A 57,671-nucleotide genomic window follows, 5' to 3' on the forward strand; every position below is an offset into this window, starting at 1 on the left:
CCAGCCCCCCCGGGTAGCCTCACGCCAGCTTCATTCAACCACGTGCAACAGTGAATTGCTCACCTTGTGCTCGATCCTCCATGCCTCCACGGCCAGGGGCAGCTGCAAGACAAATGATCCCGAACAAACGAATCGCGAAGGCGGCGCATGCCGTGATCATCCCTTCCTCCCCTCCATGCGAGAGCCGAGTTTTCGACGGGTGTTTGGTGTCGATGGGGCGGTTTCACGGCCGCCCTGGAATTTTCTCCACCAAACGGGTCAGCACCTTGCCGGGGCCGACTTCGATGAACTCAACGCCGGTTCTGGCTTTCAGGCGGGCAATTGCGGGCGCGAACAGCACTCGGGAGGCGAGTTGGCGCACAAGAAGCGAGCGAATTTCCTGGTCCGGTTCTTTCGGATAGGGAAGCGCGGTCACATTTGATATCACCTCAACGCGCAGGGCGCGAAAGGGAATGTCACGCAGAAACTGCGCTAAAGCGTCAGTGGCCGGTTCCATGAAGCGGGAGTGGAAAGCAGCTCCCACAGCCAACGGGATACAGGCCATGGCCCCAGCTTCGATCAATCCCTCCGATGCTTCCTCAAGCGCTGCAACCGCACCTGAGATGACGATCTGATCCGGCGCGTTCACATTGGCGATCTCAGCGTCAGGGAACGCCTCGAGGTGCCGGCTCACCGCTTTCTCATCAAGCCCGATGACAGCCATCATCCCGCCTTCCCGCTGCTCCGCCATCAATTGTCCGCGCCGGGTCACGATGCGCAAGCCGGTGAGCAGGTCGAAGGCCCCGGCGGCCTGAAGAGCGTTGTATTCGCCAAGGCTGTGACCAATAAAGCAGTCCGGGCGTCGCCCCGCCGCCAGTGTTTGTTCAAGGGTGAGGGCGTTCACGACATAGAGGCAGGGCTGTGTGATCTCGGTGCGCTGGAGCGTGCTCTCATCTGCATTCAGACAGGTATCGCGAACGGGAAAGCCGGCGATCTGGTCTATTCGGCTTTCAAGCGCGCCGAAGATCCGGCTCGCGTCGAACAGTTCCTTGCCCATTCCGGGGAATTGTGATCCTTGTCCTGGGAACATGAATACGAGCATGTGCGAGTTCTCTTGTGTCAGAGGGGAGAGATTTGGGGGATGACGCACGGTTTCCAGCGCAAGCGGAGCGTCACGAGCGGAAAGCAGAAGGTGCCTTGAACCCTGCATCGAATGTTGTTGATGTCTGGTGGGCGCCTCTCGAGGGTTTTGACCTGCCATCCCAGGGGACTGCGCTTGCACTTCTCGATGAATCCGAGATGTCGCGCTACCACGCTTTCAGGGCTCATGGCGCCCGTATACAGTTCCTCGCGGGTCGCGCTCTCGTGCGGCAGTGTCTGTCCCGTTACCGCGCTCTCCAGCCCACGGACTGGCGTTTTTGCGAGAATGCGTATGGCCGCCCCTATATCGCTGATGCTTGCGGGGTGGATGGCTTGTTCTTCAACCTCTCCCATACGGATGGGCTTGTGGCCTTCGCCATTGGATCGTTTCGCGAAATTGGCGTGGATGTGGAACGGCGCGACCGGCAGACCGGTATCGAGGAGCTGTCGGAAACGGTCCTGGCTTCTTCGGAGAAAACGCAATTGGCGGGGCTTGCTGGCGCTGCGTACCGCGAGGCTTTTCTTAAGTACTGGATGCTCAAGGAATCCTATCTCAAGGCGCGGGGCGTGGGTCTCTCGTTGCCGATGAGCAGTGTTCGTTTTGACCTTGCTGGATCGCCACCTGCGGCCCTGTTCGACCCCGAAATTGGGGATTGCGCCGACCATTGGAGCTTTCGCCTGCTGACGCTCACAGGCGAGCATATTGCTGCTGTGGCAGCATCCGCCCCTGGCGGATCGCTTACAGTGCGTCCAATTGAGACTTCGCTTGTCCAAGCCTGATGCGCAAGAGCGCAGGGTCCGCTGATCGGACGGCGGAAGCAAGGTGCTGCGAGGGTCCTGCCGGTTCATTACCGGCTTCCGACTGTTATGCCTGAAGCTCTTCCGTCCTTAGGCCGAGGCTTTGGGGCCTTCATTTCGCCCGGAGGCCTCTTGCTGCAGTCGATCCGCGCCATGTCGTTACACAGTTGCAGCCCTATGGTTTCGCTACTGGGCGGCTGCATGATCGAATAGTGATCAGCGTCCAGCTCAATAATCTTGATTTCAGGCGCCAGTGCGCGCCATTCCTGTTTGACGCGCTCAAGGTCTGGTCGCCGGGCGGCAGCAAAAAGCAGGAGCCGCGACGCCATCGTAGATGGGACGTGGTCTTCGAGAGCCGTGCTCCCAGCGTCGAAAACGCGGTAAATATCGTCAAGACCGGATGCCTCGATCGGCACCCCTGCCGTTTCCAGCCGCGCCGCAAGAAGTTTCATCCTTTCGTTCAAAGGAAGGGAAATTTGTTCTTCGCTCCAGTCATTGGGGCCGACGCCGGCAATTGCCTCGATGTCTCTTGCGAAATGGAGAAAGCGCCTTTGATCGCCTGGACCGCTGGGCTTTGCGCGTGGAACAGCGCTGTCAATCATCGCCACCGTCCCCAAGGTCGCGCCCTGACTGTGAAGGACGCGCGCCATCTCCTGCGCCACAAGTCCGCCAAGCGACCAGCCGGCAAGGTGATAAGGACCGTGCGGCTGAATTTTTCTGATTTCTGCCAGATAGTGGTCAGCCATCTTCGGGATCGAGCAAAGCGGCGTCTCAGAGCGCGAGGAAAGCCCCGGCGCGCGCAGGCCGTAGATCGGCCGTTCATCCGGCATGGAGCGTGCAAGCGCGAGATAGCACATAACGTTCCCGCCGATCGGATGGATGCAGAACAGCGGTGTCTCGTCCGGGTCCCCTTTTCTGATCGTCACCAGCAGCGCTTCGGTCTGGCCTCGGTCGTCTGCGCTTATCGCTTGCGAGAGCCCAGCTATGGTGGGGTGACTTGCAAGCATCGCGAAGGATACCGGTTTTCCAAACCGCTTCTCCATACGCGCCATAAGGCGCATTCCGGCAAAGGAGGAGCCACCGAGTGTGAAGAAGTTGTCATCTCGGCCGATCGGGCCGGTATTGTCGAGCACGTCGCGCCACATCGCCGCTATCTCAGCCTCCGCTCCCTCGCGTGGTGGGTCATACGCGCGGGTCTCTTGCATCGATGCGCCGAAATCGGGTGCTGGAAGGGCAGAGCGAACGACCTTGCCATTGTCGCTCAACGGCAGTTTTTCCAGAATTTTGAAATAGGTGGGCACCATATAGGCAGGCAGAATTGCACGCAGCCGATTGCTCAGGGAGGGAATGTCAGGCTCAGATCTGCCGTCCGTCGGCACAATGTATGCCACCAGGTGACGGGTTCCTCGACTGTCGCTCGCTGCGGAAACGATCGCGCGGTTTATTTCCGGGTCCGAGAGCAATGCAGCCTCCACCTCCGCGCATTCCACACGGTAGCCCTGGATCTTCACCTGAAAATCCGCGCGTCCCAGAAACTCGATTTCGCCGTCGGAAAGGTAGCGGCCAAGGTCGCCGGTTCTGTAAAGACGCTCGCCGGTTCTCGGATGGCGGATGAAGCTGGCCTCGGTCTTGGTTCTGTCATTCAGATAGCCTAACGCCACGCCGATGCCGCCAATGTAAAGCTCTCCTGGTACCCAGGGAGGACATAGCTGCAGATTTTCATCCAGAACGTGGATCGACTGGTTTTTCATGGCGTGGCCATAAGGGATGGAACGCCATTCAGGTTCGATGCGGTCGATCGGATAGAGCACAGACCAGATCGACGCTTCCGTTGCCCCGCCGAGGCTGTGGATTTGCGAGCAAGGTGCAGCGATCCGAACCTGGTCTGGGAGCGTGAGCGGAATCCAATCCCCGCTGAGCATGACGAGGCGGAGCGGTTCCAGAACAGGCCCGGTGGTGCCTTCAACGGCCAGCTGCATCAGGGCGGGAACAGAGTTCCAGACCGACACCTGATGGGCGCACACAAGTGCGCGCCAGTGCGCAGGGTCGCGCATGGAATCCGGGGCCGGCATGACAATGGTGGCCCCGGCGGCGAGAGTGCCGAAGATATCATATACGGAAAGATCAAAGCTGAGCGACGAGAGGGCGAGAACTTTGTCTCGTGGCGTGAGAGCGAAGCGTTGGTTGAGATCGGCGATCGTGTTCCAAGCTCCTCGGTGATCGATCATCACGCCTTTCGGTGTGCCGGTCGAACCCGAGGTAAAGATCACATAGGCCAAATCCGTTGCTTTGCCGGAAGGCTGCCGCACGTTTTTCTGATGCACGGGCAGGCGGTCAATCCTGATGGGTTCGACAGTCTCCGGCCAATCGAGTTCGGTATAGAGTGCCTCACTGGTTACGGCATGGCGCGCACCGCTGCTTTTCAGAAGAAGGGCGCGCCTCTCATCCGGTAGATCCGGATCCACCGGCACATAGGCGGAACCTGCGTACAGGATGCCGAGTACTGCGGCTACCTGTTCCCAACCCTTGCGAAGCGTTACGGCCACCAGCATGCCGGGCGCGACCCCGCGGTGGACGAGCTCGGCGGAAAGGGCCAGTGCCTTCTCGCGAAGCTTTGCATAGGTGATGCTGCCTGCGGGTGAAATGATTGCTGTCCGGTCGGGCGCTGCTATCGCCTGCCGGTCGAACATTGCTTCCAGACGTTGAGGCGCCTCGGGAGATATGGAGGTGGCAGGGTCCGGGTCACGAGATGTGCCGGCGGTTGGATCGGGAAGGTCCCAGCATGCCTCATCGCCGGCAAGAGCGCTGATCAGCTCAAAATGGGCCTCACTGACGGTTTCGATAAAACCTGCCGGAAACATTTCAACGACGTAGTCCCAGTTGAACACTGCCGTTCCATCTGGTTCGAAGTGCAATTGATGATCCAGGTGAACCTGAGGCACTTCGAGGCGCGCGGTTTCATGGTGGACCTTTGCGGGGTGCGCGCCGGTGAGAGTGTCCGCAGGTGCATTCACCGCGGTGAATGTGACAGGGATGCCGATGCTCGCACCGCTTCCGGAGCGCTGTTGCAAAGCACGCGTCACGTCGATGCCGCTTACCTCAATGTGCTCGCTGTCGTGCCAAAACTGCATCTGGAGAGCGCGGGCCCGTTCCATGAAGGACTTGTCGGCCGCTGCATCGACTTCGAGCAGTATGGTTGTGCCGAAATTGCCGAACACGCGATCGGCCTGCGGAAGGTGCTGGAAACGGCCGGAATAAAGCAAGGTGACCGCGAAATGACGGCTTCCGGAAAACCGTGAAAGCACTTCGGTATAGGCGGCGCAGGCCAGTAGGCTCGGCGTGATGCGCCGCGAGGTCGCGATGCGTGCGATCCTGTCCCAAAGATGGGGAGGGAGTTTGTGGACAAGATGACGAAAGCTCGGACGCTGACCTTGTTCGAGCCGGGGGCTGAGGGGGAGGGAGGGCGGTCCTGGAAAAGTGTCAAGACGCGCTCGCCAGTAGGACCATGCCTCCTGTCGTCTTGAGACGGCCTCCTCTCCGTGCCGGTCCTTGAGATAGTCCGGGAACCGCATTTCCAAAGGCGGCAAAGAGGCAGACGGATCAGCGGTAAGCGCGGCAAGCTCCTGGATCAGGATGTGAAAGCTCCATCCGTCCATCAGCCACAATGCGATGGAAAGGTGCAGGCGCAGGCCGTTCTCTTGCTTGGTGGCGCGAATATCAAACTGTGGCCAGCTGTCTGATGCCAGTTCCTGCATCTTCATGGTCTCACGAAGCTTACGGAGGCGGGTTTCCGTTTCCGTAGGGCCGCAGTTTTCGAGATTTGTGCAATCCAGACGATAGGTCGGAACGTCCTGAAGAATATGCTGTTCGCCGTTCTCGGAGATGATTGCGCGGAGCATTTCGTGACGCTCGATCAGCGCATTCAACGCTCGCTCAACAGCGTGGTGGTCATGGCAGGCAAGATCAACCTCGACATAGTAGCGTGCCGGAATGCCGAGCTCGAGCGCGCCGGATTGGCCAACCCAGTAGGCCTGCTGAATTCCTTCCAGAAGGAAGCTTTCCTGCGCCTCTTCCGCCGTGTTTTCTGTCTCCTTCGCCATGCACCGCTCCTCCCCTGTTTCCTCCATGGTCCACCCGGCTACTGCGTTGCAGCTTCGGTGGATGAGGCTTGCTATGTACTAATATATTAGTGTAACTATAGCCGCAAGCTTATGGACAGCCAGACGACATCGCGATTGGGAGGAGCGACGGGTGCCAGAGGGAGTAGATGACCGTACCGCGCAAACTTTGATGGCTCCCTCTGCGAGTGGAGCTGCCGCTCATGACGAAGTGGCAGCTCAGGCTATTGCGCTGCGGGGCGGGTTCCCCGAAAATTGGGTTCCTGTACACAAGGGTACGGACCACGATGTCGTGATCGTGGGGGGCGGACAGTCCGGGGTCGCGATTGCTTTTGCACTCAGGAGAGCGGGTATCGCGCGGGTCAGTGTGATCGATGCAGCCCAGCGCGGGTCAGAGGGTATCTGGCGCACCACCGCCCGCATGAAGACGCTGCGTTCACCCAAACAGCTTCCCGGCCCCGAACTGGATATACCCGAGTTGAGCTTCCGCGCCTGGTACTCCGCCCGCTTCGGAGACGTGGCCTACGAAAACCTTCAAGCAATCCCCCGTCTCGACTGGGCCGATTATCTGGACTGGTTTCGGGATGTCACGGGCGTAGAGGTTCGTTATGAACACCGGCTTCAGAGAATTGAGCCCGTGCCGGAAGGATTGCGACTTTGTTTGGAGGCCGCTGGAACGCAGCGGGTCGAGACTTGTCGCAAATTGGTGCTCGCCACCGGTTTTCCCGGAAGCGGCGGCGTGAAGATGCCGGCATTTGTAAAAGATGCGTTGCCTCAAGATTTCTACGCCCACTCTGATGCAGCTATCGACTTTTCGGCTTTAAGGGGCCGGCGCGTAGCGGTTTTCGGCGCTGCCTCGTCGGCCTTCGATGCAGCTGCTTCCGCACTGGAGGAAGGGGCAGATTCAGTACACCTGTTCTGCCGTCACGAAGATCTGGAGCGGTTCTCGCGTATGCGGGTTCTTTATTATCCTGGCTCGGTCGAACATTTCCGGCTGCTTCCGGATGACAAGAAATGGCATATAATGAACAGGTTCTGCCGCAGGGCGCAGGGGCCGGTTCCCGATACCGTTCGCCGTGCCACCCGATTCAAGAATTTTCATCTCCACCTGGGCGCGCGCGATCCTGTGCTTTGTTTCGACGGTGGGTCGGTGGCCGTGAGCGTAAACGGTCGTTCTACTGGTCTCTCCTTTGACTTCGTTATTGCCGGTACAGGCTACCGGGTCGACCTCGCCCAACGCCCGGAACTCGCAAACATTGCTGGGAGGATCGCACTGTGGAGCGATCGCTACCGCGCTCCGGAGCATGAGCGTAATGAGGAACTTGCGCGCTATCCTTATCTGACACCTGGCTTCGCTTTCACCGCAAAGAGGGAGGGCGAAGACAGTTTTGTCAAAGACATTCACCTCTTCACTGCCGGCGCGATGCTGAGCAACGGCCGCAACCCTGCCGAGGTCAGCGGATTTGGCCATGGTATTCCGCAGCTCGTGTCAGCCATCGGCGGTGATCTTTTCACTGCTGATGCCGAGTTGCATGTTGATCGGGTTATGGCGCCGGTCAAACCCATACTGAGTAGTGCTGAATTCAGGCACAGCGTTCGGATGATGGACGAAGAAGAACATGAGCGGGAAAGGGTAGATGCGGGTGCGTGAGCGACCGAGGCGCTGCATAGACTTGAAGTGCGAGCTGCGCTTCGAAAACCCGGTTTAAGCATTTGTGCAGATGCGCGCTCGACCTTGTCAGCCTGCGGCAGGGGTGAGCCAACAAGGGAGAAGACCATGACCGGAGCCACCGCCATAGATGAGGCCGAAGCGCTGCGCCGGATACTCGACATCGCGGCTGCGCTGCTTAGGGCGGAAGACGTTGGCCCGGAAGATCATTTTCTTGCGTTGGGTGGTGATTCCCTGCTTGCACCAATGCTCGCTCGCAAGATCGAGGGGGTCACGGGAACAAGGCCTGCACTGGCCGACATTTTCAGCTCTTCTTTCAAGGATTTGGCAAAGATCGTAGCCTCTCGCACCCCGATCGGGTGATGGCACGCAAAAAGGGCCGCTTATGGCGGCCCTTGGTGGTCTTGGCTTCGATTACCCTTCGGAGCGCACATCCTGGCGCTGCTCACCAAGACCTTCAATGCCGAGTTCCACCACATCTCCGGCCTTCAGGTAGCGAGGTGGTTTCATGCCCTGGCCTACCCCCGGCGGCGTACCGGTCGAGATGATGTCGCCCGGATGAAGTGTCATGAAGTCCGACAGATAGCTCACCACATGAGCGACGCCATAGACCATGGTGGCGGATGATCCGTTCTGCATCGTCTCACCATTCACCTTGAGCCACATTTTGAGGTTTTGTGGATCGGAGATGTCGTCACGCGTCACGAGCCATGGCCCGACCGGGCCGAACGTGTCGCAGGATTTTCCTTTGGTCCACTGGCCTGAACGCTTTGTCTGAAAGTCGCGCTCGGAAACGTCGTTGATCACGCAATAGCCGGCGACATGGTCGAGCGCCTCCTTCTGGGAGACATGCTTGGCGGGCTTGCCGATCACGATCCCGAGTTCGACTTCCCAATCGGTGGCGGTCGAGCCGCGGGGAATGACGACGTCATCATTGGGGCCAATGATCGCTGATGTCGCCTTCATGAAAATTACTGGCTCGGGCGGGACCTCCATGCCGGACTCGGCTGCGTGGTCGGCAAAGTTCAACCCGATGCAAATGAATTTTCCCGTGCCTGCAACACAGGGGCCGAGGCGCGGTGTGCCTTCCACTAGGGGGAGGGTAGAGGGATCGAGGCTTTCGGTCCAGGAAAGGTCCGCCAGCCACTTGCCCTCCAAATCATCAACGATGCCGGAGAGATCGCGGATCTTGCCTTCACTGTCGAGAATGCCCGGGCGCTCCTGCCCCACAGGTCCGTAACGCAGTAGTTTCAATGTTGCTCTCCAAAATCAGTAGGTGGTTCGTCCGCCAGAAAGGTCAAAGGTTGCGGCGGTGGTGAAGCTGTTCTCGCGGGAAACGAGCCACGCGACCATCGCCGCTGCCTCGTCCACCTCGAGCAGGCGGCCGCGTGGAATGCGTGAACGCATGTATTCGATATGCTCGGCTGTCAGCTGTTCCAGAATCCGTGTCTGGGCGGTGGCCGGCGTGATGCAGTTCACCGCTATGTTGTACTCGGCGAGCTCCTTGCCGAGCGATTTTGTCAGGCCCATCACCGCAGCCTTGGATGCCGAGTAGGCGGCCGCGTTGGGGTTGCCCTCCTTGCCGGCCACCGAGGCAATGTTGACGATCCTGCCATAGTTGCGCGCCTTCATGCCCGGTATCACGGCGCGGTTCACATGAAATGTGCCGTTCACATTGATGTCGATCACCTTCTTCCAGGCATCGATATCGTAAGTGTCGAGCGGAGCAGCAGGACCTGCAATGCCTGCAGAATTGACAAGAATAGAGATCTTGCCGCTTTCCTTTTCGGTGGCCGCGCATGCTGCCTTTACGGACGTCCAGTCGGCCACATCGGCTGCCTGTACCGTCGCTGCATCACCGAGTTCCTCACGTGCCGTTTGAAGCAGTGTCTCATCGATATCCCACAGCGTGACCGTGGCACCGGACGCTACGAAGCGGCGGGCCATGGCGAAGCCCAGACCCTGAGCCCCGCCGGTAACGACGGCATGCTCGCCGTTTAGATCAATCTTGTTCATTCACTGGTTTCCTCCGATGCATTGGTCGAGGGGCGGCAGGACTGCGCCGTCCGGGCGCATGTGAAAATATGCCCCTTGAACGCATTCATTATATTAGTGTAACAGATGGAGCAAGGCTTGGTTCTTGCCGGCCGGCGTTCAGGGATGGAGGACTTTGTGAAAGCAACTGAAAGACGGAAGGTGGGGCAAACCGGCCTTGAAGTGACCAGACTGGGCATGGGGTGTGCGTCGTTGGGTGGCCTCTATGCGCCGGTGGACGCGTCGACATGCCTTGCCACCCTTCAGGCGGCCTGGGATCTGGGGCTTCGCTATTTTGATGTTGCGCCGATGTATGGACGCGGACGCTCCGAGCATATGCTTGGACATTTCCTGCGCGAGCAAGCGGCTTCCGATGACGTCGCGATCAGCACCAAGGTGGGGCGTCTTATGGTGCAGCAACGTCCGGGCCGTGAATTGCCGCCTGTTCGGGAGAAGAACCGCCTGGATTCGGGTTGGCGCAATGGGCTGCCCTTCACTGAGGTTTTCGACTACTCATATGACGCGATCATGCGGAGTTTCGATGATAGTCTTCAGCGGCTCGGCCGTGGCGGAGTGGATATCCTGTTTGTCCACGATATTGGAAAAGTCACCCATGGTGAGGTCGCTGAGGCCCACTGGACTGACCTGACCGACGGAGGTGGTTTCCGTGCTTTGTCCGAGCTGCGCGATGCCGGAATCATCAAAGGCTTTGGGCTCGGTGTCAACGAAGCGGAGATCGTGCTGGAGGCTATGGATGAAGTCCAGCTCGATTGCACGCTGCTTGCTGGCCGCCACACTCTGCTCGAGCAAAATGCGAACGCGCTGATGCAGCGGGCGGTCAGTGACGGAATGAGTATCATGATTGGCGGGGTGTTCAATTCGGGGATTCTCGCCGCTCGGCATGGGGGGCGGAGCAAGTTTGACTATCAGGATGCGCCCGAATCCGTCATCCGCAAGGTCGAAGAACTGGAAAAGGTTTGTCTTTCCTTCGATGTACCGCTTGCCGCAGCAGCGATTCAGTTTCCTTGCCGACACGAGGCCGTGACCTCGGTGTTGATCGGGGCCAAGCACCCCGACCGGGTCCGTCAGAACGTCGGCTGGTTTGAGCAGCCGATCCCCGATGAACTCTGGCAGGCGCTCGCTGAAAAGGAGCTGGTATAGGGCCGTGCAGCCCTCATGGGCCCTGTCAACGTCCCTCGCATCATTCTCTCACGTGCCGGTTACAAGCCGGCACGTGGGATCGAGCCGTTGGCCGGTCGAGATCGGCACTGTCCAATCTTTCCCGGTGGCATTTGTCACCGTGATCAAACCGCCGGCGGTTCTGAGAGGTCTTGCCGCAGACCGGCACAATACCTGACTACATCGTGGCTCCGAGGCTCCATGGCACAAATTCATTGTCGCCATAGCCAAGTTCTTCCGATTTCGTCCTGCCACCGGAAGCAACGCGGAGGATTTCGTTGAAGATTTCCTGACCTTTCTCGGCCAGTGACACACCTTCAAGAACGTCCCCGCAATTGATGTCCATGTCGTCGTTCATCTGCTCGAAGATGAAGGAGTTGGAGGCGAGTTTGATCGAAGGGGTCGGTTTGCAGCCGAACGCCGAGCCGCGCCCGGTCGTGAAGCACAGGACATTTGCCCCTCCCGCAACCTGCCCCGTGGCCGAAACGGGATCATAGCCGGGAGTGTCCATGAAAATCAGGCCATGTTCGCGTACCGGTTCGGCATATTCGAGCACCGCTCTGAGATTGGTGCTGCCCCCTTTGGCAGCCGCGCCAAGCGATTTCTCAAGGATCGTTGTCAGTCCCCCAAGCTTGTTGCCCGGAGAGGGGTTGTTGTTCATTTCCATTTCGTGCCGGGCGGTATACTCCTCCCACCAGCGGATTCGCTCAATGAGCTTCTCTCCCACTTCTCGCGTTTCAGCACGGAGTGTCAGAAGGTGCTCTGCACCATAGATCTCCGGGGTCTCCGACAGAATTGCCGTGCCGCCCTGGGCTACGAGCAGATCCACCGCAGCCCCCAGGGCCGGGTTGGCGCTGATGCCGGAATATCCGTCAGAGCCGCCGCATTGGAGCGCGAGGATGAGTTCGGAGGCCGGCTGAGGCGTGCGTTCGGCAGCGTTGACTGTAGGCAGCATGTCGAGAATCGCCTGAACGCCCGCCTCGACGGTTTTCTTCGTGCCGCCAGTCTCCTGGATTGTCATGGTGCGGAAGGTGCCGCTTTCCTGGATGTCGTAGGATTTCATCCAGCGCGGAATCTGGAAGGCTTCACAGCCCAGGCCCACCATCAGAACCCCGCCCACATTCGGGTTGGTGGCAAACCCCCATTGGGTTCGTTTCAGCACATCATAGGCCGGGCCCTTCACATCGATTCCGCAGCCGGTTCCGTGAACCAGTGAAATGACGCCATCAACATTGGGATAATCGTTGAGGACACCCGACCGGTTGATCTCTTCAGCGATGAACCGAGCGACGCTCGCCGAACAGTTCACTGAGGTGAGCGTGGCAATATAGTTGCGAGTGCCTACCTTGCCGTTGGCCCTTTTGTAGCCCTGGAAGACCGCGCGCTGATCCTCGGCGATAAACTCCGTCGGGTGAACGCTCGTTCCAAAAGCATAGTCGCGTTCAAATGCGCGGACATAGACATTGTGTTCATGGACCCAGTCACCGGCTGCAATGTCTTCGCGCGCGAAGCCGATCGTTTGACCATACTTCACAATCGGATCATCCTTGCGGATTTTCCGAACCGCCATCTTGTGTCCGCGAGGGACCCTGGCCATGGCTTCGACCCCCACAAGGGTTTCTCCGGGCTTTAGCGGTTCCAGCGCCAGAACAATGTTGTCGGCATCGGATAGCTTTATGAAACGTTTCATTATCCAACTCTGCGTGAGGGGCCGGATGGAACATCCAGGATATGAAGAGATGAGTATACTAATATAATAATACAAGAGCGCGCAAGACCTGACGCGATTTCTTGGGATAAGGATATCAACCGGGACATATTAAGGGTGGTGAAACACCTCTTCCATGCGGGCCCACCACTCGTGGGTCGCCCGGCTTGCGAGCGGTTCCTGCATTGGGTCACACAATTCCCACCACTTCTGCATGGCCGGGGCCGCGGCCATTCGTGCTGCGTCCGCGGCGAAATCGGTGCCGTGGTATTCCCAATAGGCAAACAGCAGGTTTTCAGGTTCGCGCAGGAAAATCGAGTAATTGCGGATGTTGGCCTGGCTGATCAACTCGAGCACTTCCGGCCAGACCTCTGAATGAACGCGCTTGTAAATCTCGATCGCATCCGGCTTCAGGCCGATGCAATGGGCCATTCTCTGCATGCCGATATCCTCGTTCGGCTGGAAATTCAGTCGGTGAGATCGATCGCGACTTCGAGCGTGTTTTGCAGCGAGGTGTTCAGGTGGCTTTCCATCGCCTTGGCCGCGCCTTCGGCATCGTGTTTTTTGAGAGCCTCCAGAATAGCCTCGTGCTGCTCGATCGTCTGAGTGCCGTAGCCAGGCTTGGGAATGGCGATATAGCGACCGCGGTCCATCTGGGCTTTCGAAATATCAACGGCACGCCAGATTGAAGGATAGCCGCTGATCTCTGCAATGGTGCGGTGGAAAACATCATCCAGCTGGATGGCGGTCGCGTATTTGCCGCGCGCAATGGCGCGGCGGTGCGCGGCGATGTTGTCCTCAAGGGCTTCGGCCGCTGAAGCCGTAAAGTTCGCGGAGGCATGGCGGGCGCTTTCCATTTCAAGCGCACGCCGTATTACATAGGCTTCTTCCAGATCCTTGCGGCTGATCGGCGCAACATATGTGCCGGTCTGAGCGAGGATTTTGACCATCCCTTCGTCACTGATGCGCTTGACCGCTTCCCGCACCGGTGTTCGTGAAACACCGAGCGCCTCAGCGATGGCGATTTCGTTGATCGGTTCGCCAGGTTTCAGCTTTCCGCCCACAATCATGGTACGGATCATCTGATAAATCTGATCCCTGAGCGGCAGGGCGCGGTTCAGGGTGGAGGGATCGAAATCCATAGGTTCGTTCCAGTCTAGGCTCGCCTACGGCCATTATTATATTAGCGTGTCAAACACCTTATAGTATGTCAAACACATTGTTCCAGTTTGCAATGGTCGGGGACCAAAGCGCTGCGCTGCTTAAATGCGCTGTCAAATTCCACTTGTCAACGCTATTATATTAGTGCAATAGAGGCCGCGAGAGGCTGGTGGCATCTCCATTCCAAATGGGCGACGAGGGTGGTTTGGGCCACAATTGAATCTTGGACGTTGGCAAACGCGCTTGAGTTAACTGTTATACTAACATAACATGCGCGGGTCAGAGTGTTGTGGAGGCGACGCTCTGGCTTTCAAAGGGAGGGGACCAAACCGGTCATGACGGAAGCTCACTGTGCATTGGATATGCGAGGCATTACCAAGACGTTTCCGGGCGTCAAGGCGCTCTCCAATGTCAACTTCAAGGTCAAGTTTGGCACTGTCCATGCTGTGGTGGGAGAGAATGGTGCTGGCAAATCGACCCTTATGAAGGTGTTGAACGGGACCTATGCTCCGACCAGCGGCACCATCCACATCGCCGACAAGGAAGTGCGTATGAGACGACCGGCGGATGCCCAGGCTCTCGGCATCCGAATGGTGCATCAGGAGATCAACCTGGTGCCCGATCTCAGCGTCGCGGAGAATGTCTTTCTCGGGCGCATGCCGGGGCGGATGGGATATCTGCACCGCAGTGAAATGATCGCGAGAACGACCGCCATACTTGAAGAGCTTGGTGCTGTTGTGAAGCCCCGCGAGCGGCTGGGCGATCTTTCAATCAGCCAGCAGCAGCTTGTCGAGATTGCAAAGGCCTACGCAGCCAATCCACGCATCATCGTTTTGGATGAGCCGACCTCCAGTCTGAGTGACCATGAGACGGCGGCACTGTTCCGCATCCTCCGCAAGATGCGGGATGACGGGATTGCGATCATCTATATCAGCCATCGTGTCAAAGAGGTCTTGCAGATCGCCGACGAAGTGACCGTTCTGCGCGACGGCGCAATGATCGAGACACGCCCCATTTCCGGCATCACATCGGCTGAAATGATACGGCTGATGGTTGGACGTGACGTCAGCAATGTCTTTCCCAAGACGCCAGCCACCGTTGGAGAGCCGGTCCTCAAGGTCGAGAATATCAGCGACGGTGTACATTTCCGTGACGTCAGTTTTGAGGTTCGCGCAGGCGAAATTCTGGGGCTCACCGGCCTTGTCGGTGCCGGACGAACTGAGGTGGCGCAGACGATCTTCGGCCTCTCGAAGCTTGTCGAAGGGAAGGTCTCCCTGAATGGGCGGACATTATCGATAGCAACACCTGCAGATGCGGTCCGGGCGGGCATCGCCTACGTTCCTGAGGATCGCAAGGGTGACGGTATCATTCCGGAAATGACGATCCGCGAGAACATAAGCCTGCCGATCCTGCGCAAGCTGAGCCGGATTGGACGCATTAGCGGAAGCGCTGATCGCGCCCTCGCCGGCAAATATGTGAAGCAGTTCGCAATCTCTCCACCTGACGGGGAACGGCGGATCAATCTCCTTTCAGGCGGCAACCAGCAGAAAGCGGTGATCGCGAAATGGTTGGCGGCAAAGCCAAGCGTACTGATTCTGGACGAACCGACGCGCGGCGTTGACGTGGGCGCCAAGGCGGAAATCCACAACATCATCGGACGACTCGTCGGCGAAGGCATGGCGGTGCTGATGATTTCCTCGGAATTGCCGGAGGTGATGGGCGTCTGCGATCGCGTCGTGGTCATGCGGGACGGGCGTGCTTCCGCGCCGCTGTCGCGCGAAGAATTGAGCGAGGAAAAGATCATGACCCTGGCGACGGACGAGGAGGCGGCATGAGCGATCTTGTTGCCGCTGCTGAAAGCATGAAGAAGACTGAACGTTTTACCCGCGCAAACTGGGTGGCGGAACTGGCATCGCGCGCAGGTCTTCTGATCGCGATCCTTGCCGTGATCGCCTATGGTTCGATTGCCAATCCCGCCTTTTTCTCGACCGGTAATTTCGTGAATGTGCTGACCTCGATGTCCATCGTCGGCATCGTGGTGGTGGGGATGACCTTTGTCCTGGTTGTCGGCGGCCTCGCGGATCTTTCCGTGCCCGCCACCATAGCCTGTGGTGCAATCCTGTCGCTCGGCCTGCAGCCGATGATCGGGCCTGTCCCGGCATTTGTGGTCGCGATCGCGCTCGCCGGCGTCATCGGCATGTTGAATGGTGCGTTGGTTGGATATGCGGGCGTCAATCCGATCATTGCGACGCTTGGCGTCGGCACGGTCGGTCTGGGCATTGTTCAGGCGGCTGTCGGCGGCGTCATCGTCTATGGAACCAATCCTGCCTCAGCCGAACTGGTGAAAGGGCGTATCCTGGGAATTCCGACGGTGGTCATCATCTTTGCCGTGATCGCTCTGATAGGGCATTTCATCCTTTCACGGTCGTATTGGGGCCGTTGGACAACGGCGACCGGCGGCAATTATTCCGCCGCTCAGGCGAGTGCGGTTCCGGTGCGCGCGGTCAAAGCGGGTGCGTTCGTCATCACCGGAATTGCAGCAGGCATCAGCGGCGGGCTTCTTGGGCTGACCTTGCAAAGCGCGCGGCCGCTGGTGGGAACGGGATATGAGTTCAGCGCGATCACGGCTGTCGTTGTCGGCGGGGTGTCCATCATGGGGGGCTTCGGCTCGGTTCCTCGAGCGATTGCCGGGCTGATCTTCGTTCAGCTTTTGACCAATGTCATGGTGCTTGAGGGCGTGCGTACGCCGGTTCAGGGCTTCGTTCTGGGGATTCTGATTGCCGGCGCGGTTGGTATGGATGCCGCGTTGCGCAAACGAGGAGGCGGTTGATGCGATATCTTGCACTCGCTTTGCAGTATCGGGTTGGTATCATTCTTGGCCTGACGCTGTTGATCTCGGCGCTCGTTGTTCCCGGCTTTCTCGGCCTGACAACGCTCAACCTCGGCCTCGACCGAGCTTCCACCATTGGCATTATTGCCATCGGGCTCACGGTCCTTCTGATCGCCGGGCAGATTGATCTGTCGGTGGGCTCGGTCTTTGCCCTGTCGGGAGTTGTATCGATCATACTTCAACCGCAGCTCGGTATTTTACCGGCAGCCGTGGTGGGCATTCTGGCGGGAATGCTTGCGGGGGCTGTCAACGGCCTGCTCGTCGTGGGGCTTAAGGTGAACTCGCTGGTTCTCACCCTAGCCACGATGCTCATCTTCCGCTCGATTGCGCATTGGATCACCGACAGCCAGCCGGTGAGCGGTATAGACATCATGTTCTCGCTCAAGGTGTCGCAAACCTACCTGGAAATATTCTCTATTCGAAGCGCACTGTTCCTGGCGGCGATTGTCCTTCTTCACGTTTGGCTTACCCGGACGATCCCTGGCCGAAACGTGTTTGCAGTCGGTTCGAATGCCGTTGCCGCGAAGGAAAGTGGCATCGCCTCGGGGCGCATTATCTTTCTGAGCTTCATGTTCGCTGGCGGCATGGCCGGCGTGGCCGGTGTGCTCCAGAGCCTGGTGACCAATACCGGCTCTCCCGTATTCGGATCGGAACTCACGGTCATGGTTATCGCCGCCGTGGTTGTTGGCGGTACCCGGTTGGAAGGAGGCCGAGGTTCCGCGCTTGGGACACTCGGCGGTGTGCTGACCATTGGCGCGCTGACCGTCGCCATGGAGTTCCAGTCGGTGCCGGCATACATCCAGCAGGTTGTGTCAGGGTGCATCCTGATCCTGCTCGTGGTGTTGGACCGCACCGTTCATATCAGACCTGGCACGGGCCGGGAGCCCGCCAGAGCTGTTCAACCCATCACTCAAGGAGGAGGAAGTGCATGACTGGGAATAAATTCATTCTTGCCATGGCTGCAGCTGCAACGCTGGCGAGTGCCGGCTGGGCGAATGCCAAGACCGTCTGTTACGTTAACGCGGCGGATTCGCATGCCTATGCGACGCCGGCCAACGAAGCGCTGCAGGCCCGCGCAAAAGAATTGGGACTGGAAATTCTGAGCCTGAGTCAGGATTTCGACGTTCAGAAGGGTACGGAGCAGCTCAACACCTGTGTCGCGCGTGGTGTCGATGGCATCATCCTTTGGCCTCTTGATCCGCAGGCCTATATTCCGGGCCTTGCCCGCGCTCAGCAGGCCAATATCCCGGCCATCATCATCAACTCGCCGGTGAGCGATGACGCAAAGCCGTTCCTCAAATCCTTCACCGGGCCTGACGTGTACGAGGAAGGCGAGATGGCCGCGGATGCGCTCAATGAAGCCATGGGCGGCGAGGGGTCAGTGGTGGTCATTGCCGGTCAGGCCGGCAACGGCACGACGCTGGGCCGGGTCGGCGGTTTCATGGATCGTTTGAAGGAGACCGGTTCCAAGATCGAAGTTCTGGATACGGTCAACGCGGATTTTGATCAGCAGAAGGCTCTTGTGATGAGCCGCGACCTGATCACCCGTTTCGGCGACAAGATCCAGGGCGTCTACGCCAATGATGACACGATGGCGCGCGGCTTCATCGATGCGTGGAAGGAAGCCAAGCCTTCCGAGAAAATGCCTCCGATTGTCGGCATCAACGGACAGAAGGATGCGTTTGAATCCATTCGCGTCGGCGACATGTATGCAACGATCGTGCAGTCTCCTGCCGAAGACGGGAAACTGGCTGCGGAAACCATCGCCAAAATCCTCGACGGTGAAGAGGTCGATGATCGCCTGCCCATACCGTTGACCGTGGTGACTTCGGAAAACGTGGATTCGGTCGAGCCGGCATTCTAATCGGGTTTTGCCGGCCCGGTTTTCCGGGCCGGCATGTCCCGGAGCGTTGCTCTCCGGGCGCAAAAGGCTCTCTCACATTCCCTTTTGCTCGTCCGGCCAAACGAAACTTGTTCTTGTTGCATCTGCCTGTCCCGGATGGCCGGTGCAGTTTCATCGGGTGTATCTGCACGCCTGAATTGCGCAACTCCTTTGGAGGGCGACGATGAAATTCAGTCTCATCTTCTTTTCGAATTCCTATCCAGAAGACGCCGGTGGCGCCTATGGGGCCATTTCCGAATTTGCGCGTTTTGGTGATGCGAACGGCTTCGAGGCCGTGTGGATTCCGGAGCGGCATTTTCATACGATGGGCGGCATCTACCCGAACCCGGCGGTAATGGCGGCTTATCTGGCCTCTATTACGGAGAACATCCGCCTGCGTGCGGGGAGTGCCGTGGTGCCGCTGCATCATCCCGCCAGCATCGTTGAATCCTGGTCCATGGTTGATCACCTGTCCAATGGCCGTGTTGATCTCGCACTGGCGAGCGGCTGGAACGTCAATGATTTCGTTCTGGCACCCAATGCCTATTCGGACCTGCGGAATATCTGGCTGGAGCGTATCGAGGAAATACGAAATCTATGGCGTGGGCGCCCCCAAAGTTATCCCAACGGCGCCGGTGCTGAAACGGAAGTGATCACCTATCCGCGTCCGGTGCAGCCCAATCTCAATCTTTGGCTCACAGCCACCAAGCAGCCTGAGACCTTTCGGAAGGCCGGCGAAATGGGTATGAACGTGCTGACCATGCTTGCCGGAATATCTCTTGACCAGCTGGCGGAAAAAACAGCGCTTTACCGTGAAGGCAGGGTCTCGGCAGGGCTCGACCCGGATGCAGGGAATGTGACCCTGATGCTGCACACCTATGTGCACAACGACATTGCGACCGTGCAACGCGCCGTTCGCGAACCCTTCCTGCAATATATCCGAACCAGCCTTCTCAGCCATCTTCAGGGCGGTGCAGTCAGTGCAGGGCGGAGCCTCTCGGAAGAGGAGATTGACGGCATGGCGGAATATTCATTCGAACGCTACTTCCAAACCGCCGCCTTGTTTGGGACCGTGGAGGACACGCGCAGGTTCGCGCTCAATGCCCGTGAGGCCGGTGTCGACGAAATCGCCTGCCTTCTGGATTACGGACCTTCGCTTGCCGATATCCGCATGAGCCTTCCATTTCTGGCCGAGTTGAAAAAGAGCTTTGAAAGCGTCGATGTCTCTGCCTGATATGACGGATGCCATGGCAATCATCGGCCTGTCTTGCCGGTTTCCCGGCAGCCGGGATGCCGAGGCGTATTATCGCTCGCTGATAGGGGGGAATGCGCTCTACGCACCGCCCCCAAGAGAACGCTGGAACTGGTGCTCAGAAGATCGTGTGGCCGTACGCAGCATGGGGGTGCTCGATGACGTTTTCGATTTCGACAACGCGCTCTTCCAGTTGTCGCCGCGCGAAGCAGAAACCATCGATCCCCATCAGCGCCTGATGCTGGAAGAGGTCTGGCTGGCAATCGAGCACGCTGGCTATAGACCGGAGGCGTTTCGCGGCAGCGATACCGGCGTTTTCGTCGCCATGTATAATCAGGATTTTCAGTTCTACGCTCGTTCAGGCGATTGGGACGAGATCTCGCGCATGTATCTCGCCATGGGGGGCGCGCATTCGCTCGTACCCAATCGCGTCTCCTATGCTTTCGACCTCCACGGGCCCAGCGAGGTGGTTGATACTGCCTGTTCGAGTGCGCTAGTGGCCGTTCACCGCGCTGTCGAGGCGATCCGCCAAGGCGAGTGCGATCAGGCGATCGTCGGCGGTGTCAGCCTCCTGCTGGAGCCCGGCAGGCTCGTCATGCTCCAGGACCTCGGCTTGCTGGCGGAAAATGGCGATTGCGCTCCCTTCGATGAGCGTTCTGGCGGGCAGGTCCTTGGCGAGGGAGCTGCGGCGATCCTCATCAAACCGCTCGCTCGGGCGATCGCCGATCATGACACGGTTCACGCCGTTGTCCGCGCCACCGGTGTCAATCATCAGGGCGCACGGTCCGGCGGGCTGACACGACCAAGCGCAGCCGCCCAGGCCGAGCTTATCAGCAACACATATAGCCGCCATGGTATCGACCCGGCTGCGATCGGATATGTAGAGGCGCACGGCAATGGCGGTGGCGGCGATGTCAGCGAACTGCTCGCCTTTCAGCATGTGTTTCCCGCCGGCATTGCAATTGGTTCGGTCAAGGGCAATATCGGCTTTCTGGAGGCGGCAGGTGGTTTGTCGCAGATCGTGAAGCTTGTGCTTTCGATGCGCCACGAAGTGATCCCGGCAACGCGATCCCATCGGCAAATGATCCAAAACGACGAACTTGATCCAGCCTCTTGTCGTGTCCTCACGGTCAACACGCCGCTGGATGCACTTCGAGCCCCGGAAGATCAATCATTCATGGCGGGTGTTCACGCCTATGGGCTCGGCGGCTGCAATGCACATGTCGTGCTTGCCGAAGCCTTGCCGACTGCAGACATCCCGGAACCGACTGATCCGCTTCCGCTTCTTTTTTCCGGTGAAAGCCATGTGGATCTTCGCGCGCGCGTAGAGCGTTTCATCAGTTGGTATGGTGGCGAACCGTATGCATCGCTCAGAGATATCGCCTACACGCTCGCGACCTGCGGTTTCCATGAAGCACACCGCGTGGTGGTCTTTGCCTCGACGAGGGAGGAGGCTATCGCACGTCTGTCGGAATGGATGCAAGACAGTGAGCCGGACCAACACATCCTCTCTTTCACCGATGATCACGCCCTTCTTCGGGAGGCTCGCGCATGGTGCGCCGGGGAGAAACGAGACTGGAGCCGTCTCTTGGACGGGTCGAGAGTGGCAATGCCGCTGACCACCTGGCGGCGTAGACACTTTCCATTGCCTCCGCTGCGCGTGTGAAGGCCGCTCTCGCGACGCGGAAAAGGGCCAGCTTCACACCCGCTCAGATCTGCAGCGCTCGATCTCTTCAGCCATGCTATCGACACTCGGATAGCGGACAAACCACTGTGGCGATATTCCGATATTGAACTGCCGTTTGAGCTCGGCGGCCAATTTGACAGCCATGATCGAATCCACCCCGATTGCGGCGAAGCGCGCATCCGCAGCAATGTCCTCGGAACGCAGCATCGCCTTGAGTTTGGCGATCAGGATTGCCGCAGTGTTGTCGTCTGATGGCGAAACTTCAATGTTGTCGGAGTTCTTGTCACCCAGAAATGCAGCCAGTTCAGCCACACTTTGATGCCTCAGCAGTTCTTTTGGTGTCAGCGTGTAGCCGAGTTCCTTGTCGATCAGCACAATCAGGCGGATGGCCATAACGGAGTCGAGCCCGATGGCGGAAAATCGTGCATTGGCATCCAACGTTTCGATTTTCAGCAAGTCGCAGATGATGGTGATCAGGAGACGTTCGAGCGATTCCTCATGAACTCTTCCCCCCTTTGCATCGCCGTCGGTTGATGCTTTGAGCGAGGCTGTCGGCAGCGAGGGCAGGCCATCGCCCTTTTCAATGGGCTGCAAGTCGGGGGAAATGGGAGTTGTGTGCGGGCTCTGTCCTCGCAGAAGGGCCCTGTCACGGTCGAGGGATGTCCATATACGATCTTTCGCCCCATGGAGGATCAGGATCTCGCAGCCCTCGTGGATCAGTGCCTCCTGAAGGGCGGTCATTCCGGTGTTCAGGTCAATGAATGTGAAGCCAAGGTTTTCGAACCATGCATCAAACGCCGGGGTCACGTATTTGTCCCATTTCCAGCGAGACCAGCACAGTGACTTGCTTTGGCCGTGTCGTTGCCCCGCTGAAACCGCCTTCGCGCGCCATGTCGTGAAGGCATTCTGGAAGGCGCAACCATACGCATAGTCGGACCCGCCGGCCAGACCGAGCGAGGCCAGTGAAGAAAAGGCCATGAAGAAGTCGAGCTTGAGCGTTGAAGTTGCTTGATCGAGATTGACCGTGCCTTGAACCTTCGAGGCCGCTACGCGTGAAAAGTCCTGCCAGCTCTTGCGAAACAGATAGGCATCGTCGTGGGCTGTCACGAGATTCAACACCCCGTCGAGATGGCCGTGCTCCTTCACAATCTGTTCGATCAGACGCCTGGTCTGTGCGCCATCGGTGATGTCGCACTGAAGATATATGAACCGGCTTGAGTTACCGGCTGCGAGGCCTTGGGTTTTCTTATGAAGGCCTTGTTCGGGGGATGTCCGTCCGCACACAATGAATGTGGCTTCGACCGTGCTTCCCAGTTGCTTCAGAAGACGGAGGCCGAGTTCACCTGCGCCGCCCGGAATGAGGTAGACACCGCCGTCGCAAAAGCAGGGAGGCGCGGGATTCTTCGCGGTTTCGCGGGTGGTTTCACAAAGCGATTGGACAGAGCGGGAGGGGCTATAGCGCACCGTGACCGGAGAGGCAGGCGGGCGAGCGTTGATCTCCGTCATAAGCATCGTCAGAGCTTCTGCTCGTGTCGTTTGCCCCGGATACAGAGTATGGATTCTCAGATGCTCATTTTCCAGAAAGGCTGATTTCGCCAGAGCTGGGATGGCGTCGAGGGCTGGGTGGACGCCGAAGTCCTCTGGCGCGACATAGAAGACATCGATTTCGCGTCCGAACGCTCTGTCCATCAGCTCCTTTGCGAGCGCAAACACCAGTTCTGTCTCACTGAGACTGTGGGCCGATGCAATTTTGCCCTCGGATGGCAAGATGATGATCACTTCGGGCTCGGCGCCCGAAAGGTGCCAGACGTCCAGCGAGGGCTGAAAGCCTGCGTTCGGTGCATGGAAGACAGAGGTAACGACTGAAGCTTTTCCCGCACACTCTCTTTCAAGATCGGGAACGAAGGCGGCGAGCTGTTCATCGCTGCGCCCGATCACCCACATGCATTTGTGCTGCCAGTTGCGCGATTGCGGATCGGCCGGTTGTTCCGTCCAGGACGGTTCAAGATAAATCAGTTCGGCGTGCGGGTGCTCGGACGGCTGTTCGTCCGAAGGGCGGGGCTCGAACCAGCATTTCCGGTCCGGCCATGGAGCAATCGGCAGAGAGAGACGCCTTGCATCAGGCATATCCGGCCAGGTGCAGTGTGCTCGATCGAGCCACTCCGAGACGTGCTCGGGCAGTCCCAACCGTGCAGCCGTCGCCGCATCGCCCACGATCGCTTCATCAGTTAAGCTTCCGGAGCGGAGAGCTTCCAGTCCCGCCTCAAGCTCTTTGAGGCTGGATACGGATAACAAAATACGGCAGGGCCATTTCTCGCCGCGCTGCTGGAGTGTGAAGGCGATATCGGCCAGAAGGGTCACAGGATCGGCGGCTGCTTTCAAGGATCCTATCGCATCCGCCAATTTTGCTGCGTGGTTTGTCAGCCGAGCCATGGTTGGCGCGGCGAGAGGGACAAAGACGGGGGTAAGGTGGGCAGCATCGTGCACCCGATCTGCGGTCTGATGTTCCTGAATCACGAGTGAGGCGTTCGCGCCGCCGAAGCCAAAGGAATTGACAATGCCTGCCAACGGAAGGGAAGGGTCGTTCACAGGCCAAGGACCTGGAGCGGCCTGAAGTGTCAGTCCGTCTGTCAGAACAATATGCGGATTGAGCGACTGAAAGTTCGACAGGCCCGGCAGCATCCGGTGCCGCATCGCCATAACGACGTTGATGACACCAGCCACACCCGCAGCGGGTTCCAGATGCCCGATATTGGTTTTTACCGACCCCACAGCGCAGGGTGTCGGGGCGAGCGCCTGCGCAGTACGGCTTGCGCGAAAGGCGCTCTTGACGGCTTCGATCTCGATGGGATCGCCAAGTTCAGTGCCCGTGCCGTGCATCTCGACGTAGGAAATCTCATTCGGTGTCATCCCCGCATCCCGCAAGCCAGCTTGCATGAGCTGCGCCTGTGCGCGGCTGTTCGGGGCAGTCAGCGAGGCGGCCTTGCCACCATGGTTGACTGCGCTTCCACGGATCACGCCGTAGATATGATCCCGATCGCGCAATGCGTCGCCGTAAGGCTTGAGGAGGAGCACGCCTACGCCTTCGCCCCGGACATAGCCATCAGCTTTTGCGTCAAAGGTGCGGCATTGCCCCGTTGGTGATAGGACGCCCAGCTGACGTCCCATGATGAACATGTCCGGTGAAAGCAGGAGGTTGACGCCACCTGCCAGCGCCATGTCGCACTCTCCGTGTCGGATCGCTTGGACGGCATTGTGAATGGCAACGAGGCTGCTGGAGCAGGCCGTATCGATCGCAGCGCTGGGGCCATTGACATCGAGCAGAAAAGAGACCCGATTGGCGATCATCGCATGGGCGTTGCCGGTGCAGGCCTGCGCGCTGGTGAGACCGCGCGCGTCGAGCAGCTTTTGGTAGTCCTGAAACTGGACGCCTGCAAAAACGCCTACGGATTGACCGGCAAGTTTGGATGGATCGCGGCCCGAGTCCCAGATTGCCTCCCAGGCACTCATCAGAAACAGTCGATGCTGCGGATCCATGCACTCGGCTTCATACTGGGAGATGCCAAAAAACTCAGGCGCAAAGCGCTCCTCATCCTCGATGAACGCGCCCCATTTCACGTCTGTACGCCCGTCTTCGCGCAGGGGATCGCCATGGATATCGCGCCAGTTCCATCGGCGACGTGGTATCTCGGTGATCGCATTGCGCGAAGCACGCTGGTTTTCCCAGAACGCTTCCTTGTTGGCTGCGCCCGGCAGACGACAGGAGAGTCCGACGATAGCGACATCATGGCGAGATGTCTGCGCCGGGCCAATTTCCTCTTCCGGAGCGGCGGGGATTTCCTGTGCCCTGCCGCTTGCCGCGCCCTCCTCGCTAAGGTGATCAGCCAGTTCGCCGAGTGTGGGAAAGGTAAACAGGGTCACCGTGTCCACAGGGTGACCAAAATGCTCGGTTATGCGTTTGGCGAACAATTTCAGGGAAGCGGAATCAAATCCCAGATTTCCGAGAGGCTCGTCTGTGTCGAGGTTGGTCTGTGCCGACTCTAGAACTGTTGCGGCAAGGCGTTCGATCTCTTGCAGGATTTGAGCCGACCGGGCGCATGACATATCGGTATTCATCAACGGTCTCCTGCCGTGAAGTGGATGCCGCTTTCGGAAGGCGCGACATCCATTTCCTCTCTTTGGTGATCGGATGAGGTTGCCTCGCCTTCTGAGAACCAGTAGCGGCTTCGCGAAAACGGATAGACAGGGGCGGAAACGCGGCCCGCGCCCCGGCCATCGTATAGCGTGCTAAAGTCTCGTTTCTGCCCAGCGACCCATTGTTGGGCAAAGGCGATGGCAAGTCTCTCCAACTCGTCATCCGACGGCGTGTCGACGTCAGGCGAAATGATGCGCGTGTCTTCGCGGCCATCGAGCCATTGGCGTAGAACTTCGTGCAGTGATGTCCATGTTTTGCCTAGAAAGGCAGCGCGCCGCGGGAGGGCAATACGGCCGACCTGAAAGGTGAACAGAAAATCCTCGAGAAGAACGGTCTTGCCAACGGCAGTGCCGGGTTCTTCCTTGCGCGCGGGGCAGCTTTGCCGTTGGGCGAAGTCTGCAAGGCTACGGACGTAGTGAGTAAGTTCTGCCTCGCTGTTGGCAGAAACTGGAAGCACGGGCAGGATATGGTCTCGGCCTGGACCGGCTGGAGGTGCCGGTGGCTCCTCCAGCACCACGTGACCATATGCACCGCCGAAACCGAATGCGCTAACCCCTGCACGCCGCGGTAGGGGAGACCCGGGTTCGTTCGTGACGCGCGGCCAATCCTGCGTCCGGTGTGCAAGGCGCAGGCGACCGCCGGCAATCTTGCACAGTGGGTTGGGTGTGGTCAGGTAGGGGTTGCCGGGGATTTTTCCATGTTTCATGGAAAGGAGAACCTTGAGGACGCCTGCCAGCCCGGAGGCTGCTTCCAGGTGGCCGACATTGGGTTTTACCGAGCCAACCAAACAGGAAGGGTGTTGCGCGGATGTCTCGCCGACAAGCAGAGCGTCGTCGGCTTTGTGGATCGCATTAAACTCGATGGCATCCCCGAGCGATGTGCCTGTTCCATGCGCCTCGACATAGGTTATCGTGTGTGGTGGGACGCATGCCCGTTGCCAGGCCTTTGTCACCAGATTCTGCTGGGCGATCGCATTGGGAGCAGTCAGCCAATTGGCGCGCCCGCCATGGGAGATCGCCGAGGCGAGCAGTAGGCCGTGAATATGATCGCCATCCGCTTCGGCTGCCCTTAACGGTTTCAACAGCAGGAAAATCACCCCTTCACCACGGGCATATCCATTTGCCGTCGCATCGAAGCTTCGTGTCTGGAAATCGGGGCTCACCGTCCCCTCATGCGCCAGCCCCTCGGTAAGTGTGTCACTCAAGATGACATTGGCGCCGCCGACCAGTGCTGTTGAACAATCCCCATTGCGGAGGGCCTGGGCGGCAAGGTGAAGAGCTGTCAGCGAGCCGGAGCACGCGGTGTCAAGCGTGATACTGGGGCCCGTCAGCCCGAGCGCGAAGGATATGCGGTTCGCGATGATGGCGCTGGCGACACCGGTAGGCAGAAATCCGGTCGGGGTGATCCCCGCCCTGTGAATGTGTTCTTCGTAGTCCGATTTGCCGGAGGCGACAAACACGCCGGTTTCGCTTTTTGCAAGGTCGCTGGGGCGCCATCCTGCTTCTTCGACACAGTGCCACGCTGTTTCCAGAGAAAGCCGCTGCACGGGATCCATGAGCCGGGCTTCTTCCTCCGTGATGGCGAAGAAGCCGGCATCAAAGCCTGTCACGTCGTCCAAAAAACCGGCATTTGCCAGTTTGGGATGCTCCGTTCTGGCCGGGGGCAGAGGCCCCACACTGCTCTTGCAGGCGACAAGATTGTCCCAAAAAGCATCCAGATCCGAAGCGCCGGGGAGCCGCGCGCTGCAGCCGATAATGGCGATCGGCTCGGCCGCGGTTTGGCTTGTCGGGTCAAAGGCGGTGCTCATTCAGGTTCGCTCTGACGTTCGCGGATTTCACCACCAAGAGCGTTTTTCAGGGCCTGAACCATGTCCTGTCGCGCTGAACCATCCGGCGTCTTCGGTGGGGCGATGTGATTTGTTCCAGATGCGGAAAGATGACGCGCGAGAAGGGCGGGTGTTGAGTACTCCCAGACAATTGTCGGATCCAGCGCCAGTTCGAGATCCGCGTTGAGGGCGGTGACAAAGCGGGCGGCCAGAACCGAATCGATGCCGATCGCACCAAAGCTGTCCTCGGCGGAGAAACGGCCAGCCTGGTCGCCCAGCAGGGCGCGAAGCTGCTGCATCAGACCCGCCTCTATTTCACTGGCGCTCTTTGCGTGGCCCGCTGCCTGATGCGTTTCTTCACACCGTCCCTTTTTATTGGGGAGCGACTTGATCTGACCTGCCAGATAGAGATCCCGGGTGAGGCGGCGCTGGACCTTGCCGCTCGTGGTTTTCGGAAGGGAGGCCGGGGGTATGAAAATGATGTCGGAAAGCGTGACGTCATGGTTGCGCCAAACCGCATCGCGTACCACACGCTCCAGCTCGCCAAGATCGGTCGTATGACGCGCGGTGCGCTCGATCTCGTGCACAACGGCAATTGTCTCGCCATCGTCGCCATCGATGGCAAAGGCTGCGCCGTTCACGGTACGGAAAGCGGGGTGGCAGTCCTTCACCGTCAGTTCAATGTCCTGCGGATAGATGTTCCGCCCGCGCATGATGATGATGTCTTTCAAGCGTCCGGCAATGTAAAGCTCACCATCTTGAAGGAAGCCGAGGTCGCCGGTGCGCATGAAGTGCGGGTTGTCTTCTCCGGCAGGGCTCTGGCCAAACGTCGCTGCGCTTGCCGCGGGCGCTTGCCAGTAACCGGTGGTAATGCTGTCACCGCTGACCCACACTTCGCCGATCTCGGCGTCCTTGCAGCGCAAGTGGGTATCCGGATTGACGATGGCTATTTCCATATCGCTCGCCGGGCGACCCGAACTGACCAGTTCGACTGCGTTTCCCTCCTGGCCAACCGGTTTCAGACTGCCGGCTGCCAATGCCTCCTTGTTCACAGATAGGAGGACCGGGGGTTCCCTCACACGCGACGTGGTGCTGAGAAGTGTCGCCTCAGCAAGTCCATAGGCTGGAAAGAAGGCTTCAGGCGAAAAGCCGTAGGGGCCAAACCGATCCTGAAAGCTTCTGAGCGTGGACGCATAAATCGGTTCGGCGGCGTTGAGGGCGTTGCGCCAGCAGCTAAGGTCCACGCCGTCGAGCTGCTCGGGTCGGATGGACTTGACGCAGAGCCTGTATCCGAAATCGGAGGACATGCTTGTGGTTGCGCGGTATCGACTGATCGCTTGAAGCCAGAGTGCCGGATTGCCGCTGAAGGCGGCGGGGCTCATCATGTAGCAGGTGGCACCGACAAACAGCGTCTGGATGACAATGCCGATCAGCCCAAGATCGTGAAACAGCGGCAGCCAGCTGACGATGACCGTTGTCTCGTCATGGCCCATGTGGCGCGCGGTGAGACCGGCATTGTGCATGAGATTGCCGTGACTGACCATCACCCCCTTCGGGCTGCTCGTGGAGCCGGATGTGTATTGCAAAAAAGCGATGTCCTTCTGCGCCGGCCAAACCGGCGTCCAGTCGCTGGCTTCGTGTTCCTCCGCGAGGTCTTCAATGCACAAGAGGTCGAGCGCGCGAATGGAAGGATAGGGCTGGGACCATGCCACGATGTTGTCGCGGATCGAACGACAGGTGAGGATATAGCGAGGCTGGCAATCCGCCACGATCGCTTCGAATGTCGCCCAGCTCCGCTTGTTGGGTTTCGGCGTATGAGCCGGCACGGCGATGGCCGCCCCGAACAAGGTTGCAAGGAACCCCACCACAAACTCGGAGCCCTGCGGAAACAGGAGCATGATCCGCTCGCCGGCTGCGTTTCGCCTTTGAAGCGCCGCACCAATGCGACGGCATGTGGCGTCAAGCACTTCATACCCAAGATGGCCCTGTTCCTCGACACCGTTTTTCAGATTCACATAGGCGGTTTTTCGACCGAGCTTTTGTGCGTTGTCGCGAACCACGTGAACGACGGATTCAGGCAAGCTGGTCTGCATGCGGTCTTCTCCTCCTGTGACCGGCCGGGCTCTCCCGCTGTCGTCCTCGCTACAGCGGGGCTTTCGGCCGCTTGACCGATCTGCCCATCAATTACACTAATATAATAGAATTATTGTTGTAAACCGCATGCATGCCGTCGGCTTGTTTTGCGGGCGGTATTTTTGAATGCGGGGGTTAGGTGACCTCGTGCTTAAGGTCGTAGAACCGGATCGCGTTCTCTCCGAAGATGCGGCGATCATGCGCCAATTCCCGCGGGAGTGCCGCCATCGTTGCAGCCAGCACGTCTGAGTAGTTTCCAGCCGTCAGACAGACCGGCCAGTCGCTCCCGAAGATGAGCCGCTCGGGACCAAACATCTTAACGGTGTGAGCAACGAAAGGGCGCAGATCGTCAACGGTCCAGCCATCAGGATCCGCTTCGGTGATCATGCCGGAAATCTTGCAGTAAACATTCTTGAATGCCGCCACCTGTTCGATGCCGTCGCGCCAGCTGGTGCATATGCCTTTGGCGATGGGTGGTTTGGCAAGATGGTCGATGACAGCGCGCAGTTCGGGTAACTGCTCGAGCATTTTCACGATCTGCGGCAGGTGCCTTGGATAGATAAGGACATCGAAAGCGAGACCGTGCTTTGCCACCTCCCTCAATGCCCGCATGACTGCCGGGCTCAGGATCCAGTCGTCGTCGGCAATATCCTGAAGCATCGGCCGCACCCCGACGAATTTCGGTTTCCCGGCATAGTATGCGAGCCGTTCGGGGAAGTTCTCGTCTTCCATGTCCAGCCAGCCCACCACGCCGGCGATAAAATCTGTCTCTTGCGCAATGTTGAGCAGAAAATCGGTTTCCTCCTGGGTCGGTGCCGCCTGTATGAGCACCGACCGCCCGATGCCGAACCGCCCAAACAGCGGTGCAAGGTCGGCGGCCAGGTAATCCCTCTGGAGAACTTCAGGGGCGCCGTCCATCCAAGGATAGTCGCCGCGGGCCTTGGCCCATAAATGATGATGTGCGTCGACGAACATGGTCTCTCCGGAAAAACTGCAGACAGGCTGACAATTTCAGCGTTTATCCCCCTGCTATCCTCCTGCTATCCCCCGGCGCTGCGTTGCTCCGCCAATGCATCGTTGAGGTCGAACGATTGCACGTCGATCAGCATTTCCGTTTCCATGCGCTGGAACTTGCCATGGAGGTAGATCTTGTTTGGCCGTGAAGAGGTTGAATTGACTTCGTGGGATTTGTTGTGGGGAACATGTATGGAACTGGCGTCGCGGCAGAGCCTGAACTCAACTCCTTCCTGGAAGAGAGCCAACGCGAAATCGAGATCTTCAGCTCCCCAGGTTTTGAAATTCTCGTCAAAACGGAAGCGCTGGCCCAGTGTCTGACGGTGGATGGAAAGGTTGCAGCCCCAGGATATGGCCCATGGCGCGGGCAGATCCATAAGCCGTTCACCGAACTTCTGGTAGGTGCGCTCGCGCATATCCGGAAAGAGCCCCTGCGAGCGGAAGAGCTGAAGCGTGGCTTCAACATTGTCGAGATCGAGTGAAGCCTCTAGCGCCTCGCTTAGTTTCTCGTCGTCGTCGCCCGTGTTGCTGAAGCCAAAGACATAGCCGAGGACGAGGCGGCCAGGCTCGGAATGCGCCTCGATATGAGCCCGGATGCATCCTTGCGAAACAATGACCCCGCAATCCAGAAGAACGCAGACATTTCCCTCTGCCATCTGGATGCCGAGATTTCTTGCCCGTGACAGCCGGTACCCCTCATCTTTCTGGTAGATATAGCGAATCTGGCAGTCTGCCCTCCCGATGAACTCGTGAACGAGGTCGAAGGTGCCATCTGACGAACCATCATCAACGATGATGATTTCGAAGGCGTCACTGGGCAAATCGCTCGCGAGCAGAGACTGGATTGTCTTGGAGAGCAGCTCCCTGCGATTGTAGGTCGGCACGATGACGCTCGCAGCGAATGTCTTGTTGTTCTGCATGTAACTTCTGTCCTCCCACGAACGATGATGCAGTCCTTCGCGGCGTTGATCCGGAAGGTCTCATATTGAAATTCTAATATATTAATGTGCATTTTGTGGTGCGTGTCAACGATCCTCGGGAGAGGCACACCCCGCCAGGTTCTGCTGCGCCATTGATCGGGTGGGCGGTGGTGAAGCGTTTTCGCTTATGTGGCCGCGGCGTGTGCATCGATCCGTGGAAGTGCCATCGAAGGGGTGTCAGCCCTGCCTCTTTGAACTGGTGACCACTCTTGAAACTGTTCGCTGTAGCGCGCTCTTCCCGCCGGAACACACGCGATCCCCATGACATCAAGCGGACGCAGGTGGTGTTTTCTTCTTCTTGGAGCGGAGGGAGGGCATTTTGCGAGAACGTGGCGCCGTTCGCGGCCTGTTTCGTGTTGTGGAGAAAATGCTCTGAAACGTTGAGATCTGGGGTAAGTGCGTGCGGTGATCGCTAACAGCAAACCTTCAAAGTCATGTGGGGTAGGCGTTAAACTCTCTCCCGACGGAATTGCGAATCTTCAATATGGAGCAGTCTGTCGCCGTCGGAGACACATGGAAGCATCAAGTGCGCACCCATGGTTGTTTGAAAAATGGAATCGTATTCCAATTTGGAATTTGATGTTGTATAGTCCAATTCGACCTGGGAGGAATGGTTGACTGTAGCCGCTATAGATCGTTGCTTGACGATGCTGGAAGCGCTCGCTGGCGAGCGCGATCCGATCGAACTGACGGATCTCGCGAACCGGCTGGGCATGCCGGCAAGCGCGGTTCATCGCACGCTGACAACACTTGTCTCTCGAGGATGGGTGTTGCAGCACAGCGGAACCCAACGCTATGCGCTCTCTCTCCGCATGAGCACTCTCGCCTTCCGCAATCTTGATGTGCGCGCGGTGCCTGACGTGGTCCAGTCGGTTCTGGACAAGCTGGCACGCGAGACGCGCGAATATTGCCGTCTGGCTATTGTCGAGGGCGAGGATCTTGTCTGGGTCGCTCGTGCCCAGGGTGCGGTCACGGGGCTGCGCTACGACCCCGAGATGGGGCAGGAGATCGTTTTGCATGCCACCGCCAACGGCAAGGCCTGGCTTTCCACTTTGCCGGAATCGGAGGCGCTGCGCATAGTCTGCTCCCGCGGGTTCGGCGCGCGGCGGCCGCTGGGGCCAAACAGCGCCACCAATGTTGATGAATTCCGCGCCCGCCTCGCAGAAACGCGCGAGCGCGGATACGGGGTCTCCGTGGAAGAAGCCGAAGCGGGGACCGGCGCTGTGGCCGTGCCCTTCTTCAACGGGGTGGGGCCTGATGCGCCGGTGGCTGGAACGATGAGCGTCGCCGGCCCTCTCGTGCGCATCACCCCCGAGCGTTATGAAGAGCTTGCGACCGCACTGAAGAAGGCTGCCGTCGAGGTTGCTGAAATCTGGTCTTTGCGCAGCCGTCAGCGCGGCTACCAACCGGCTGTGGCTGCACCGCGCTCGCCGGTCCCTGCGGACGTTTGAGGCGGAAAATGATGCGACGCAACCCGATATCGCAGCGCGTTCTGGAGCCGGTCCTCTGGTTCGCCGGTCTTTTGCTGGTGTGGGAGGTGCTGGTCAGGGTGCTGCAGGTTCCGGTTTACGTCTTGCCCGCGCCATCGCAGTTTCTCTCGCGCATCGTGGAGGATTATCAGAGACTGGGATACCACGCGCTCGTGACGACGAGGCTCATCGTCTACGGATTTGTCGCTGGTGCCATACCCGGTGTCGTGCTCGGTTACCTGATAGCGAAATTCCGTCTCGCCGAGCAGGTGCTTTATCCGCTGGTCGTGTTCATCCAGGGGTTGCCGAAGATCACTTTGGCTCCGCTCATGCTGGTCTGGTTCGGCTTTGCCGATTTCCCGAAGATACTGCTCACAGCGTTGATCACTTTCTTTCCGATTTTGGTCGACAGCGTGACCGGTTTTAAGTCGATCGATCCGCGGCAGTACTATCTCAGTCGCTCGGTCGGGGCCTCATGGTGGCAGACATTCCGGTTGTTCGAACTGCCTTCGGCGGCACCCAGCATTTTTTCAGGGTTCAAGATCACCGTTGTCATTGCGGTCACAGTGGTCATCGTCGTGGAGTGGATGAACTCGCAGAACGGGCTTGGGTATCTGGTCCTGCGTGGCATGGATGATTCCGACACATCACTCATCTTTGCGGTGCTTGTGGTCGGTTCGATGATCGGCGTTCTGCTCAGTTGGGGGATGGAACTGGCCGAACGGGCATTGCTGCCCTGGCAGCGTCGCTGAGCGGTTCGTGGTCGGCAGGCAGTCATCACGATAAACAAAAGGGAGGAAGAAAATGCAATTCAGATTGAAGCATGTGGCGGCGGGGGCGATGTTCGCACTGCTCGCCGGTGGGGTTTCCGTGTCGGCGCAGGACAAGCTGCAGATGCAGATGAACTGGACGGCGGATTCGGCCCATCTCGGTTTTGCGGTGGCTCAGTCCAAGGGAATCTATAAGGACCATAATCTTGATGTCACCTTGACGGAGGGGCGCGGTTCCGCTGTTGCAGCGCAGCTCGTGGCGACCGGGCAGACCGAGCTTGGCTATGCCGATACCGGCGCGACACTGAATGTGGCCGCCCAGGGGGCGCCGATCAGGATCTTCGCCACCATCTGGAAGTCCGGTCAGTTCGGTATCCAGTATCTGGCCGATTCAGGCATCAAGGAACCGAAAGACCTTATCGGCAAAAAGCTGGCGGTTTCTCCCGGATCCGCCATGCTTCCGCTCATCCCGGTCTTCCTGCGGGCAAACGGCATCGAAGAGTCTCAGGTAGAAATCGTCTCGGCGGCTGAAAGCGCATTTATCGGCCTTTTGACATCCAAACAGGTCGACGCGGTGTCGCAAACGCCGGAAAACATTGTTGTGCCGCTTGCCGCCCAGGGCATCGAGGCGGGCAATATGTATTTCTACAACAATGGTGTTCCGATCGCGAGCCTCGCCTTGGTGGCCCGTGAAGACAAACTTGAAGCCAACCCTGATGTCTACAAACGCTTTGTCGAAGCAACGGCGCTGGGCTGGCAGGAAGCGATGAAGGATCCGGAAGCCGCGGTCGATGCGCTGCTCGAGATTTTCCCCGAGACCGCCCATTCCAAGGAGAACCTCCTTCAGTCGGCCAAGTTCAGCTTTGCCTCGGTTTGTCCAGGCGGGGCTGGTGACGCCATCGGTGTGACGGATGCGGAAACCTGGGAAACCATGTACGGGGTCATGACCTCGGTGATGAACCTTCCCGACACCAAGCCGGTAACCGATTACTATACGCTCGACTATCTGCCGGAAACGCCGGTGACCTGCCCCTGAGGCATGTCGGTCGTAACCTCCGGTCCGGGCGTGTGAGGCGCCCGGACATCACTCTCACGCGGAAAGTTTCATAAGGCATGTCGCAAACAGCTTCTGCCATGGCACCGGCACAGTCAGGCACGCGCGCGCGCTTGATGGCGGCGTTCGGCGGTTCCTATTTGTCGTCCGTTCTCATCGGAACGGTCGCGGTGTTGTTGCTGCTCGGCGCGTGGGAGATAGCGCTCCGCTTCTTCGAGGTGCCCATATGGCTCGCGCCCAAGCCTTCAGATTTCCTGGCGCGGCTTTATACAGATCGGGTGTTGATCGCCGGTGATGCATTCTGGACTTCACTCACAATCGTGGAGGGTTTTGCCCTTGGTGTGGTGGTGGCGATCCCACTGGCCCTGGCGATTGTTTCGGTCGGTGCGCTGGAGCGAGGCCTCTATCCCGTCATCGTGTTTTTGAACATCATGCCCAAGACGGTGATCGGGCCCATCCTGATCATCTGGTTCGGGATTGGCCCGCTGGTGGCCGCGCTGATCGTTTTCCTGATGAGTTTCTTTCCGGTTCTGGTCGACTCCATGTCAGGCTTCCGGTTGGTCGACCGTCGCCTTTTCTACATTTCGCGGTCCATGGGCGCGAGTTCATGGCAGACGTTCTGGAAGGTCAGGCTGCCCGCCGCCATGCCTCACATTTTTTCAGGCATGAAGATCGGCGTGGTGAAGGCGGTGGAGGGCGTCATCATCGCCGAATTCATCGCTTCGAACAAAGGTCTGGGCTTCATGATCGTGCGGGCCTCGGCCTTTATGGACATGACACTGATGTTTTCCGGGCTGGTGGCTGCAGCGATCGTCGCGCTGATCTTCAACGGTGCAATGAGCATGATAGGGCAATGGCTGATGCCGTGGTCCAGACACTGAACCCGGACAAAAGACAATGACGGACACGACCATGGCAGACATGAAACCCAGCACTCCTTCCGGGCTGGTGCATCCGGTTGGCGAGGTGAACGCCACGGGCGCCTCGATCCATGCCAAGGGGCTGACAAAAGTCTTCGGAAGCGGGGAAAACGCATTCCACGCGCTCGGGCCCATTGATCTGGATATAAAGCCGGGGGAGTTCGTTTCCATCATCGGACCCTCCGGCTGCGGAAAGAGCACGACCATGCTTCTCGTCACCGGGCTGGAACCACCGAGTGCCGGTTCGGTGGAGATCGACGGGAAACCGCTTACGGCACCTATTTCGGAGATCGGGATCGTCTTTCAAGATCATCTGCTTCTGGATTTTCGCACTGCCATCAACAATGTCATGCTGCAGCAGGAGATCAGGGGGCTCGATAAGGCCAAGTTTAGAGAACGGGCTGATGCGCTGTTTGCGCGGCTCGGTCTCACAGGAGCGGAAAACCGGTATCCGTGGCAGCTCTCCGGCGGTATGCGTCAACGCGTTTCCATTGCGCGGGCACTCGTTCACGATCCCTCGATGCTGCTGATGGACGAGCCTTTCGGCGCGCTCGACGCGATCACACGCACCCAGATCCGGCATGATCTGGAAATGCTTTGGCTCGAAACACGCAAGACGGTGCTGTTCATCACCCACTCCATTGAGGAGGCGGTTGGGCTTTCGGATCGTGTACTGGTCATGTCGAAGAGCCCCGGCACCATCGTCGAGGAGATTGTCATCGATCTGCCGCGTCCGCGTCCGGCGCATCTGGGCGAGTATCCCGAGTTCTCGAAATATGCCGAAAGAATCTATCGGATCTTCGAGAAACTCGGCGTTTACAAATTCTAGCGCGGCGTCATGGTCGAAGCTTTGCAATTGCCCGAGTTCATCTTCAATGAAGCGACCATCCGCGAGAAGTGGGGCCTGGAGCCGTTTCTCGAAGGATGTGCGCAGCGCGGTCTGTCGCGCGCCTCCTTATGGGGTGATGAAATCGAAAAGGTCGGCCTCCGGGAGGCGCGGCGTATGCTGTCCCGCACGGGGGTATCAACTTTCGGCTTCAATCGGGCCGGGCCTCTCCTGGGAACGGAAGGGGCCGGGCGCGCGGAATCCCTTGATCGCGCGCGTCGCGCAGTGGACATGGCTGCCGAGCTTTCAGCCGACCATGTCCTTGTCTTCTCGGGAGGGCTCCCGCACGGCAGCCGCGATCTTGCTGCGGCTCGGGGCGAGGTGGAGGAGACGATCGGGATGCTCCTCGATCATGCCCGCTCCGTTGGCATGACCCTTGCGCTGGAGCCGCTGCATCCCATGGTCGCCGGTGACAGGGCGGTGATTTTGACCCTCGGTCATGCCAATCGACTCTGTGATCAGCTGGGCGACGGGATCGGCATCGTGGCGGACGCCTATCACATTTGGTGGGATGAGCGCCTGGAGGTCGAACTCGCACGCGCCGGTTCTGCCGGCAGGATACTGGGCTTCCACGTCAGCGACTGGCTGGTGCCGACGAAACACGTTCTGCGTGATCGGGGTATGATGGGTGATGGCATCATCGATCTGGCCGGCATGTGGCGCCAGGTGCAGAGAGCCGGCTATGCCGGCCCGATCGAGATCGAGATATTCTCCGATCGCTGGTGGGGCGAAGATCCTGATCTGGTGCTCGATACGGCGCTTGCCCGATGCCGGAACATATTTTCCGGGGGGATGATCACATCATGAGCGACAGCATTCCAAATCTGGGCGGTGGATCGCGCGTCTATGCGGTGTTCGGCGATCCTGTGGCTCAGGTGCAGACACCCACTCTCATCAATCCGCTTTTTGCCGCAAGGAGCCTTGATCTCTACGCCGTTCCGTTTCATGTCACCCGGGAAAATTTCGAGGCCGCATGGGGCGTTTTCGCAGCGATGGACAATGTGGCCGGCATCGGCGTGACCGTGCCGCACAAGATTGCAGCGGCTCGTTTGTGTGACGAACTGACACCGGCCGCTGAGGCCGTCGGCGCAGTGAATTCCATTCAGCGACGAAGCGACGGCTCCATGTATGGTGCGCTTTTCGACGGGCTGGGTTTCGTGCGTGGATTGGCCGCCAATCGCAGCCGTCTGGCGGGAGCGTCGGTTATGCTCGTCGGCGCTGGCGGGGCGGGACGTGCCATCGCCCATGCCTTGTGCGGTGAGCAGATCGGCCGGCTCTCCGTGATCGACCTCGATGAGGATGCACTGCAATTCACCATCGGCATGGTCAATCGGGAGATCGGTGGGCCGGTGGTGCAACGCGGCTCCAGCGATCTGGCGGGTATCGATGTGCTGATCAACGCAACGCCGATCGGGCTGAAATCCGCAGACGCCTTTCCTGTCGATCTCCGGGATTTGAACTCTGAAATGCTGGTGGCCGACATTGCCGCCTTGGCGCGGGACACCGAATTGCTGAAGCTCGCGCGGGAGCGTGGCGCGGCTACAAGCGATGGCCGTGACATGCTTGAGGCGCAGATCGCGCTGATCGGTGGCTTCGCGGCCGGGCAGGATGCTGGAGCACCGCTCTGAGATAGGGTTTCGGTCGTTGCCCGTTTGTTAAGCGGCCATGTGAGCCGCAATGAGATCGATCTGCCCGTGGATCATGTGAATGCCTGAATGGATTTGCGCACCCCGCCTGCGCGCGGCCTCGAGCAGAGGTGTCACCTCCGGCTTGGCGATGACCTCGGCGATCAGCATCGTCTCGTCGATCAGACCTGCATCGAAGGGGTGTGGGTCGCTCGCCGAAAGGCCGAGCGACGTCGCGTTTATGACGATCAGGCCCGATGCGGTATGCGTTTGGCCGGACATTTCGGCGCGTGCGAAAGACCGCCCAGCGACGCGGTTCACAGCCTCTGCCAGTTCCTCGGCTTTTTGTCGGGTGCGGTTTGCGATGATCAGGGATGCGGCGCCTTCCTCGGCGAGCGCGAACGCTATCGCGATCGCTGCCCCGCCGGCGCCGATCATGAGGCAATGCCTACCGGTCACCGTATGGCCCTGGCGCTTCAAGCCGCGAACAAAACCCTTGCCGTCAAACTGGTAGCCCTTGAAGGAGCCGTCGGTTTCCCGCCGCACGAGATTGACCGCTCCGACCCGCTCGGCGAGAGGGTCCAGGCTGTCACAGAGCGGGAGCGCGGCCTGCTTGTGCGGAAGGGTGATACCGAAACCGATCAGGTTTCTGAGAGCCTTGAGCCCCGCCCATGCGGTCTCCAGCTCCTGCGCACCGATATGGAGGGGGAGGCACACAATGTTCGCCCCACGGGCCGCAAAGATGGGGTTGATCGCCGTCGGGGTCATCACCTGGGCGATGGGGTCGCCAATAACACCCATGATCTTCGTCGAGCCGTCGATCGTAGCGGGAAGATCTACCATGAGAGTTCCTCCCGTTTCAGCCATACGAGACTGCCATCTTCCACGCCAACCACGAGGCCGAGCTTGCCGCTTCCATCCCAGTCCACGGCTTCCGGTGAAGCGACGTGCATGGCCATCTGGATGGTTTCGCCGCGAAACTTGAACGCTTTTGGAAAAGCGAAAACCGGCTTGTCGTTGGAGCCAATGTTCTCCAGCAGAAAGATGCCAGCCTGGCCGGTCGTGTTGCGTGGCTGGCCGGTCGGGCCGGGGGGCACGGACGCACGCGCGTGTGTCCCGATAATGAGATCGATCCGTCCATCGCCGGTCCAGTCCACGGCACAGAGTTTCACGCGGCCGCGCCCGCCGCCCACATCCTGGGTGAAACGCATTTGCGCGCCGTCCTCCCATTGCAGATGCCGTTTGTCGGCAAGTTCCGTGTCTGTTGCGCGGCGGAAATCCGACAACACGCCATCCTCGTCGAGTGCGAGGTAGTGGAGCTGGCCGTTGCCCATCCAGTCAACCACGGCCGGTCGCACTCGCCAGACGGTTTTCAGTGGCTTGCCCTGCCAGATCAAGGGGCGTGGCGCTTCGAAACGGGGAGGCACGGAACCACCGTCATTGCGGTAGAAATTGTGCGCGCCGTTGACGTCGCTGACAAGCAGGTCCGGCAATCCGTCGCCATCCCAATCGGCGATGGTGGGGCAGGAATAGCCGAACATTTTCTCCGAAGGCCCCTGTATGGAGCCGGTCAGACCGGCGGCGATGCGCACGGGCTCGCCGCCCGCTTCGATCATCACTTCCCGCGCGAGCGCGGGCGCACCATTTGGGCCAAGGTTCTCGTAGAACAGAAGCTCGCCGGTGCTGTTGCCGACCACAAGATCGGGCAGGCCATTGCCTGTGAAATCGTGAGCCGCGGGTGAGGGCAGAACGCCGGCGTGTATCGATGGCTCTGTGCCCTCGACACGTCCGATCTTTTGAAAGGCTGGCCGCCCGTCAGCGCCGGAGCCGGTGTTCCGAAGAAATGTGACATAACCATCTTCCGCGCCAACCAGAATATCGAGACGCCCGTCGCCATCCCAGTCGACGGCGCAAGGCAGATGAATGCATTGGTCCAGAAGCACCGGTTCGCCGGCGGCGTCGGCGACAAGCGTGGGTTGTTCAAAGGTGAAAGGGCCGGTCTGATCGGCGAAATGCAGGATGTTCCAGAATTCGCCACACACGAGGGCGGTGCGCCCCTCACCGGAAAAACCGCCGAAGGCTGGTGCACATTGACCATACACCTCCAGCGGGGTCTCACCCCCGATGATCGGTCTGCCGCGGCCTAACACGGGCGCGCTCAGAGTGCCCGTGTTCTTGAATGCATAGAGGAACCCGCGTAGCGGCCCACCCAGCCAGCGACCCGCCGCATCATAGGCGCGGTAGCCCACATCGTTCCATTCCAGCCCGTTCGGCCAGTAGTCATCCCATGAATCCGTGCCCACGACGAGTTCGGGAACACCATCGCCGTCAATGTCATGGAAGCGGGCCATGTGAAAATACTCGTTGCCTTTGACCCAGTCCGCTTCCAGATCCAGCGCGACCGGATCACCAAAACGCGGCTCGCGCGCAGTGCCAATGTTGGGAAACAGATAAATCTGCCGCCGCATGCGTGACACGGAGAGGAGATGAAAGCGGTCGCCATCGGGCACTGCGGTGACATAGCCGCGCACACCTTCGACAATCTGTTCGCGCCCGAGAAGGGGCGTACCATCCGGCTTCGTCCCGATTTGCTGATAAAGAAAAACGCGTCCCTCATAGCATGTATCCCAACTGGACAGGAGGAGGTCGCGTCCGCCATCGCCATCCCAGTCGACCACGTCGACGCAGGTGATGATACGGCCCGCGACCGGTGCCGAAGTCACATCGGGATCATAGCGAATGGCCTGCTCCACATAAGTCGGGCCGGTCCAGACAGACGCGTCATCCTCCCATCGGGTCACGCTCAAGATGCTTCTCCTCCGTTTTTGGAATCCTATTCCAATTTCATTTCGTATCATATAGCGTGGCAAATGAAACCTGCAGATGGGCAAGAAATGAAAATTGAGATTGATGGCCTCGTGCCGGTGATGCTCACGCCGTTCACGGCGACCGACAGTATCGACCAGGATGGTCTCGCACGGCTGACCGACTGGTATATTGAAGGCGGTGCACAGACCTTGTTCGCGGTCTGCCAGTCGAGTGAGATGCAGAAGCTGCAACTGGACGAACGCGTCATGCTGGCGCGCCGCACACTCGAATACGCGCATGGGCGGCTGCCGGTAATTGCTTCAGGGCACATATCCGAGGCGTTGGATGACCAGCTCACCGAGCTAAAGGCGATGGCAGAAACGGGGGTCGATGCGCTGGTTCTGGTCACCAACAGGCTGGATCCCAACAATGCTGGCTTCGAGGCTTTCCGGAATGCGCTTGAGGCAATCCTGCAAGCCTTGCCAGACGATCTGCCGCTCGGGCTCTACGAATGTCCTGCTCCGTATCGCCGCCTGCTCAGTGATGACGAGTTGAAGCTGTGTCTGGATACAGGCCGCTTTGCCGTGCTCAAGGATGTCAGTTGCGATCTGCCGACGGTGGCCCGCCGCGCTGCGATGACTGCGGGGACGTCCTTTGCCATCGTCAATGCCAATGCAGCGATTGCGCTTGCCGCCATGCGTGCCGGGTCACGCGGCTTTGGTGGCGTCTTTGGCAATTTCCATCCGGATCTCTATGCTTGGCTGTACGAGCATAAGGACGAGGATACGGAACTGGTGCGTGATCTTGCGGTTTTTCTCGCACTGGCCGGAATGGCTGAGGGGATGGGATATCCAAAGCTGGCCAAGCTATGGCATCTGAGGATGGGAACCTTTGCGAGTGCTCATTCCCGCGTGGTGGACTACGACCCTCTGGAGCGGCATTGGGCCGCCGCTGATCTGCTCGATCATATCGAGCGGGGCACGGAGCGTTTCCGTTCCAGGATTGCAGCAGCCTGAAAACCTAAAAAATCCCACTCCATTCTCGCCCGGTGAGGGGCGGCTGGCCGGCAACTGAAACGCCGTTGACGCGAGTAGGTCTCGGGTTCCGCCGCCTTCCGGCGTCATTGCCGCTCCAATCCACCGCACCTCATCGCGTAACCGTGTAATGTCACCCAAATGGGTGAGGTGCGGTTGCGAAGCAGGCGATAGTTCTTCTGGGTGTTGGCCTTTGTCCGCTTTCCCGGCGGGTGAAGGCGCACGAGAATGGAGCCCGGAATGCCTGCCAAATCGTCGTCTCGAAGCGCACCCTTTCAGCGTTTCCTTTTCCTGATGTGCAATCTCCTGGCATTCGGTCTGCCCACCAATGTGTATGCTCAGGAGGCAGACACCATCGTCGTTTTCGATGGGTCCGGTTCCATGTGGGGGCAGATCGAAGGCCGCACCAAGATCGAGATTGCGCGTGAGACGCTTTCATCGGTGTTGCGCGAAATAGAACCCTCAAGCCGGATCGGCATGATCGCCTATGGGCATCGACAGAAAGGTGCTTGTTCGGACATTGAAACGGTGGTTCCGGTGGAGCAGGCTTCCCGGTCCGTGCCTCAGATGATCTCTGTGGCCAATGGTTTGCAGCCGAAGGGCAAGACACCGCTTTCAGATGCCGTACGGATCGCTGCAAACGAGCTCCGCTTTACCGAAAATGCAGCGACCGTCATTCTTGTCACAGACGGTATCGAGACCTGCGATGCCGATCCCTGCGCTCTTGCTTCGGAACTGGAAAATCTGGGCGTTAATTTCACGACGCATGTGGTCGGGTTCGGTCTATCGCAGGATGAAGGCCGCCAGGTGCAATGTTTGGCCGAGAACACGGGCGGGCTTTACCTTGCCGCCAAGGATGCGGATGAGCTGGGCGAGGCGCTGCGCCGTACCGTTGCCAACAATGCCATTTCGCCAAATGAGGACGATTTTGGATCTGAGATCTCACTCGGTCGCCCCATACGATTCATTTTCCGCGATACGGATGCGGGAGAACAGATCGGTGTGCGCCAATTGAGCGGTGGCCTTGAGCATGCCGATGGGACGCCCGTGGAGAACGCGCAATTTCAACTCGAATATCCTGAAGCAAAGGGAAACTCTGCGACAGCGGTGCTGGAACCCGGGCAGTATGTGGCAAAACTTCAGCGCGAGGGCGCAGGCGGCAGTGGTTACACGGCGCGTTACGCGTTTGAAGTGCCGGAGGGAGAGAGCGAGTATCTTGTTGAAGCCAGCCTGTCTGGCAGCCTAACCCTCAATCTGTTCATCAACCCGAATCTGCCATATGTGAAGGGAGAAGCCTTTCCGACTGCGGTGGGAGGCTCGCGACCGCGTTTCCACTTCGCGATCTATCCGATCGTCGACGGGGCCAAGGCTGAACAGCCTGCCGCAACAATTGCTGGCGCTGACGATCTGACCCGCCCGCTGCCGCCGGGTACTTATCTGATACAGGGCAATATCGACAGCGGGACCTCGGTCGAGCGCGTCGTGGAGGTTAAGCCAGCTCGACCAACCGTTTACGATTTCTCGTTCGACGCCACACGGGTGTTTGTGGATGCTCGTGAAACCGATGGTTCGCCAGTCAAGCGTCAGACGACATATTGGTACGACAAAGTGCCTTCGGGGCGAAACTACTGGGTTCACGGTGCGGGTGCCCGCGATGGCGATCTGCAGCCCTTCTACCTCCCGACCGGAGACTGGGTCATCAATGTGGGTGGGGAAGGCTATGGAAAACGCCGCAGCGAGCTCGTTGTGACGGTGCCCGGGGACTTCAGGGACCTTCGGCTTGAGGTTGGCGAGGGCAGGACCCTCACGGAGGCAGAAAAAGCCATGCTTGAAGCGCGTGGCAGCGGTTGTCTGGAAATCCTGCGCGTTGTTCGTGATGGATGTCTGGTCGAGAAGGCTCAGCTTTCTTCCATTGAGCCCTCGGGAGAGCAACCCGCTGCTTCCGAAACTGTGACCCAGAAGGCCAGCGTTGCTCCTTCGATTATCTTCAACAACAGAAGCACAAAGAAAACCGTTCTGTCTTTCCAGGAATCGGATGCAGAGGCGGGCCGCATGATCCTCGGTGATGGCTGGTGTGGGCGTGGTGGTTGCGCTGCCCGGGATGTCGAGGTCCCTGCAGCGCTCATGGATGCCGTTCGCAACGGACAGACCGCCACTTTCGATCTAAGCGAGAACGCCCTGCGCATCTTCACTGCGCCCGGCGGTTTCGAAGACACGTTGACGGTGATTGAGAACCCGGACTCGAACCGGCCCGTCAAAGCCGTGATGGTGCTGGCGCCCGAAGGGCAAACGATGGAACCGGGGAAGCCTGTTTCGGAGCACACCGGTGTCCGTCTCGTGTTTGGAGATGCGTTCACCGGGAAACGTTACGTCGTGATCGACTATCCGCCGGAAGCGGATGGAGCCGCTCGCATCGTGCTTGCTGAAGGCTGGTGCGGACAGGGCCTGGACTGTGCGGGTTCGATCGCTGGCCTGCCCGCAGGCATCATCGACGCGCTGGAGGAAGGGCGGACACAGACTTTCCAGGACTCCTGGGGGATCGGCACCGTGACCGTCAATCCTGAGGGACAACGCAATTTCATCGAAGTAGCGGAGAAGGGTAAGTACGGGAAATTCCAGCTGCTGGAGCGCAACGGCTCCGGTACCGGTGACAAAAGCAGCGCCGCCCCTGCACCGTCAGGAAATCAAGCGGAGGCGTCGCAAGGAAATGCTTCTGGAACCATGTCGCCGCCGGAAGAGGTCTCGCTAGACGATCAGGTCAACAGGGTCTTCGGTGTCTTCAACATCAATCAGACGGGCGCGTCGGTGGACGAAGTGGTGGGAAACTACGCGCATGTGGATCAATGTCAGAGAGCGCCGACGGTTATCTGGCCCGACGGGACGATGGCGCGGAAGCAGTTCGTGCAACCGCAGGGTCCTGACGAAAACCCGTACAAGACGGTTGCTTCCGGGCAATGTCAGATTTCAGGCACCCAGTTCAATTGCTCCATCACCGATCGTCAGAATGGTGACGTTCAGAACCTCACCTTCAAGTCCAGGCTTCTGGGAAACAATCATTACGTACTGGAGGTGAAAGACCAGGAGAATAGCTGGCTTGCTGTTTCCTGTTTCTTCCCCGATGGCGAACTAAGGGCAGACACGGTCATGCCCAATGGAAGGTCCCTGGCCGAGTTGATCATGGAGCGGACGGATGCCCAGTCTCCAGGCATGGGCTTCGACAGGAACAACATGGCATTCCGGGGTCAGTGATGGGCAGGTTCCTCGAAACGACCTTCGCTGCCGCTGTGGGCTTGGCAGGGGTGCTGATAACAACGTTGGCACCCCTTGCCGCACCCGCTCAAACCCAGTCGGCCGGGCAATGCCGGCTGTATCAGCAGACAATTGGTGGTGTGAGGTTTCATCCTCTGCCGGAAGGTGACGGGGCTTCCGTGGGCTTCCGATATGTCGACAACGCCACGATCGAGTTTCAGGAGTGACGCCGATGATCGGATATTGTGTCCATCGGATTTTCCGTGCAGCGGCGTTTGCCGCATTGATGTGCTCGCCCTCCTTGAGTGCTGACTGGAACGGAGACTGGGACTCCACCTATGGTCAGCTCCGGTTGCTTCAAAACGGTGATCGCCTTTATGGAGACTATGCCGAAATCGGCACGATCGAGGGCCGCCTCGGAAAAGACGGGCGCACCGCGCGTGCTTACTTTGTTTATCATGATGGCCGTTGGGGGACTGTGGAATGGCGTATCGCCAATGACCGCCTGAGCGGACACTGGAGCTGGAGTAGCGATGGCCTGCCACAGCCAAAGGGGGGTAAAAGCTGGACTGCCACGCGCAGTTCGGCCCGCACCTCGCCCTTGAAATATGCCAGCCAGACGCGGTCCGCTCTACCGAAAGATGACGCCGTAAACCAGGATCCGTTCCGGCCCTGGTTTACGTTCGCGGCGGACAAGGCATCGCCATCCGTATCGGTTGATCCCCGCGATGGTCTTTCTCGCTGGTATCGGGGCTATGATCTCGTCAACATCGATCCGGCCTTCGAGATCGGTGTCGATGTCATTCACTATGAAGGGGCTGACGCAGCCGCCGTCGACCTCAGCATCTATGTCCGGCCGGGCGGCACATGTGCGCAGACCCTCCACACCGGCTTCTGCAAGGAACTGCATGACAAGGCGGACAGCCGCGGCTTCCTCTCGGCGACCGTGACGGGGGCACGTCTCAAAAACCGCGGCTCCGTCGATGAGCTGATCGAAGCCACATTCCGCCTTCCGGGGGACAGCCACGAGCGATTGCTGCGCATCCGAGAAGACGTTACCTATCACAGCGTTTTCATCCATCACCCGCAGCGAGGGGTCGATTATGAGGGGTTCGCGCGTTTGCGACCGCATCTCTGCGAGCAGACTCGGTGCAGCAATGACATTTTCAATGATCTGAGACAGCGGCCCGGGACCTACCGCATCAAGTTGGGCGAAGCTTACATCGCCCGCATGATCGGCCTGCCAAACCGCATCGGGGCATCGCATCAGACTTCCAAACCGCATCCCGATTCCACCAGACCGCCGCAACAGGCCGGCGGCGGCCGGCCTATGATGTCGGATCCCTGGGCCATTCTCGAAGAGACCGGTGATAATCTCGGCGAGATCTCATTCGACCAGTCTGCCGGCGGCTTGACGGCGACAGGAAAGTTGCGCGGTTTCTTTGAAACCGACGAGGATCATCAGGTCGAATTCAAACTCGCAGGAAAGACCGATGAAGCGCTCGCCTGGGAACTCACGGTCTATTCGGGTCAATCGGGCGAACGCAAACATGGGCGCATGCTGACTGAATTGCCTTCTCATGCTCGCAGAAATCCGCGGGGCACCCTGATCGTCGGTGAGGATATCCTGCTCTTCGAGCTTGTGCGTCCCGTACGCGGACTTGATGCCTCGGAGGCCGGCGATACGCCTGCGATAGGCATTTACAGCGTGAGCTACCGGCTGCGCGATGTTCCCTTAAACCGCACCATGAACCTGCGCCAGAAGCCCAGCCGTTCGTCCGCTGTCATCGGTTCGATCTCGCCCCGCGCAACGGGTCTGCAAATGCTCAAATGCGCCGACGAGATCAATGCACAAGCATTTCAGGAGGCTGGTTTCGAGCGCCGGCTTTCGATGTTGTCAGCGACCTGGTGTCAGATCACCAACAATAAAGTGTCCGGATGGGTGCCCGGCATCTATCTCGCGCCTGAAACGTATTGAGGAGCACGCCGATGCAGCGAGTTTTTTCATATATCGTGACTGTTCTGCTCACCGGGTGGATACTGATCGCAACGGCATCTGCAGCCGACTATCTTTATGACCACAACGGTTCGCGTATGCGCGTCAATGTCGAAGGCAACAAGGTGAAAATCTACTACCAAAAGCCCAGGCAGGGGCTTGCTGGTGCCGGCGTGCGGGCAGGAACGCTCCTTTTTGATGGCAAGGTCTCAAACGGCTATCTCGAAGGCATGAGCCGGATCTTCAATCCCAATTGCGGGGAGGTCGATTACTTTGTCTATGGGGATTTCACGCCCGGCCGATCCTTCATGCTGAACGGGGCAGCTCCGGTATTGTCGAATATGAGCTGCCGGATCGTGGACAATGTCTATGAGGGGGATAATGCCAATCTGCGCTTCTCCGCAATCGGCAAATCAAGCCAGACACCTTCGTCAAAAACCAATCAGGGCGGGGCAAACTGCGTGGTGGGTGTCAATACAAGCTTGAACGTAAGGGTGGGCCCTGGGGCAGACTATGGGCGTATTGGTGAACTGCCGGCCAATGTCTGCGGCTTGAAAATCCTCGATCGCTGTCAGGACGATTGGTGCGTGGTCGCATTCAACGATCTCACGGGCTGGGTTTCCATGCGCTACATCCGACGTTGACACTGTCGGGTGACGGAATGGTTCTTCTCGCAGGAGCCTAAAAAATCTGGTGTTCCTTTCGCCTGCAAACACTCTTCTGCAGCAACACTGCCTGTTGCATCGCGGTGTTGCGAATGTAATCTTCCCCTCCGTTAGCTGAACAAGACTTTCATGGGGCATTCATGCGGGCGGGGGAAGAATGTGCGCGAAAGGAGTCGGTCATGCAGAACCGAAATCTCGTCGCGCCCGATGGCACACCGCTGATGCACCGCACTATTGTCGGTGAAGACAGAACCGGCAGGGTTGCCTATGTGACGCATTCGCAGGCACAGCATTCGCTCAATTTGCGGCCAACTCTGGAAGGAATCGCCGCCAGGGGATGGACGGTCCATTCGACCGATCTCCGTGGACATGGATTCTCCTCGGGCCCGAGAGCGCCGCTTGCCCATATGGACATCGATCAAGGATGGGAACGCCTGGTCGGGGACCTGGTTCTGGGCTTGAGTACGGCTTTCGAAGGCGTGCCTTGGGAGGATCGAATGGTCGTAGCTCCCAATATCGGGGCCGTTCTTCTGTTGGAGGCCCTCAAGGAGTGGCCGGATCTGGCGCGGAGTATTGTGTTTATTGCTCCGCCACCCAATCAACCGACCCTCCTGAAACTTGCCCGCAGCATCGTCAAGGCTCGCAGTCTCTTTCACCCGCTTGATGAGCCGGATGAACTCACACTGCATCAACTCTACACATTTCTCGGCGCGCGGCTCTCGGATCGCAAGCGCCTCATCGATGTTATCTCCAGTGACCGCGAGCTCACCGATGCTCTACTGGAAGACGAATACGCCTGGCCCACCCCGACGACCGGCTATTTCTATGAAATGTTCCGCGGAATCGAAAAGGCCTGGAAGTGGCCACAGGATCTTCAGGTAGCCGAGGGCACGCGGCTTCTCATCCTCTATGGAGGGGATGATCCGATGACGGCCAATGGAAAGTTTGTCGGGCCGATGCGCCGTCAGCTCGACACCATGGGTTTCAGGGAGATCCAGGTTCATTGCGTGGAGCAAGGCAGATCGGGCCTGTTCATAGAGGAAAAACGCCTAGGCATCTCAGAGATCATCGAGAACTGGATTTCGGGTGACGGAAACGCATTCAACAGTGCGCCAACGGCCGAACATGAGGACCTGTCGGGCATCTCCACCGGCGTTCTGAACAAGCTCGGCCTGACCGACGTCAACAGTGAGTTGAGTACCGAAGAGCTCGTCGAATTGTGCTACCACGCCATTGACGACGAGAGCCGCTGGATCGAGATGCTCTATCGTGTCACCTACGCACTGTCCGCAGATGACACGATCGACGACGGTCATCTGGAGGCGCTCGTTCACGCTCTGATGCCCCATTGGGACCGCTCGTTCCAGCTCAATCGTCAAATTATGCAGTCCGCGGCAATCGGCGCGGTGCTGCAGAATGTCCTGGACCGCTTCAATCTCGGCATGGCGATCGTATCGCCCGATATGGCTGTGACGTATTCGAACCTTCTGTTCAACCAGCGTTTGGCTTCCCTGCTCGGGGATGAAACCCTCGCTGCCGGCAATGTCGATGCTGTGTCTCGGTCACTTCGTGATTGTGTGGGCCCGGATTTCGTTTCTCGATGTCATTCAGGTTCCGGCGAAGCCTTGCTCGTCATTGGCGGTGAGGTCGTTGGCTTTCACTTCCGTCCGAAGGCTTTGCGCCAGACGGCTCTGCAGCGCGGCGGTGCTTCGGGTGTTCTTATTTTGCGCACGCGGACGCAGATGGAAGAATACCCTGCAGATCAGACGATCGAGCTTTTGCAATTTGCCTACGGGTTGACGAACAAGGAGGCTGAGGTTGCCCTTTGCCTTCTGGAGGGGTTATCCCCTGATGCCATTGCAAGGCGCAGCGATGTGACGGTCAACACCATCCGCACTCATCTAAAGCGAATCTACGAGAAAACAGGGGTTCAAGGGCAAACCGAGTTGGCCGCGCGTCTGCTCAACGGTCCGGTGGGCCTTATATTCCGGAGCGCAGGGACGACCTCATCGCCTGCCGAACACCTTCACATCGAGACCAGCGAACCGCGATAGCGTGCCAACTCACCCAAATGGGTGACGCGGGATGGTAACCCTCATGTCAGCTTGCCGGCATGGAAAGAACCGTTTGTCTTGTCCTCCGAGCCTGCTTGATCACGAGTCTGCTGTTCAGCCAGCTCGTTTCCGCTTTCGCGCAATCTGGCGGCTTCTATACAATGACCGAGTCCTACAGCACGGTCACCGCCATTGAGGAAGGTTCCCCCACCGATGGCTGGCCGGACGGCAAACCAAATGTGGTGGCGGATCCGGATGATCCGGGAAGCGTGATCCTTCACAGCGGTTGGTCTGGCGAAGCGATGTTCGGCAGAGGCTGGATCAGGCTGGGGGAAACGACATTCGTCCAGCGCAACCTGACATTGCCGGAGGTCAATCTTCTTTTTCCCTATTTTTATGTGGCGGGCGACGGTTACGACCCGGATATCTTTCCCCTGGACAAGCGTTTCATTGGTCCCAGGGCACTGACATTGCTCTCGCGACGGCCTGACTTTCCGAGCGCAAGGCTTTTCTTTGAAGCCGAGCCAGGATTCGGCGAGTTGCGCGCGCTCCTGCCCATCGACGACCATCTGATTCAGATCTCCTTCCAAACGGTTTGGATTGAGGAGGACCTTGTTGGTGAGGCGCTCGCCACAGTGGCCGTTTTCGAGCCAGACGAGCCAGGGTTGGTTTTTTCGGAGGCTGAAGCTGACCCCTCGCTTCTCGGTGATGATCTGGAATTTACCGAGGAAGAGGCGCTGGAAGCGCTCGCAGGCGGTCCTCGTTCAGACGCGCGAGCCGATTCCCAGGATGAGGAGGGTCTGAATTTCACCGAAGATGACGTTCGCCGCTTCATCGATCAGGAAAACGACGACTACCTAAAGATATTGGGCTGTGCAGCCGGATGGCGTGCCTGCCCATACGACCTCGACCCGGAAGCGGTTCGTATCTGGATGCAAATCGAAGAAGACCCTGCCGAACTTCTCGCTGAGATCGTCAATGAGCGGCGCGCAGCGGAAGGTCGATAGAGGAGACATGACAACAATGCTCGTTCACCAGCTCAAAGCAAAATTCTGTGCGCCGCTGCGGCAATGGTCTGCTTGTTTCGCCTTGGGTTTTGGCGTCCTGTCGATCCTGTTCGCATTTGGTGCATCGGCTTCCGCTGAAACCACCGGCTACAAGGTGTTCGGGCAGGCCGGTATCGCGATATCCATCGCCGACAATCCGCTCAACGGACGGCATGACACCAGCTTTACGGTGGTGGCCCGAAATGCCGAAGACTGTTTCAAGCTGGGTGATGGCGTTGAAGCGTTGGAACGCATCTGTGAGAAAATGGGTAAGGAGGGCCTGAGCCGTCTTGTGTTTCAAGGCAAGCTGCGCCGCGTCGAGGCGCAGACACTGGAAGGGGCGATGGCCCTGCCGGACGGTGGATTCTCCTTCGATGTGCGTTTGATGCTCAGGGGAAGCCGTGTCGCGATTGCGCAGCTCTCGTTCAATGGCGGACCGATGAGAAGCCTGCTGACAACCCACGAGGCGGCGATGTTTGAACGCCTCTCCGGCAATGTTCCGCCAGCCAACCTGCCTGCCGAAAACTGGCGCTTGCCACAGGAAAAGCTCCCGACGATCGGATTTGATCTGGAAGCCAGCTTTGTGGCCGATGGTACGGGCTATCGCGCCACGGCCGTCCTCTGGTTTCGTGCGGAAACCGATGAGGTAAGCGGTTTTTGTCCTGATACGGATGCGTTGCGCCGCATCTGCGAACGCATCTACAAGGACGGGCCTCTTGAGATGCGCATGAGCCTGGATAAGCCGGCGCCACATGGCACGGCTGGTTGGCATGGCACCGTCAGCTCGACGGGCTGGCCCGCAGGAACGTTTGAAGTCGATCTTTACCGTGGCAGCGCAATTGCTGATTGGGGCGATGAAGAGCCCGGTGCCTTCTACCTGCGCTTTCGCTCCCCTGGTGTTCTGCCGGGCGGTGAGGAAGTCGGTTGGTTGAAGATCGAGCCGATGGGAGGTGCGCCGGTGTCACTTGATGAACTGGCTGAACGGGGCACTTTTGATCGCCCACCAGCGATGCCTCCGGCGCCTCCATCCGGTGCTCAGGGCTTGGCCGGCGATGCGTGCGCCGCGCTGCGGGCGCGCATGTCCGGTCTTCCGGATCGAGAGGCGCGGGAGAGAGCGGCTCAGGTGCTCGGCGAGGCGGGCTTTTGGGGTGGTATTCTACCGGGCGATCCGGAGGGGTGCCGGCGTGCCGCGGCAGCTCTTGACGCTGCAGGTGTCGCGCCTGCGGAGGGGGCTGCCCGTGACAGCGCCGAGCGGGCCAACAATCCTGCCTGGAGACATGTGAACGGTTCTGTTTGGCCGGGCCTTGAAAACGCCTTCCATATCCGCACCAATGGGACGAACGGCCCTAAGCTGGAGCTTTCAACAGACAGAAGCGGGCGGCCCATCATTCGTATCGCACCCTTCGACGGCTGCACCCGGCAAAGTGACCGGCAAAGTGAATTGTGCGCGTTGCTTCAAAGAAACCCCGGCGAGCATGCGATACAGGATGCCGCATCCAGCCGTGACATCCTTTATGGCAGGTTCAGCCTTGAGGGTGCTTCATTGCTGCTTCGCGTGACAAAATCGGCGGATGGTAAAGTTTTGGCAAATCTCTCCTACCTCGACACGCGGGCGGCCCTGACGTTCGGTGATTTCGCTGGTGGTTCTCAGTGAAGACAGGTGCCCGTATTGCCTCGCGCGGTTCCGCCCGTCTGCGGTCTGGAGGTCGTTTTAGGGCCAAGCCGCTTATCCATCGGCCACCCCGCTTGTAGTAAATGTTCTTTTAACGCCACGCTCGCGGTAAACCCCTACTTTTCAATATCTTTTGGGTTTCAACGCCAGCAACGCGTCCAATTTTTCTGGTTCAACTCCGCAATTTACCTTTGATCACAAAAACAAGCGGTATTTGGATAGCAAAACGATACCGTTCTACTAGCCTGCCAGCTTGTTGATCGAGTGGGCGGCTGATCAAATCAAGGATGCATGCCCGCTTTCCAGGGTGGTAACCGGGGGTGCGGATGACAGGGTGCAGCAAGATCGGTCCTAGCGGCAAGCGCCGTCGAAAATTCAGACTTACCCTTCTTCTTTCCGGCACGTCCTTGCTATGCGCTCCAGCTGCAGGCCTGGCAGCCGACTTCACCCTCGGGAATTATGCTCCGGGTCACTATCCCGTTGGCGATTATGATGGGGATCCTGCGGCAGTCGTCGGCGGTCAGAACGATGATCACGTCGGCCAGACAGAGGTCAACAACGGTGTCACCAACACGCTGCAGGGCAGCTACGATACGATTGAGGGCGGTGTTCCGAACTGGACCCAGATGACCCTGGACCAGATCGAGGCTGATGGCCGCGTTCTGAACGGGGCCATTTTGCCGGATGGCGTGCTTACCACCGGCCAGCAGAACCAGACCGTCACCTATTTCGACGAGACCAACCAGGAAAACGTCACGGTCAACGTCTACAATTCCGGCAATTTCAATGTGGCGCCGGATGCCCGGACCTTCACCATCTGGGACGATGTGGACGATCAGGAAGCCTATCTGGACCCGCGTCTTGCAACCGTGAGCAATGGTTCGAGCCTTTCCGTAGTCGTGGGTACGCCTGGAGGCGACACATCGGCTGCGGGGAACCAGCTCAACATGCCGATGAAGGCAAGCCCCAACACCGGGGGCAGCGTCATCAGCGCCTACAAGGTGGAGGGCAACTCCAGCCTGTCATACGACACGTCCACGCGGTTCGATCTTGGAGAATACGCAACCCCAGGCCAGGAGAACAACACGGCCCGTGTCTCCGGCGTGAATTTTGATCAGGGCGTGGTGGTTCCTGAAGGCGCCACCTGGATCAATCCTGTTTCAGGGGTGGAGGAAGCCATACCGGCCGGGCCCGTCGTCGACGTCGCTTCCTTTCAGAACTACAACAATTACCTGATCGGTCAGATCCAGAAGGGCGAGTTTTCAGTGCCCGAGGGTGTCGCTCTCGAACAGGCTTACAAGGATAAACTGGCCACCGCCTACAGCACGCACACGGTCGATGTCGAATATCGTCAGGCGGTGAAGCCGAAATATGTGCAGGACATGCCGCTTGGCCAACGCACGCTTATCCATGGAACCGACACGGCAGCGATCACCATCAAGGCAGGAGAAACCATCGAGGACGTGACCGCAGGCGGCTCGCATTCCATCGCCAACCTTGAAGACAACGCAACCCTCCAGAACAACGGCACGCTTTCCAGCCGGTACAGCGCCCACGCAATCATCGGCAAGGATGATACCGACATCCACAACACCGGAACGGGCGTGATCTCCAACTTCATTCCCGACGCATCGGGCAATGTGGATCTGGCCGGTCCCTATTCACGAGGCGTGGTGATCGATGGCAACGCCAACTTCACCAATGATGGCATCGTCAATGTCGCCGCTTCCACCAGTCTTCCCCACTGGCTTTCCCGACCTGAGAACAACCCTGACAGTCAGCGACAGGACGAGGACACCGGGTTCTGGAATGCCGGTGTGGTGATGGGGGGGAATTCCACCGCAACGAACACAAGCAGCGGCATCATCAATGTCGGCACGAATGGCGCGGGAGGCAATGTAAGCCTCGTCGACGGTGTGTTCCTTCAGGGGCAAGCGTCTTTCAACAACGAGGGTTCCATCAATATCGGCAAGACCGCGCAGCTCGAAAAGGCGGATTCGCAGACCGATACCAGCAACAACTCTGCGATACTCACGGGCATTCGTGTGCTCGGTGATGCAAAGGCCGAGAATGCGTCCGGCGCAACGATCACGATTGGCGCGAACACCGGACGGGCAGCGGCCATGTATGCCGGATCGGGTACGGCCGGCACGGAAGCCGAGGGCACGGGTGCTCTGGAGCTCATCAACAATGGTACGATCATCATCAACGGCAATCGTGGCGGTTCGCCCAACGTAAATTACGCGATGGCCGCCGAGAATGTCGAAGGCACAATCACGCACAATGGTGACATCCAGCTCAATGGTGTGAATGCGCGCGGCGTCTATCTTTATGGTACCCGCGTGGACACCCACGCCGATGTGACCGACACGTCGACCATTCTTGTTGGCGGTGGCTTCAATGCCGGAACCAACACCCGAAATTATGGTGTTTGGGTTCAGGGCAGTCACGCAACGGCCAATGTCGACGGTATCGTCAATCTGGATGGTGTTGGCGGTATCGGCGTTCATGCGCGACAGGGCGGCGTGATCGATCTTGGCAACACAGCAGAAGTCAACTTCATCGGCGGCTCGGACCAGATCGGCTACTTCATCCATGGCAACGGGTCGGCGATCAACAATGTCGCCAATGACCTTGATGTCAGCACCGATAATTCGACGCTGTTCCGCATCGAGGATGGCGCCTCTTATGATGGTGTGGGCGGTGGCAACGCCCGCACATTGACTGCTTCAGGCGCGAATTCCACCATCCTTCAGGTCACCGGCAACAACACCAACGCTGAAACAGGCGCAGGCACCTATAGCCTTACCGGCGACGGCGCTGTGGCTGTTCGCTCCGAAGGTGGTGCCCATGTGGACGTCAACGCGAACACGCAGATTGGTCTCGACGGCGACAACACGATCGGCGGTATCGTGGATGGGCGCAAGATGGATCTGGCCGGCAATGTCACGGATACGGGCCGCAACTCCGTGCTGGTCAATCAGGCGCCCCTTTCTTCCGCGAGCAATGGTGTAACGGGTCTCATCACCCGGCACGGTGGCAATCTCACCAACGATGCCGCGATTGCCTTCACTGGCACCCAGGCCACGGGCATTATCGCTGAATCCAGCGGTCGCGGCGTGAACAATGGCGCGATCTCCATCTCGGACGGCACCGGCATTCTGGTGCGCAAGTCCGGTCGTATCACCAATCAGAACACGATCAACATTACACAGGGGCAGGGCGCGGTTGTTCAGGACCGGGGTGTGTTCGACAATGCGGATGGCGGCAACATTACGGTTCAGGATGGGACAGGCATCCTGGTTGAGAACACGGATGGAAAGACGTCCACTGCTCAGGTGAGCAATGCCGCGAACATCGTCGTGAATGACGGTGTCGCAGGCATCCATGTTCGCAATGGTGCCGCTCTGGATGGGGCAGGTCTTGCCGGTACGATCACCGCTCGCAATGCGGCCCACGGCGTTCTGATCGGCAACAATGCTTCAGGGCTTTTGCTGGGTGCCACGCGGATCACCACAACCGGTTCCGGCAATGGTATCGAGAATGCCGCCGAACTTGGAAATGTCGAACTCCAGAACACGGAAATCCGGGTCAACGGATCAGGTGCGGGCATCCGCACTGGCACGAGTTTCACGGCGGCATCGAAAGCACAGATTGATGTAAACGGCACCTCGGCGACGGGTTTTTTGTTCGAACTTGCCGGTGGCGGTGCCACCAGCAAAGATCTGCTTATCACCGACAATTACACGATCAATCTGAACCCATCGACAAATGGGGCCCGCGGTGTCGACGCCAATACGTCGGGCGATGTCGAGGTGCGCAGCACACTCAACGATAAGGGAAATGGAAACACCGCAATACATCTGACACAGGCCGGCACAGCGCATGTCGGCGGTGCCATCTCCGTCAACACGGGCTCCGGAGCAAACGGCACAGGCGTCTATGTGGAGAATGCGGAACGCGTCATTCTGGACGGTACGATCGATGTCGGCCAGGCGGGCGGCTCGGCTCTCGCTGTGGAAAGCGTCGCCACGGAAGCCGTCAATCTTGGATCGATGGTCTCCGCGAGTTCCGCGCCGGTGGTCGATCTTTCTCCCTCATCCGGCACCGCATTCAGGAATTTCGGCACCGTCAAGGCGTACGCTTTTGATGCAACAGCCGTCCTCGGCAGCAGCGGTGCCGATACGATCTCTTTGGGGCGGCTTGCAGGTTTTTCCAGCGCTGTAACCGGTATTATCAATGCCGGCGCTGGTACGGACAGCGTGCTTTGGAATGCTGGTTCGCTCATCGGCAGCATCGAGATGGGTGCTGGCAACAATGAGCAGCTCACGATCGTGGGTCGTGACTTGTCTACCGTCTACCACCTGGATGGTGGGGGCGGCACCGGCGACACGCTCAATCTCGCCAATATCACCTATCACGGCGGCTCGTTCGCTCAGGATGATGCCTTCGGCCAGCGCATAAAGGGGATCAATCTCGGTCAGGATTGGGAAACCATCAACATGACCGACAATACAGATTTCACCCTGACCGGTGATCTTCTCTATGGGAACATCCTCTACCTCGACAATTTCAGCGTTCTGCATGTCGGAGACAACGTCAATGCGCGCCTCGGCCTTCCCGGATCAGTCTACCGAAACCGCGGTGTGCTCGATCTGACGAACGGGGCTTACTCGCTGACCGACACGTCCACGATATCCGGAGACTATATCGGGGCCGGCCAGAGCCAGTTATGGCTCAACACGCGGCTTTACGACGACTTCTCACCGACCGACATGC

At 58.9% G+C, this 57,671-nt stretch carries 40 protein-coding genes (1 of these 40 running past the window's edge); 26 read left to right on the forward strand and 14 right to left on the reverse strand.

Features of this window, described 5'->3' with window-relative positions; all coding sequences use genetic code 11:
- Window positions 1-223: 223 nt before the first annotated feature.
- On the reverse strand, window positions 224-1,240 hold the full coding sequence (gene fabD, locus H7H48_RS06690) for an ACP S-malonyltransferase (RefSeq protein WP_370633329.1): 1,017 nt from the start codon (window positions 1,238-1,240) through the stop codon (window positions 224-226).
- A gap of 212 nt (window positions 1,241-1,452) precedes the next feature.
- On the opposite strand from fabD, the gene H7H48_RS06695 reads away from it, so the two are divergent.
- Complete coding sequence (locus H7H48_RS06695) at window positions 1,453-1,899, forward strand: 4'-phosphopantetheinyl transferase superfamily protein (protein ID WP_229448163.1); 447 nt, start codon at window positions 1,453-1,455, stop codon at window positions 1,897-1,899.
- Window positions 1,900-1,967: 68 nt separating this feature from the next.
- Here H7H48_RS06695 and H7H48_RS06700 read toward each other — a convergent pair whose 3' ends face one another.
- Window positions 1,968-6,017 carry a non-ribosomal peptide synthetase gene (locus tag H7H48_RS06700; protein WP_229448165.1) on the reverse strand — a complete coding sequence of 1,350 codons (4,050 nt, stop codon included), beginning with the start codon at window positions 6,015-6,017 and terminating at the stop codon, window positions 1,968-1,970.
- A gap of 190 nt (window positions 6,018-6,207) precedes the next feature.
- On the opposite strand from H7H48_RS06700, the gene H7H48_RS06705 reads away from it, so the two are divergent.
- Both H7H48_RS06705 and H7H48_RS06710 read left to right on the forward strand, forming a co-directional pair.
- Window positions 6,208-7,686, forward strand: coding sequence for an NAD(P)/FAD-dependent oxidoreductase (locus tag H7H48_RS06705; protein WP_229448166.1), 1,479 nt, complete (start codon window positions 6,208-6,210; stop codon window positions 7,684-7,686).
- Window positions 7,687-7,812: 126 nt separating this feature from the next.
- Entirely contained in the window at window positions 7,813-8,067 is a 255-nt protein-coding gene (locus H7H48_RS06710) for a phosphopantetheine-binding protein (RefSeq protein WP_229448167.1), read from the forward strand.
- A 51-nt stretch (window positions 8,068-8,118) separates the two neighbouring features.
- Here the strand turns inward: H7H48_RS06710 and H7H48_RS06715 are convergent, their stop codons facing one another.
- Window positions 8,119-8,958 (reverse strand): fumarylacetoacetate hydrolase family protein, encoded by an 840-nt coding sequence (locus H7H48_RS06715; RefSeq protein WP_229448168.1) that lies wholly within the window; start codon window positions 8,956-8,958, stop codon window positions 8,119-8,121.
- Between the two features lie 15 nt (window positions 8,959-8,973).
- The gene (locus tag H7H48_RS06720) at window positions 8,974-9,720 is read right to left on the reverse strand and encodes an SDR family NAD(P)-dependent oxidoreductase (RefSeq protein ID WP_229448169.1); all 747 of its coding nucleotides are present in this window, start codon (window positions 9,718-9,720) and stop codon (window positions 8,974-8,976) included.
- 144 nt (window positions 9,721-9,864) lie between these two features.
- On the opposite strand from H7H48_RS06720, the gene H7H48_RS06725 reads away from it, so the two are divergent.
- Window positions 9,865-10,899 carry an aldo/keto reductase gene (locus tag H7H48_RS06725; RefSeq protein WP_229449204.1) on the forward strand — a complete coding sequence of 345 codons (1,035 nt, stop codon included), beginning with the start codon at window positions 9,865-9,867 and terminating at the stop codon, window positions 10,897-10,899.
- A gap of 196 nt (window positions 10,900-11,095) precedes the next feature.
- On the opposite strand, the gene H7H48_RS06730 is transcribed toward H7H48_RS06725, so the two are convergent.
- From H7H48_RS06730 to H7H48_RS06740, 3 genes are all read right to left on the reverse strand, one after another.
- Entirely contained in the window at window positions 11,096-12,607 is a 1,512-nt protein-coding gene (locus tag H7H48_RS06730) for a UxaA family hydrolase (protein ID WP_229448173.1), read from the reverse strand.
- Window positions 12,608-12,736: 129 nt separating this feature from the next.
- A complete protein-coding gene (locus tag H7H48_RS06735; protein ID WP_229448175.1) occupies window positions 12,737-13,066 on the reverse strand; it encodes an L-rhamnose mutarotase in 330 nt (109 codons plus the stop codon).
- Between the two features lie 26 nt (window positions 13,067-13,092).
- Complete coding sequence (locus H7H48_RS06740) at window positions 13,093-13,767, reverse strand: GntR family transcriptional regulator (protein WP_229448177.1); 675 nt, start codon at window positions 13,765-13,767, stop codon at window positions 13,093-13,095.
- A gap of 354 nt (window positions 13,768-14,121) precedes the next feature.
- On the opposite strand from H7H48_RS06740, the gene H7H48_RS06745 reads away from it, so the two are divergent.
- The 6 genes from H7H48_RS06745 (at window position 14,122) to H7H48_RS06770 (ending at window position 21,476) form a co-directional block, all read left to right on the forward strand.
- Entirely contained in the window at window positions 14,122-15,621 is a 1,500-nt protein-coding gene (locus H7H48_RS06745; RefSeq protein ID WP_229448179.1) for a sugar ABC transporter ATP-binding protein, read from the forward strand.
- Window positions 15,618-16,616 (forward strand): ABC transporter permease, encoded by a 999-nt coding sequence (locus H7H48_RS06750; RefSeq protein ID WP_229448180.1) that lies wholly within the window; start codon window positions 15,618-15,620, stop codon window positions 16,614-16,616. Before H7H48_RS06745 ends, H7H48_RS06750 begins: the two co-directional genes overlap by 4 nt.
- Window positions 16,616-17,608 carry an ABC transporter permease gene (locus H7H48_RS06755; RefSeq protein ID WP_229448182.1) on the forward strand — a complete coding sequence of 331 codons (993 nt, stop codon included), beginning with the start codon at window positions 16,616-16,618 and terminating at the stop codon, window positions 17,606-17,608. The genes H7H48_RS06750 and H7H48_RS06755 overlap by 1 nt, the downstream gene beginning before the upstream one ends.
- A complete protein-coding gene (locus H7H48_RS06760) occupies window positions 17,605-18,540 on the forward strand; it encodes a sugar ABC transporter substrate-binding protein (RefSeq protein ID WP_229448183.1) in 936 nt (311 codons plus the stop codon). The genes H7H48_RS06755 and H7H48_RS06760 overlap by 4 nt, the downstream gene beginning before the upstream one ends.
- Before the next feature lie 202 nt (window positions 18,541-18,742).
- The gene (locus tag H7H48_RS06765; RefSeq protein ID WP_229448185.1) at window positions 18,743-19,792 is read left to right on the forward strand and encodes a MupA/Atu3671 family FMN-dependent luciferase-like monooxygenase; all 1,050 of its coding nucleotides are present in this window, start codon (window positions 18,743-18,745) and stop codon (window positions 19,790-19,792) included.
- Window positions 19,779-21,476 (forward strand): polyketide synthase, encoded by a 1,698-nt coding sequence (locus tag H7H48_RS06770; protein ID WP_229448186.1) that lies wholly within the window; start codon window positions 19,779-19,781, stop codon window positions 21,474-21,476. The genes H7H48_RS06765 and H7H48_RS06770 overlap by 14 nt, the downstream gene beginning before the upstream one ends.
- 33 nt (window positions 21,477-21,509) lie before the next feature.
- On the opposite strand, the gene H7H48_RS06775 is transcribed toward H7H48_RS06770, so the two are convergent.
- From H7H48_RS06775 to H7H48_RS06795, 5 genes are all read right to left on the reverse strand, one after another.
- A complete protein-coding gene (locus H7H48_RS06775) occupies window positions 21,510-25,613 on the reverse strand; it encodes an SDR family NAD(P)-dependent oxidoreductase (RefSeq protein ID WP_229448189.1) in 4,104 nt (1,367 codons plus the stop codon).
- Window positions 25,613-27,499 (reverse strand): polyketide synthase, encoded by a 1,887-nt coding sequence (locus tag H7H48_RS06780; RefSeq protein ID WP_229448191.1) that lies wholly within the window; start codon window positions 27,497-27,499, stop codon window positions 25,613-25,615. The genes H7H48_RS06775 and H7H48_RS06780 overlap by 1 nt, the downstream gene beginning before the upstream one ends.
- Window positions 27,496-29,610 (reverse strand): AMP-binding protein, encoded by a 2,115-nt coding sequence (locus H7H48_RS06785; protein WP_229448192.1) that lies wholly within the window; start codon window positions 29,608-29,610, stop codon window positions 27,496-27,498. The genes H7H48_RS06780 and H7H48_RS06785 overlap by 4 nt, the downstream gene beginning before the upstream one ends.
- A gap of 175 nt (window positions 29,611-29,785) precedes the next feature.
- Entirely contained in the window at window positions 29,786-30,625 is an 840-nt protein-coding gene (locus tag H7H48_RS06790; RefSeq protein ID WP_229448194.1) for an amidohydrolase, read from the reverse strand.
- A 65-nt stretch (window positions 30,626-30,690) separates the two neighbouring features.
- A complete protein-coding gene (locus tag H7H48_RS06795; RefSeq protein WP_229448196.1) occupies window positions 30,691-31,584 on the reverse strand; it encodes a glycosyltransferase in 894 nt (297 codons plus the stop codon).
- Between the two features lie 674 nt (window positions 31,585-32,258).
- On the opposite strand from H7H48_RS06795, the gene H7H48_RS06800 reads away from it, so the two are divergent.
- From H7H48_RS06800 to H7H48_RS06830, 7 genes are all read left to right on the forward strand, one after another.
- Window positions 32,259-33,095 carry an IclR family transcriptional regulator gene (locus tag H7H48_RS06800; protein WP_229448197.1) on the forward strand — a complete coding sequence of 279 codons (837 nt, stop codon included), beginning with the start codon at window positions 32,259-32,261 and terminating at the stop codon, window positions 33,093-33,095.
- 8 nt (window positions 33,096-33,103) lie between these two features.
- Window positions 33,104-33,865 carry an ABC transporter permease gene (locus tag H7H48_RS06805; RefSeq protein ID WP_229448199.1) on the forward strand — a complete coding sequence of 254 codons (762 nt, stop codon included), beginning with the start codon at window positions 33,104-33,106 and terminating at the stop codon, window positions 33,863-33,865.
- A 52-nt stretch (window positions 33,866-33,917) separates the two neighbouring features.
- On the forward strand, window positions 33,918-34,919 hold the full coding sequence (locus H7H48_RS06810; RefSeq protein ID WP_229448200.1) for an ABC transporter substrate-binding protein: 1,002 nt from the start codon (window positions 33,918-33,920) through the stop codon (window positions 34,917-34,919).
- 98 nt (window positions 34,920-35,017) lie between these two features.
- Window positions 35,018-35,818 (forward strand): ABC transporter permease, encoded by an 801-nt coding sequence (locus tag H7H48_RS06815; RefSeq protein ID WP_229448202.1) that lies wholly within the window; start codon window positions 35,018-35,020, stop codon window positions 35,816-35,818.
- A gap of 16 nt (window positions 35,819-35,834) precedes the next feature.
- Window positions 35,835-36,686, forward strand: coding sequence for an ABC transporter ATP-binding protein (locus tag H7H48_RS06820; RefSeq protein WP_229448204.1), 852 nt, complete (start codon window positions 35,835-35,837; stop codon window positions 36,684-36,686).
- 9 nt (window positions 36,687-36,695) lie between these two features.
- Window positions 36,696-37,550 (forward strand): sugar phosphate isomerase/epimerase, encoded by an 855-nt coding sequence (locus H7H48_RS06825; protein ID WP_229448205.1) that lies wholly within the window; start codon window positions 36,696-36,698, stop codon window positions 37,548-37,550.
- Entirely contained in the window at window positions 37,547-38,371 is an 825-nt protein-coding gene (locus H7H48_RS06830) for a shikimate dehydrogenase (protein WP_229448206.1), read from the forward strand. Before H7H48_RS06825 ends, H7H48_RS06830 begins: the two co-directional genes overlap by 4 nt.
- A gap of 27 nt (window positions 38,372-38,398) precedes the next feature.
- On the opposite strand, the gene H7H48_RS06835 is transcribed toward H7H48_RS06830, so the two are convergent.
- Window positions 38,399-39,211 (reverse strand): shikimate dehydrogenase, encoded by an 813-nt coding sequence (locus H7H48_RS06835; protein ID WP_229448207.1) that lies wholly within the window; start codon window positions 39,209-39,211, stop codon window positions 38,399-38,401.
- A complete protein-coding gene (locus tag H7H48_RS06840; RefSeq protein WP_229449205.1) occupies window positions 39,205-41,169 on the reverse strand; it encodes a VCBS repeat-containing protein in 1,965 nt (654 codons plus the stop codon). The genes H7H48_RS06835 and H7H48_RS06840 overlap by 7 nt, the downstream gene beginning before the upstream one ends.
- A gap of 93 nt (window positions 41,170-41,262) precedes the next feature.
- On the opposite strand from H7H48_RS06840, the gene H7H48_RS06845 reads away from it, so the two are divergent.
- From H7H48_RS06845 to H7H48_RS06885, 9 genes are all read left to right on the forward strand, one after another.
- A complete protein-coding gene (locus H7H48_RS06845; RefSeq protein ID WP_229448209.1) occupies window positions 41,263-42,192 on the forward strand; it encodes a dihydrodipicolinate synthase family protein in 930 nt (309 codons plus the stop codon).
- A 258-nt stretch (window positions 42,193-42,450) separates the two neighbouring features.
- On the forward strand, window positions 42,451-45,459 hold the full coding sequence (locus H7H48_RS06850; protein ID WP_229448210.1) for a VWA domain-containing protein: 3,009 nt from the start codon (window positions 42,451-42,453) through the stop codon (window positions 45,457-45,459).
- Window positions 45,459-45,686 carry a hypothetical protein gene (locus tag H7H48_RS06855; protein WP_229448211.1) on the forward strand — a complete coding sequence of 76 codons (228 nt, stop codon included), beginning with the start codon at window positions 45,459-45,461 and terminating at the stop codon, window positions 45,684-45,686. Before H7H48_RS06850 ends, H7H48_RS06855 begins: the two co-directional genes overlap by 1 nt.
- A gap of 5 nt (window positions 45,687-45,691) precedes the next feature.
- Window positions 45,692-47,437 (forward strand): hypothetical protein, encoded by a 1,746-nt coding sequence (locus H7H48_RS06860; protein WP_229448213.1) that lies wholly within the window; start codon window positions 45,692-45,694, stop codon window positions 47,435-47,437.
- Window positions 47,438-47,448: 11 nt separating this feature from the next.
- The gene (locus H7H48_RS06865) at window positions 47,449-48,099 is read left to right on the forward strand and encodes an SH3 domain-containing protein (RefSeq protein ID WP_229448217.1); all 651 of its coding nucleotides are present in this window, start codon (window positions 47,449-47,451) and stop codon (window positions 48,097-48,099) included.
- A gap of 200 nt (window positions 48,100-48,299) precedes the next feature.
- Window positions 48,300-50,174, forward strand: a complete 1,875-nt coding sequence (locus tag H7H48_RS06870) for a serine aminopeptidase domain-containing protein (protein WP_229448218.1) — start codon at window positions 48,300-48,302, stop codon at window positions 50,172-50,174.
- A 95-nt stretch (window positions 50,175-50,269) separates the two neighbouring features.
- A complete protein-coding gene (locus H7H48_RS06875) occupies window positions 50,270-51,181 on the forward strand; it encodes a hypothetical protein (protein WP_229448219.1) in 912 nt (303 codons plus the stop codon).
- A gap of 7 nt (window positions 51,182-51,188) precedes the next feature.
- On the forward strand, window positions 51,189-52,874 hold the full coding sequence (locus H7H48_RS06880; RefSeq protein ID WP_229448221.1) for a hypothetical protein: 1,686 nt from the start codon (window positions 51,189-51,191) through the stop codon (window positions 52,872-52,874).
- 344 nt (window positions 52,875-53,218) lie between these two features.
- A protein-coding gene (locus H7H48_RS06885; protein ID WP_229448223.1) for an autotransporter outer membrane beta-barrel domain-containing protein crosses the window boundary here: on the forward strand, window positions 53,219-57,671 show its 5' portion. 1,367 nt of this gene lie beyond the right edge of the window; only the first 4,453 of its 5,820 coding nucleotides appear in the window; the start codon lies at window positions 53,219-53,221; its stop codon lies off the right edge, out of view.

The sequence above is a fragment of the Nitratireductor sp. B36 genome, assembly GCF_020833685.1.
In the GTDB taxonomy this organism is placed as follows: domain Bacteria; phylum Pseudomonadota; class Alphaproteobacteria; order Rhizobiales; family Rhizobiaceae; genus Nitratireductor.

What these genes read in the sequence shown, in the direction of transcription:
- fabD (WP_370633329.1), bottom strand. Translation starts at nt 1,240, where the DNA reads ATGGCAGGTCAAAACCCTCGAGAGGCGCCCACCAGACATCAACAACAT.
- H7H48_RS06700 (WP_229448165.1), bottom strand. Translation starts at nt 6,017, where the DNA reads ATGGCGAAGGAGACAGAAAACACGGCGGAAGAGGCGCAGGAAAGCTTC.
- H7H48_RS06705 (WP_229448166.1), top strand. Translation starts at nt 6,208, where the DNA reads ATGGCTCCCTCTGCGAGTGGAGCTGCCGCTCATGACGAAGTGGCAGCT.
- H7H48_RS06710 (WP_229448167.1), top strand. Translation starts at nt 7,813, where the DNA reads ATGACCGGAGCCACCGCCATAGATGAGGCCGAAGCGCTGCGCCGGATA.
- H7H48_RS06720 (WP_229448169.1), bottom strand. Translation starts at nt 9,720, where the DNA reads ATGAACAAGATTGATCTAAACGGCGAGCATGCCGTCGTTACCGGCGGG.
- H7H48_RS06725 (WP_229449204.1), top strand. Translation starts at nt 9,865, where the DNA reads ATGGAGGACTTTGTGAAAGCAACTGAAAGACGGAAGGTGGGGCAAACC.
- H7H48_RS06730 (WP_229448173.1), bottom strand. Translation starts at nt 12,607, where the DNA reads ATGAAACGTTTCATAAAGCTATCCGATGCCGACAACATTGTTCTGGCG.
- H7H48_RS06735 (WP_229448175.1), bottom strand. Translation starts at nt 13,066, where the DNA reads ATGCAGAGAATGGCCCATTGCATCGGCCTGAAGCCGGATGCGATCGAG.
- H7H48_RS06740 (WP_229448177.1), bottom strand. Translation starts at nt 13,767, where the DNA reads ATGGATTTCGATCCCTCCACCCTGAACCGCGCCCTGCCGCTCAGGGAT.
- H7H48_RS06745 (WP_229448179.1), top strand. Translation starts at nt 14,122, where the DNA reads ATGACGGAAGCTCACTGTGCATTGGATATGCGAGGCATTACCAAGACG.
- H7H48_RS06750 (WP_229448180.1), top strand. Translation starts at nt 15,618, where the DNA reads ATGAGCGATCTTGTTGCCGCTGCTGAAAGCATGAAGAAGACTGAACGT.
- H7H48_RS06755 (WP_229448182.1), top strand. Translation starts at nt 16,616, where the DNA reads ATGCGATATCTTGCACTCGCTTTGCAGTATCGGGTTGGTATCATTCTT.
- H7H48_RS06760 (WP_229448183.1), top strand. Translation starts at nt 17,605, where the DNA reads ATGACTGGGAATAAATTCATTCTTGCCATGGCTGCAGCTGCAACGCTG.
- H7H48_RS06765 (WP_229448185.1), top strand. Translation starts at nt 18,743, where the DNA reads ATGAAATTCAGTCTCATCTTCTTTTCGAATTCCTATCCAGAAGACGCC.
- H7H48_RS06770 (WP_229448186.1), top strand. Translation starts at nt 19,779, where the DNA reads ATGTCTCTGCCTGATATGACGGATGCCATGGCAATCATCGGCCTGTCT.
- H7H48_RS06775 (WP_229448189.1), bottom strand. Translation starts at nt 25,613, where the DNA reads ATGAATACCGATATGTCATGCGCCCGGTCGGCTCAAATCCTGCAAGAG.
- H7H48_RS06780 (WP_229448191.1), bottom strand. Translation starts at nt 27,499, where the DNA reads ATGAGCACCGCCTTTGACCCGACAAGCCAAACCGCGGCCGAGCCGATC.
- H7H48_RS06785 (WP_229448192.1), bottom strand. Translation starts at nt 29,610, where the DNA reads ATGCAGACCAGCTTGCCTGAATCCGTCGTTCACGTGGTTCGCGACAAC.
- H7H48_RS06790 (WP_229448194.1), bottom strand. Translation starts at nt 30,625, where the DNA reads ATGTTCGTCGACGCACATCATCATTTATGGGCCAAGGCCCGCGGCGAC.
- H7H48_RS06795 (WP_229448196.1), bottom strand. Translation starts at nt 31,584, where the DNA reads ATGCAGAACAACAAGACATTCGCTGCGAGCGTCATCGTGCCGACCTAC.
- H7H48_RS06805 (WP_229448199.1), top strand. Translation starts at nt 33,104, where the DNA reads ATGATGCGACGCAACCCGATATCGCAGCGCGTTCTGGAGCCGGTCCTC.
- H7H48_RS06810 (WP_229448200.1), top strand. Translation starts at nt 33,918, where the DNA reads ATGCAATTCAGATTGAAGCATGTGGCGGCGGGGGCGATGTTCGCACTG.
- H7H48_RS06815 (WP_229448202.1), top strand. Translation starts at nt 35,018, where the DNA reads ATGGCACCGGCACAGTCAGGCACGCGCGCGCGCTTGATGGCGGCGTTC.
- H7H48_RS06820 (WP_229448204.1), top strand. Translation starts at nt 35,835, where the DNA reads ATGACGGACACGACCATGGCAGACATGAAACCCAGCACTCCTTCCGGG.
- H7H48_RS06825 (WP_229448205.1), top strand. Translation starts at nt 36,696, where the DNA reads ATGGTCGAAGCTTTGCAATTGCCCGAGTTCATCTTCAATGAAGCGACC.
- H7H48_RS06830 (WP_229448206.1), top strand. Translation starts at nt 37,547, where the DNA reads ATGAGCGACAGCATTCCAAATCTGGGCGGTGGATCGCGCGTCTATGCG.
- H7H48_RS06835 (WP_229448207.1), bottom strand. Translation starts at nt 39,211, where the DNA reads ATGGTAGATCTTCCCGCTACGATCGACGGCTCGACGAAGATCATGGGT.
- H7H48_RS06845 (WP_229448209.1), top strand. Translation starts at nt 41,263, where the DNA reads ATGAAAATTGAGATTGATGGCCTCGTGCCGGTGATGCTCACGCCGTTC.
- H7H48_RS06850 (WP_229448210.1), top strand. Translation starts at nt 42,451, where the DNA reads ATGCCTGCCAAATCGTCGTCTCGAAGCGCACCCTTTCAGCGTTTCCTT.
- H7H48_RS06855 (WP_229448211.1), top strand. Translation starts at nt 45,459, where the DNA reads ATGGGCAGGTTCCTCGAAACGACCTTCGCTGCCGCTGTGGGCTTGGCA.
- H7H48_RS06860 (WP_229448213.1), top strand. Translation starts at nt 45,692, where the DNA reads ATGATCGGATATTGTGTCCATCGGATTTTCCGTGCAGCGGCGTTTGCC.
- H7H48_RS06865 (WP_229448217.1), top strand. Translation starts at nt 47,449, where the DNA reads ATGCAGCGAGTTTTTTCATATATCGTGACTGTTCTGCTCACCGGGTGG.
- H7H48_RS06870 (WP_229448218.1), top strand. Translation starts at nt 48,300, where the DNA reads ATGCAGAACCGAAATCTCGTCGCGCCCGATGGCACACCGCTGATGCAC.
- H7H48_RS06880 (WP_229448221.1), top strand. Translation starts at nt 51,189, where the DNA reads ATGACAACAATGCTCGTTCACCAGCTCAAAGCAAAATTCTGTGCGCCG.